The 54,358-nt window shown below is 74.0% G+C and carries 58 protein-coding genes and 1 pseudogene (1 of these 59 cut by a window edge); 27 read left to right on the forward strand and 32 right to left on the reverse strand.

Annotation, left to right across the window (positions count from 1 at the left end; translation table 11 throughout):
* Window positions 1-500 (reverse strand): HD domain-containing protein (locus BM093_RS24875; protein ID WP_093350633.1); only part of this gene is annotated, 500 nt, incomplete at its 3' end.
* Window positions 501-600: 100 nt separating this feature from the next.
* Between BM093_RS24875 and BM093_RS24880 the strand changes: the two genes are divergently transcribed.
* The 3 genes from BM093_RS24880 to BM093_RS24890 all read left to right on the forward strand — a co-directional run bounded on the left by BM093_RS24880 (window position 601) and on the right by BM093_RS24890 (window position 2,962).
* Complete coding sequence (locus BM093_RS24880) at window positions 601-1,548, forward strand: GlxA family transcriptional regulator (RefSeq protein WP_093350445.1); 948 nt, start codon at window positions 601-603, stop codon at window positions 1,546-1,548.
* 335 nt (window positions 1,549-1,883) lie between these two features.
* Complete coding sequence (locus BM093_RS24885; protein WP_093350448.1) at window positions 1,884-2,237, forward strand: hypothetical protein; 354 nt, start codon at window positions 1,884-1,886, stop codon at window positions 2,235-2,237.
* Window positions 2,238-2,557: 320 nt separating this feature from the next.
* Window positions 2,558-2,962, forward strand: coding sequence for a hypothetical protein (locus BM093_RS24890; protein WP_093350452.1), 405 nt, complete (start codon window positions 2,558-2,560; stop codon window positions 2,960-2,962).
* Between the two features lie 88 nt (window positions 2,963-3,050).
* On the opposite strand, the gene BM093_RS24895 is transcribed toward BM093_RS24890, so the two are convergent.
* On the reverse strand, window positions 3,051-5,546 hold the full coding sequence (locus BM093_RS24895) for a cation-translocating P-type ATPase (protein WP_177238693.1): 2,496 nt from the start codon (window positions 5,544-5,546) through the stop codon (window positions 3,051-3,053).
* On the reverse strand, window positions 5,543-6,106 hold the full coding sequence (locus BM093_RS36155; protein ID WP_177238694.1) for a Chromate resistance protein ChrB: 564 nt from the start codon (window positions 6,104-6,106) through the stop codon (window positions 5,543-5,545). The genes BM093_RS24895 and BM093_RS36155 overlap by 4 nt, the downstream gene beginning before the upstream one ends.
* A 95-nt stretch (window positions 6,107-6,201) precedes the next feature.
* On the opposite strand from BM093_RS36155, the gene BM093_RS24900 reads away from it, so the two are divergent.
* Window positions 6,202-7,164: an aldo/keto reductase gene (locus BM093_RS24900; protein WP_093350458.1), complete on the forward strand. Its 963-nt coding sequence runs from the start codon at window positions 6,202-6,204 to the stop codon at window positions 7,162-7,164.
* Window positions 7,165-7,366: 202 nt separating this feature from the next.
* Entirely contained in the window at window positions 7,367-8,212 is an 846-nt protein-coding gene (locus BM093_RS24905; RefSeq protein ID WP_093350462.1) for a hypothetical protein, read from the forward strand.
* Window positions 8,213-8,233: 21 nt separating this feature from the next.
* Here the strand turns inward: BM093_RS24905 and BM093_RS24910 are convergent, their stop codons facing one another.
* The 5 genes from BM093_RS24910 to BM093_RS24930 all read right to left on the reverse strand — a co-directional run bounded on the left by BM093_RS24910 (window position 8,234) and on the right by BM093_RS24930 (window position 11,139).
* On the reverse strand, window positions 8,234-8,461 hold the full coding sequence (locus BM093_RS24910) for a hypothetical protein (protein WP_093350637.1): 228 nt from the start codon (window positions 8,459-8,461) through the stop codon (window positions 8,234-8,236).
* A gap of 5 nt (window positions 8,462-8,466) precedes the next feature.
* Window positions 8,467-8,934 (reverse strand): Asp23/Gls24 family envelope stress response protein, encoded by a 468-nt coding sequence (locus BM093_RS24915; protein ID WP_093350466.1) that lies wholly within the window; start codon window positions 8,932-8,934, stop codon window positions 8,467-8,469.
* A 270-nt stretch (window positions 8,935-9,204) separates the two neighbouring features.
* A complete protein-coding gene (locus BM093_RS24920) occupies window positions 9,205-9,678 on the reverse strand; it encodes a hypothetical protein (RefSeq protein ID WP_093350469.1) in 474 nt (157 codons plus the stop codon).
* A 109-nt stretch (window positions 9,679-9,787) separates the two neighbouring features.
* Window positions 9,788-10,624 carry an SAM-dependent methyltransferase gene (locus BM093_RS24925; protein WP_177238695.1) on the reverse strand — a complete coding sequence of 279 codons (837 nt, stop codon included), beginning with the start codon at window positions 10,622-10,624 and terminating at the stop codon, window positions 9,788-9,790.
* A 191-nt stretch (window positions 10,625-10,815) separates the two neighbouring features.
* On the reverse strand, window positions 10,816-11,139 hold the full coding sequence (locus BM093_RS24930) for a putative quinol monooxygenase (protein WP_093350475.1): 324 nt from the start codon (window positions 11,137-11,139) through the stop codon (window positions 10,816-10,818).
* Between the two features lie 180 nt (window positions 11,140-11,319).
* On the opposite strand from BM093_RS24930, the gene BM093_RS24935 reads away from it, so the two are divergent.
* Window positions 11,320-12,315: a hypothetical protein gene (locus tag BM093_RS24935; protein ID WP_143105511.1), complete on the forward strand. Its 996-nt coding sequence runs from the start codon at window positions 11,320-11,322 to the stop codon at window positions 12,313-12,315.
* Here BM093_RS24935 and BM093_RS24940 read toward each other — a convergent pair.
* Entirely contained in the window at window positions 12,305-12,778 is a 474-nt protein-coding gene (locus tag BM093_RS24940; RefSeq protein WP_093350483.1) for a DoxX family protein, read from the reverse strand. The two genes, BM093_RS24935 and BM093_RS24940, sit on opposite strands and share 11 nt — an antisense overlap.
* Before the next feature lie 116 nt (window positions 12,779-12,894).
* Here BM093_RS24940 and BM093_RS24945 point away from each other — a divergent pair, with 116 nt between their 5' ends.
* From BM093_RS24945 to BM093_RS37995, 6 genes and pseudogenes are all read left to right on the forward strand, one after another.
* Entirely contained in the window at window positions 12,895-13,422 is a 528-nt protein-coding gene (locus tag BM093_RS24945) for a PadR family transcriptional regulator (protein ID WP_093350486.1), read from the forward strand.
* A gap of 61 nt (window positions 13,423-13,483) precedes the next feature.
* Window positions 13,484-13,900, forward strand: a complete 417-nt coding sequence (locus BM093_RS24950; RefSeq protein ID WP_093350489.1) for a DUF1707 SHOCT-like domain-containing protein — start codon at window positions 13,484-13,486, stop codon at window positions 13,898-13,900.
* A gap of 51 nt (window positions 13,901-13,951) precedes the next feature.
* Entirely contained in the window at window positions 13,952-14,356 is a 405-nt protein-coding gene (locus BM093_RS24955) for a hypothetical protein (protein WP_093350492.1), read from the forward strand.
* Between the two features lie 39 nt (window positions 14,357-14,395).
* Window positions 14,396-15,028, forward strand: a complete 633-nt coding sequence (locus BM093_RS24960) for a class I SAM-dependent DNA methyltransferase (protein WP_093350495.1) — start codon at window positions 14,396-14,398, stop codon at window positions 15,026-15,028.
* Window positions 15,029-15,068: 40 nt separating this feature from the next.
* Window positions 15,069-15,467 carry a hypothetical protein gene (locus tag BM093_RS24965; RefSeq protein ID WP_093350498.1) on the forward strand — a complete coding sequence of 133 codons (399 nt, stop codon included), beginning with the start codon at window positions 15,069-15,071 and terminating at the stop codon, window positions 15,465-15,467.
* A gap of 445 nt (window positions 15,468-15,912) precedes the next feature.
* Window positions 15,913-16,293, forward strand: a pseudogene (locus BM093_RS37995) (transglycosylase family protein); the annotation flags it as partial.
* A gap of 82 nt (window positions 16,294-16,375) precedes the next feature.
* Here the strand turns inward: BM093_RS37995 and BM093_RS24975 are convergent.
* The 3 genes from BM093_RS24975 to BM093_RS24985 form a co-directional block, all read right to left on the reverse strand.
* Window positions 16,376-17,383, reverse strand: a complete 1,008-nt coding sequence (locus tag BM093_RS24975) for a TIGR03617 family F420-dependent LLM class oxidoreductase (protein WP_093350501.1) — start codon at window positions 17,381-17,383, stop codon at window positions 16,376-16,378.
* Complete coding sequence (locus BM093_RS24980; RefSeq protein WP_093350504.1) at window positions 17,383-18,258, reverse strand: alpha/beta fold hydrolase; 876 nt, start codon at window positions 18,256-18,258, stop codon at window positions 17,383-17,385. Before BM093_RS24980 ends, BM093_RS24975 begins: the two co-directional genes overlap by 1 nt.
* Before the next feature lie 64 nt (window positions 18,259-18,322).
* A complete protein-coding gene (locus BM093_RS24985) occupies window positions 18,323-18,793 on the reverse strand; it encodes a MarR family winged helix-turn-helix transcriptional regulator (protein ID WP_093350507.1) in 471 nt (156 codons plus the stop codon).
* 58 nt (window positions 18,794-18,851) lie between these two features.
* On the opposite strand from BM093_RS24985, the gene BM093_RS24990 reads away from it, so the two are divergent.
* Complete coding sequence (locus tag BM093_RS24990; protein WP_218162920.1) at window positions 18,852-19,694, forward strand: alpha/beta fold hydrolase; 843 nt, start codon at window positions 18,852-18,854, stop codon at window positions 19,692-19,694.
* A gap of 115 nt (window positions 19,695-19,809) precedes the next feature.
* Here the strand turns inward: BM093_RS24990 and BM093_RS24995 are convergent, their stop codons facing one another.
* Together BM093_RS24995 and BM093_RS25000 are read right to left on the reverse strand one after the other, a co-directional pair.
* Window positions 19,810-21,954 carry a chorismate-binding protein gene (locus BM093_RS24995; protein ID WP_177238696.1) on the reverse strand — a complete coding sequence of 715 codons (2,145 nt, stop codon included), beginning with the start codon at window positions 21,952-21,954 and terminating at the stop codon, window positions 19,810-19,812.
* 198 nt (window positions 21,955-22,152) lie between these two features.
* Entirely contained in the window at window positions 22,153-22,851 is a 699-nt protein-coding gene (locus BM093_RS25000) for a nuclease-related domain-containing protein (RefSeq protein ID WP_093350516.1), read from the reverse strand.
* 83 nt (window positions 22,852-22,934) lie between these two features.
* Between BM093_RS25000 and BM093_RS25005 the strand changes: the two genes are divergently transcribed.
* Window positions 22,935-23,444, forward strand: a complete 510-nt coding sequence (locus BM093_RS25005; protein WP_093350519.1) for a DnaJ family domain-containing protein — start codon at window positions 22,935-22,937, stop codon at window positions 23,442-23,444.
* Window positions 23,445-23,963: 519 nt separating this feature from the next.
* Here the strand turns inward: BM093_RS25005 and BM093_RS38220 are convergent.
* From BM093_RS38220 to BM093_RS25025, 4 genes are read right to left on the reverse strand one after another with little or no spacing between them, the layout of a single operon-like run.
* Window positions 23,964-24,452, reverse strand: a complete 489-nt coding sequence (locus BM093_RS38220; RefSeq protein ID WP_093350522.1) for an SRPBCC family protein — start codon at window positions 24,450-24,452, stop codon at window positions 23,964-23,966.
* Window positions 24,436-24,768 (reverse strand): metalloregulator ArsR/SmtB family transcription factor, encoded by a 333-nt coding sequence (locus tag BM093_RS38225; protein WP_093350525.1) that lies wholly within the window; start codon window positions 24,766-24,768, stop codon window positions 24,436-24,438. The genes BM093_RS38220 and BM093_RS38225 overlap by 17 nt, the downstream gene beginning before the upstream one ends.
* Before the next feature lie 8 nt (window positions 24,769-24,776).
* The gene (locus tag BM093_RS25020; protein ID WP_093350528.1) at window positions 24,777-25,283 is read right to left on the reverse strand and encodes a hypothetical protein; all 507 of its coding nucleotides are present in this window, start codon (window positions 25,281-25,283) and stop codon (window positions 24,777-24,779) included.
* On the reverse strand, window positions 25,280-25,930 hold the full coding sequence (locus BM093_RS25025) for a DUF1707 SHOCT-like domain-containing protein (protein WP_245773778.1): 651 nt from the start codon (window positions 25,928-25,930) through the stop codon (window positions 25,280-25,282). The genes BM093_RS25020 and BM093_RS25025 overlap by 4 nt, the downstream gene beginning before the upstream one ends.
* Before the next feature lie 206 nt (window positions 25,931-26,136).
* On the opposite strand from BM093_RS25025, the gene BM093_RS25030 reads away from it, so the two are divergent.
* The 3 genes from BM093_RS25030 to aroQ are packed head-to-tail and all read left to right on the forward strand — an operon-like array spanning window position 26,137 to window position 28,495.
* Entirely contained in the window at window positions 26,137-27,348 is a 1,212-nt protein-coding gene (locus BM093_RS25030; RefSeq protein ID WP_143105512.1) for a sensor histidine kinase, read from the forward strand.
* Window positions 27,345-28,034: a response regulator transcription factor gene (locus BM093_RS25035; protein ID WP_093350535.1), complete on the forward strand. Its 690-nt coding sequence runs from the start codon at window positions 27,345-27,347 to the stop codon at window positions 28,032-28,034. Before BM093_RS25030 ends, BM093_RS25035 begins: the two co-directional genes overlap by 4 nt.
* Window positions 28,022-28,495 (forward strand): type II 3-dehydroquinate dehydratase, encoded by a 474-nt coding sequence (gene aroQ / locus BM093_RS25040; protein WP_218162921.1) that lies wholly within the window; start codon window positions 28,022-28,024, stop codon window positions 28,493-28,495. Before BM093_RS25035 ends, aroQ begins: the two co-directional genes overlap by 13 nt.
* Window positions 28,496-28,522: 27 nt before the next feature.
* On the opposite strand, the gene BM093_RS25045 is transcribed toward aroQ, so the two are convergent.
* Entirely contained in the window at window positions 28,523-28,831 is a 309-nt protein-coding gene (locus BM093_RS25045; protein ID WP_093350541.1) for a DUF6457 domain-containing protein, read from the reverse strand.
* 84 nt (window positions 28,832-28,915) lie between these two features.
* Complete coding sequence (locus tag BM093_RS25050; RefSeq protein WP_093350544.1) at window positions 28,916-29,323, reverse strand: VOC family protein; 408 nt, start codon at window positions 29,321-29,323, stop codon at window positions 28,916-28,918.
* Between the two features lie 127 nt (window positions 29,324-29,450).
* Between BM093_RS25050 and BM093_RS25055 the strand changes: the two genes are divergently transcribed.
* Together BM093_RS25055 and BM093_RS25060 are read left to right on the forward strand one after the other, a co-directional pair.
* Window positions 29,451-30,440 (forward strand): Gfo/Idh/MocA family protein, encoded by a 990-nt coding sequence (locus tag BM093_RS25055; protein ID WP_093350547.1) that lies wholly within the window; start codon window positions 29,451-29,453, stop codon window positions 30,438-30,440.
* An 83-nt stretch (window positions 30,441-30,523) separates the two neighbouring features.
* Window positions 30,524-31,990, forward strand: a complete 1,467-nt coding sequence (locus tag BM093_RS25060; protein WP_093350550.1) for a peptide MFS transporter — start codon at window positions 30,524-30,526, stop codon at window positions 31,988-31,990.
* A gap of 96 nt (window positions 31,991-32,086) precedes the next feature.
* Here BM093_RS25060 and BM093_RS25065 read toward each other — a convergent pair whose 3' ends face one another.
* From BM093_RS25065 to BM093_RS25075, 3 genes are all read right to left on the reverse strand, one after another.
* Complete coding sequence (locus BM093_RS25065; RefSeq protein ID WP_093350554.1) at window positions 32,087-32,368, reverse strand: hypothetical protein; 282 nt, start codon at window positions 32,366-32,368, stop codon at window positions 32,087-32,089.
* Window positions 32,369-32,499: 131 nt separating this feature from the next.
* The gene (locus BM093_RS25070; protein WP_245773779.1) at window positions 32,500-32,919 is read right to left on the reverse strand and encodes an anthrone oxygenase family protein; all 420 of its coding nucleotides are present in this window, start codon (window positions 32,917-32,919) and stop codon (window positions 32,500-32,502) included.
* On the reverse strand, window positions 32,916-33,776 hold the full coding sequence (locus BM093_RS25075) for an NmrA family NAD(P)-binding protein (RefSeq protein ID WP_177238697.1): 861 nt from the start codon (window positions 33,774-33,776) through the stop codon (window positions 32,916-32,918). Before BM093_RS25075 ends, BM093_RS25070 begins: the two co-directional genes overlap by 4 nt.
* Window positions 33,777-33,912: 136 nt before the next feature.
* Here BM093_RS25075 and BM093_RS25080 point away from each other — a divergent pair, with 136 nt between their 5' ends.
* Window positions 33,913-34,914, forward strand: a complete 1,002-nt coding sequence (locus tag BM093_RS25080) for an AraC family transcriptional regulator (protein WP_093350560.1) — start codon at window positions 33,913-33,915, stop codon at window positions 34,912-34,914.
* Window positions 34,915-35,344: 430 nt separating this feature from the next.
* Here BM093_RS25080 and sigJ read toward each other — a convergent pair whose 3' ends face one another.
* Together sigJ and BM093_RS25090 are read right to left on the reverse strand one after the other, a co-directional pair.
* A complete protein-coding gene (gene sigJ / locus BM093_RS25085; protein WP_093350564.1) occupies window positions 35,345-36,292 on the reverse strand; it encodes an RNA polymerase sigma factor SigJ in 948 nt (315 codons plus the stop codon).
* Window positions 36,289-37,338, reverse strand: coding sequence for an FAD-dependent oxidoreductase (locus tag BM093_RS25090; protein ID WP_093350567.1), 1,050 nt, complete (start codon window positions 37,336-37,338; stop codon window positions 36,289-36,291). The genes sigJ and BM093_RS25090 overlap by 4 nt, the downstream gene beginning before the upstream one ends.
* Before the next feature lie 110 nt (window positions 37,339-37,448).
* Between BM093_RS25090 and BM093_RS25095 the strand changes: the two genes are divergently transcribed.
* Window positions 37,449-38,186, forward strand: coding sequence for an SDR family oxidoreductase (locus BM093_RS25095; protein ID WP_093350570.1), 738 nt, complete (start codon window positions 37,449-37,451; stop codon window positions 38,184-38,186).
* A gap of 82 nt (window positions 38,187-38,268) precedes the next feature.
* Window positions 38,269-38,808: a bifunctional nuclease family protein gene (locus tag BM093_RS25100; RefSeq protein ID WP_093350573.1), complete on the forward strand. Its 540-nt coding sequence runs from the start codon at window positions 38,269-38,271 to the stop codon at window positions 38,806-38,808.
* Between the two features lie 39 nt (window positions 38,809-38,847).
* Here the strand turns inward: BM093_RS25100 and BM093_RS25105 are convergent, their stop codons facing one another.
* The 7 genes from BM093_RS25105 to BM093_RS25135 all read right to left on the reverse strand — a co-directional run bounded on the left by BM093_RS25105 (window position 38,848) and on the right by BM093_RS25135 (window position 48,231).
* Window positions 38,848-40,698: an ABC transporter ATP-binding protein gene (locus BM093_RS25105; protein ID WP_093350576.1), complete on the reverse strand. Its 1,851-nt coding sequence runs from the start codon at window positions 40,696-40,698 to the stop codon at window positions 38,848-38,850.
* Between the two features lie 34 nt (window positions 40,699-40,732).
* Window positions 40,733-41,995, reverse strand: a complete 1,263-nt coding sequence (locus BM093_RS25110) for a multidrug effflux MFS transporter (protein ID WP_245773780.1) — start codon at window positions 41,993-41,995, stop codon at window positions 40,733-40,735.
* Between the two features lie 118 nt (window positions 41,996-42,113).
* The gene (locus BM093_RS25115) at window positions 42,114-44,432 is read right to left on the reverse strand and encodes an FdhF/YdeP family oxidoreductase (protein WP_245773781.1); all 2,319 of its coding nucleotides are present in this window, start codon (window positions 44,430-44,432) and stop codon (window positions 42,114-42,116) included.
* A gap of 136 nt (window positions 44,433-44,568) precedes the next feature.
* Window positions 44,569-45,036, reverse strand: coding sequence for a carboxymuconolactone decarboxylase family protein (locus tag BM093_RS25120; RefSeq protein WP_093350582.1), 468 nt, complete (start codon window positions 45,034-45,036; stop codon window positions 44,569-44,571).
* Between the two features lie 43 nt (window positions 45,037-45,079).
* Window positions 45,080-45,550, reverse strand: a complete 471-nt coding sequence (locus BM093_RS25125) for an RrF2 family transcriptional regulator (RefSeq protein WP_093350585.1) — start codon at window positions 45,548-45,550, stop codon at window positions 45,080-45,082.
* A 39-nt stretch (window positions 45,551-45,589) separates the two neighbouring features.
* Complete coding sequence (locus tag BM093_RS25130) at window positions 45,590-47,536, reverse strand: acyl-CoA dehydrogenase family protein (protein ID WP_093350588.1); 1,947 nt, start codon at window positions 47,534-47,536, stop codon at window positions 45,590-45,592.
* On the reverse strand, window positions 47,533-48,231 hold the full coding sequence (locus tag BM093_RS25135) for a TetR family transcriptional regulator (RefSeq protein WP_093350591.1): 699 nt from the start codon (window positions 48,229-48,231) through the stop codon (window positions 47,533-47,535). Before BM093_RS25135 ends, BM093_RS25130 begins: the two co-directional genes overlap by 4 nt.
* 145 nt (window positions 48,232-48,376) lie before the next feature.
* Here BM093_RS25135 and BM093_RS25140 point away from each other — a divergent pair, with 145 nt between their 5' ends.
* The 5 genes from BM093_RS25140 to BM093_RS25160 all read left to right on the forward strand — a co-directional run.
* Window positions 48,377-49,711, forward strand: a complete 1,335-nt coding sequence (locus BM093_RS25140; RefSeq protein WP_093350594.1) for an acetyl-CoA C-acetyltransferase — start codon at window positions 48,377-48,379, stop codon at window positions 49,709-49,711.
* On the forward strand, window positions 49,708-51,075 hold the full coding sequence (locus BM093_RS25145) for a 3-oxoacyl-ACP reductase (protein ID WP_093350597.1): 1,368 nt from the start codon (window positions 49,708-49,710) through the stop codon (window positions 51,073-51,075). The genes BM093_RS25140 and BM093_RS25145 overlap by 4 nt, the downstream gene beginning before the upstream one ends.
* Window position 51,076: 1 nt before the next feature.
* Window positions 51,077-51,973 carry a MaoC family dehydratase gene (locus tag BM093_RS25150; protein WP_093350600.1) on the forward strand — a complete coding sequence of 299 codons (897 nt, stop codon included), beginning with the start codon at window positions 51,077-51,079 and terminating at the stop codon, window positions 51,971-51,973.
* Window positions 51,974-52,423: 450 nt separating this feature from the next.
* Window positions 52,424-53,590, forward strand: coding sequence for a pyridoxal phosphate-dependent aminotransferase (locus tag BM093_RS25155; protein WP_093350602.1), 1,167 nt, complete (start codon window positions 52,424-52,426; stop codon window positions 53,588-53,590).
* Between the two features lie 39 nt (window positions 53,591-53,629).
* On the forward strand, window positions 53,630-54,358 hold the start of the coding sequence (locus BM093_RS25160) for an adenylate/guanylate cyclase domain-containing protein (protein ID WP_093350605.1). 849 nt of this gene lie beyond the right edge of the window; the window shows 729 of its 1,578 coding nt (coding positions 1-729); the start codon lies at window positions 53,630-53,632; the stop codon falls past the right edge of the window.

The raw sequence follows: 54,358 nt of genomic DNA on the forward strand, positions 1-54,358 counted from the left end.
GCCAGGATGCGGTTCTTGAAGTCCGGGCGGGGATGGGCCTCGACCACCGCAGCGCGCTGCTGCTCGGAGAGCGCGTGGTAGCCGATGCCGAGCACGTCGAGCTCCACACCCCGGGTGAGCAGGGCGATCTCGGGTGCCATGTGCAGCGGGATCTCCGGGGTGGTGTGCAGCGCGATCGCGGTCCACACCCGGTCCGCGCTGTCGCCGGTGATGCCGTGGCCGTGCAGGAAGCGGCGGGCCTCGTCGGCGCCGTCGATCTCGAAGCGCTGGTCGGTGCGCCGGAACCGCTCGGTCAGCCCGAGGTCGTGGAACATCGCGCCGATGTAGAGCAGCTCGGGGTCGAACTCCAGGCCCTGCTCGCGTCCGCGCAGTGCCCCGAAGACGTAGACCCGCCGTGAGTGGTCGAACAGCAGCGGTGACGCCGTGTCGCGGACCAGTTCCGTCGCCTCCCGCGCCACCGTGCTGTCCGGAATGGTGATGCCTGCAATGGACCGGCTCATCCGATGTCCCTCCGACGTCTGATCGATGTGCCCTCGATCCTTCCTCCGTCGGCTACCGTGCAGCCATGTCCTTCCAGCCGTATACCACACAGTTCCGGACATGCACCGGATAGCGTTCGTCGTCTTCGACGGCGTGACGATGCTCGACGTGAGCGGCCCGGGCGAGGTGCTGCACCAGGCGTCCCGGGCCGGTCGTCCCTATGCCACGACGCTGGTCTCGCCGTGCGGCGGGACCGTGACGACGTCGTCGGGACTCGCGCTGGCGGGCACCGTCAGGGCAGCCGAGGCCGGTCCCGTGGACTCGCTGGTGGTCGCCGGCGGCGACCGGCTCGTCGACCTCCCCGTCGACACCGAACTGCTCGGCGTGGTGCGCGCCCTCGCCGAGCGGTCCGCACGGATCGCGTCGGTGTGCACCGGCGCCTTCCTGCTGGCCGAGGCCGGGTTCCTCGACGGCAGGCGGGCCACGACGCACTGGCGGCACGCCCGCACGCTGGCCCGCCGCTATCCGCGGGTCCGGGTGGAGCCCGACGTCATCCACGTGCGCGACGGGCGGTGCATCACCTCGGCGGGGGTCACCGCCGGCATCGACCTCGCCCTGTCCCTGGTGGAGGACGACCACGGCGCGGACGTGACCCGCGAGATCGCCCGCGAGCTGGTGGTGTTCCTGCAGCGTCCGGGCGGCCAGTCCCAGTACTCCACGACGACGGGGGTGCCGCCGGCCCGGAGCAGGCTGCTGCGTGCGGTGACCGACGCGGTCCTCGCCGACCCGGCAGGCGAGCACGACCTCCCCGCGATGGCGGCGACCGCGGCCGTCAGCCCGCGGCACCTGAGCCGCCTGTTCCAGGCCGAACTGGACACCACGCCGGCGCGGTGGGTCGAGGGCATCCGGCTCGACCGCGCCCAGCGGCTCCTGCTCGAGGGCCGGACGGTCTCGGCCGCGGCCCGGCACAGCGGCTTCGGCAACGACGAGACGCTGCGCCGGGTCTTCGCGCGGCACGTGGGCATCACGCCGACCGAGTACCGGAAGCGGTTCACCACGACCCGCTGACCGTCCGCACCCGCTGACCGTCCGCGTCGCGCTCGGCGCGGACGGCGACCGGCCGGCGCCCACCGGCGTGCCGCAGCGGCGCGGGAATCCGCCGGTTATGCCGCCATCGCCCGGTGACGCACCGTCGGGCGCAGCTCGTCCACGTATTCGGCGAATGAGTCCGAAATGATGAGTAACCACACGGAAAGTAATGTCGCCGCACGATGGTGTTCCCGGGTTTGAGCGGACCGATTCGGCTCGATACGTTTGGCGCAGCCGGCGCGGGCTCCCCCCTTTTGTCAACGTGCCGGCAGATGCCCGAGGCAACGGCCTCGTGACTCGTCAGGAGAAGAACTGTGCTGAAGAAGAAGGCTGGCATCCTCGCCGCGACGTCCGTCGCGGGCCTGCTCGCGCTGTCCCCGATCGCGTTCGCCGGCAACGACGGTGACGCCATCGACAAGAGCGCCGAGGGCGTCGTCGCGGGTGCCAACGGCAACAACGCCGAGGTCCCGGTCCAGGCGTGCAACAACAACGTCCCGGTCAACGTCCTGGGCGTCCAGGTCCCGGTCGAGGACGCGGCCGCGGGCAACGGCCTGACCGGCGGCGCCGGCATCGCGGGCGAGGGCAAGGCCAAGTCGGGCGACTCGGTCAGCGACCAGTCCGACAACTGCGGCCAGGAGGCCGGCACCGGCGACGCGGTCAGCGACTGATCCTCGTCGAAGCTCGGCGTGCCCCCGCCGACCGTGCGCGGTCGGTCGGGGGCACGTCCGTGTCCGGCCCACCCGGGTGATCACCCGGCGTCGACCACGGGGCCGGATGCACCCGGTTCGGGTCATCGGAAGAAGACCCGATCGGACGAATAACGAAACGGAAAGTAATTCTGCCACCCGATGGTGGTAGATAAATTGTTTCGCCCGGCCGTGGCAGCTAGATTGCCGGGCAGTCGGTGCGGGCTCCCCCTTTTGTCAGCGTGCCGGCAGGTACCCGGGACCGTCCCTGCGCGGGCTCGACACTCATCAGGAGAAGAACTGTGCTGAAGAAGGCCGGAATCATCGTCGCGGCGTCTGCCGCATCCCTGCTCGCCGCCTCCCCGCTCGCGTTCGCTGGCGACTACGCCGCGGAGAAGACCGACAAGTCCGACGGTGGCAAGCACCAGGGCGGCGACGACGGCGGCAAGATCGACAAGGGCGCCGAGGGCGGCCTCATCGGCGGCCTGAGCGGCAACAACGTCAACGTGCCGATCCAGGTCTGCAACAACAACATCCCGGTCAACGTCCTGGGCGCGCAGGCCCCGATCGAGGACCTGGGCCTGCTGAACGGCCTCACCGGCGCCCTGAACATCGGCGGCGAGTCCAAGGCCAAGTCGGGCGACTCGACGACCGACCAGTCCGACAGCTGCGGCCAGGCCTCCGGCTCGGGCGACTCGATCGGCTGATCACCGCCACTGCCGTCGTGCCCCCGTCGACCCCTCGGGTCGGCGGGGGCACACGCATGTGGAGGTCCGTGCGGTGACCCCTGCCCGGTCACCGGGCGCCGGCCGCCCGCGCGCGGGCGAGCTTGCGCACCTCGATCCACGACACCGCGACGACCGGGACCAGCACCGTCGCCGCCCACTGCGGCCCGGTGAGCGGCTCCAGCCGCAGCACCTCCCGCAGCACCGGCACGGTCATGATGGCCACGGCGGCCAGCGCGGTGACCACCGTCCACACCGGAAGGAACCGGTTGGACAGCAGCCCCGCCCGCAGCAGCGGCGTGCGCTCGGTCCGCATCACCCAGGCCAGGGCGAGGTAGCCGGAGAGCCAGCCGAGGAACGCGACCGTCTGCGAGCCGGTCACCAGGTACAACCCGCCGACGGCGACGAGCAGCGACGCCCCGCCCGCCACCAGGTCCGCCACCAGGGGGCGGTCCAGGAAGCGTGCCGCCGGGTCGCGGGGCCGGCGGTCCATCGCGTCGCGCTCGGCGGGTTCCGCGGCGAACGTCGCGCTGCCGGCGATGTCCATGAACATCTCCAGCACGACGATGTGGATCGGGGCGAACGGGATCGCGGGCCCGGCGACGACCCCGGTCACCGCGGTCGCCACCAGACCGACCTTGCAGGCCAGGTAGTACCGGACGCCCTTGCGCAGGTTGTCGTGCAGGGTGCGGCCCTCGCGCAGTGCGCGGGTGAGGGTGGAGACGTCGTCGTCGGCGAGGACGAGGTCGGCGGCCTCCCGCGCGACGTCGGTCCCGGACGCTCCCATCGCGACGCCGACGTCGGCGCGCGCCAGTGCCGGCGCGTCGTTGACGCCGTCCCCGGTCACCGCGACGACCTCCCCGCGGGCCTGCAGCGCCTCGACCAGGCGCAGCTTGTTCTCGGGGGTGACCCGGGCGAACAGCGACGTCCGGGCGACGGCAGTGGCCAGCGCGTCGTCGTCGAGCCGGTCCAGCTCCCGGCCGGTGAGCAGGTCCGCGCCGCCGATCCCGACCCGTGCGGCGAGCGCGCGGGCCGACGCCGGGTGGTCACCGGTCACCATCAGCACCCGGATCCCGGCCCGCTGTACGGCCGCCACCGCCTGCGCGGCACCGTCGCGGGGCGGGTCGGTCAGCCCGACGAGCCCGGCCGGGACGAGGTCGCGCTCGGCCTCGTCGGCGGTCTCCGGCACCCCGGACGCCCGCCGAGTCGCCACCGCGATCACCCGCAGTCCCTGGCCCGCCATCCGTTCCGCGCGGTCGAGCAGGGGCCGGTCCGCGTCCCGGCAGCGGCCGAGCACCGACTCCGGTGACCCCGTGGTGATCACCAGGCCGTCGGCGATCACCACCGTCATCGACTCGCGCACGGGGTCGAAGGCGAAGCGCTGCACCGGTTCCCCGGGCAGGACCAGCCCACGCTCGCGGGCAGCCACCAGGAACGCCACATCGGTCGGGTCGCCCGACCAGCCACCGCCCGGCTCGGCAACGGCCTCGGTGCAGGTCGCCCCGAGCGCGATCAGCTCGTCCGCGCCGACCCCGACCGGGACGGTCCGCGCGACCGCCATGCGGTTCTCGGTCAGCGTCCCGGTCTTGTCGGTCGCGAGCACCGTGACCGTGCCCAGCGTCTCCGCCGCCCGCAGCCGCCGGACCAGCCCGCGCCGCCGGGACAGCCGGTAGGCGCCCAGCCCGAGGACCAGGCTGATGATGATCGGGAGTTCCTCGGGGATCGTCGCGAACGCCAGGGTCAGCCCGGTCAGGACCATCTCGCGCCACGGCTGGCCGGTCAGCACGCCGATCAGCGGCACGAGCACGCTGAACCCGATCGCGAGCGTGGCCAGCGCCGCCGAGAGCTCGCGCATGGCCTGCTGCAGCGCGGTGCGCGGTGGCTTCGCGGCGAGGACGAGGCCGGTGATGCGGCCCAGCTCGGTGGCCGTCCCGGTGGCGACGACGACGCCGTGGCCGCGTCCGGCCATCACCGTCGTCCCGGCGAAGGCGAGGTTGTCCCGGTCGCCGAGGCCGGTGTCGGCGTCGAGGACCCGCCCGGCGTCCTTCGGGGCGGCGACGGGCTCGCCGGTGAGCGCGGCCTCGTCGACCCGCAGTCCCCAGGTCTCGGTGAGCCGGACGTCGGCGGGGACGCGTGCCCCGGCGGCCAGCGGGACGACGTCCCCCGGGACGATCTCCTCGACCGGGACCGACGTCACCCGCCCGTCGCGCAGCACCGGCGCCGTCGGCGCGGTCAGCCGGCCGAGCGCGGCGATCACCGACTTCGCCCGGAACTCGGCGAACACCTCGACCAGCACCACCGCGGCGATGATCACGACGATGGCGACGGTGTCACTCGGCCGGCCCCAGACGCCGTAGAGCACCGCGACCGCGACCAGCAGCAGCATCATCGGCTCGGTGATCTCGTCGGCGAGCACGTGGCCGAAGGTCACCCGGCGCGGCGCGACCCGGCGGTTCGGGCCGTGGCGGGCCAGCCGGTCCGCGGCCTCGGCAGCGCCGAGGCCGCGGGTGAGGTCGGTGCCGTGGTGCTCCGCGACCGCGTCGGCGGGCGCGGAGTGCGCCTTCATTCCGCCTGCGGGGGGACGTCGGGCGCGACGCCCTCGGCCCGGTAGACGCCCCCGGTGAACGCCTCGAGGGCGCGGACGCACCGGTCGAGCAGCTCCTCGGCGTCCTTGAGCCGCTCGTCCGGGAAGAAGTCGCGCGCGGTGATCTTGGCGAGCCAGCCGCGGAGCCGCTCGAGGTCCTGCTCGTTCTCCTCCAGCTCGGCGAAGGAGAAGTTGTCCCGTGCCGTCTCCTTCTCCAGCTCGGCGAGCAGCGCGTGGCCACGCTCGGCGAACTCGGCGAACTCCTTGCTCCGCTCGGCCCGGAAGCGGGCGACGATCTCGCCCTCGGTCTCCTCGTCCGCCCGGGTCACCTCGAGGGCGTACGCCGTCCCTCCGTGCCCGCGCACGTAGCCGACCAGCCCGTCGAAGAACTCCCGGTTCCCGGCGGTGCCGGGCAGCACCCAGGTGCCGTTCTGCAGGCCCACGGCGCCCGCCGCCTTGGCCCGCCGCCACAGCGTCACCCGCGGGCTCGACGGCGACGCCGGCAGCTGGGCGAGAAGCAGGACCCACCCCTCGGTTGGCATGCGGCGACGCTACACCGGATCGATCGGATGCAACATGTGTTGCGCAGGAACGGCCCTGGTGGCCGGGTGCGCGGCGGGCGCGGGAGGCTGTGCCCATGCCGCATCCCGTCTCCCGGCTCGGCCTCGGCCTGGCAGCGATCGCCCGCCCCGCCTACATCACCTCCGGGCGCGCGTCCGGGCTCGGTGCCGACCGCGACGTCGCCACGTTGCGCGCCCGCACCCGGGAGCTGCTCGACACCGGACACGCGGCGGGCATCCGCTACCTCGACGTCGCGCGCTCCTACGGGCGCGCCGAGGAGTTCCTGGCCGGCTGGCTGGCCGACCGCCCGGAGGTCGACGACGTCGAGATCGGCTCCAAGTGGGGCTACCGCTACGTGGGCGGCTGGCGGATGGACGTCGAGAAGCACGAGGTCAAGGACCACTCGCTGGACGCGTTCACCGAGCAGTACGCGCAGAGCCGCGAGCTGCTCGGCGACCGGCTCGGCATCTACCACGTGCACTCCGCGACGCTGGACACCGGCGTGCTCGACGACGTCCGCGTGCACCGCGCCCTGTCCCACCTGCGCGACGCCGGGGTCCGGGTCGGGGTCTCCACGTCCGGCCCGGCCCAGGCCGAGGCCGTCCGGCGGGCACTCGAGGTCCGGGTCGACGGGGAGCCGCTGTTCACCTCGTTCCAGTCCACCTGGAACCCGCTGGAGCCCTCGGCCGGCCCGGCGCTCGCCGAGGCCGCGGACTCCGGCGCCCGGGTGATCCTCAAGGAGGTCTTCGCGAACGGGCGTCTGGCCCCCGGCGGCGACGACGGCACCCCCGGTGCCCGGGCCGCCGCGGACCTGGCCGACCGGGTCGGGGCGCCGCTGGACCGGGTCGCCGTCGCCGCCGCGCTGGCCAACCCGTGGGCGTGGCGGGTCCTGCTCGGACCGGTCGGGAAGGGACAGCTGGAGTCCAACGCGGCCGCCGCCGGGTGGACGTTGCCGTCCGGTGTGGAGGGCGAGCTGGCCCGACTCGCCGAGGAGCCGGAGCAGTACTGGGCGACCCGCTCGGCACGCCCCTGGGCCTGATCGGACACCGGCGTTCGGGGGACCCTGGCGCGTTTCCCGGCGGAATACCGTTCCCCCGGACGCCCGCGCTCGTTTACCTTCCAGCCACCTGACGGTCGACGGCCCGACGCGCCCCCCTAGCCTTCCGTGGTGCCGAACACGCGGAAACGCGGGGGCGCGGCCGATCGGATCGTCCGGCCCGGCCGCGCATGAGGAGGGGGACATGACCGCCCAGCACCACCTGGACCGGCAGCAGTCACGCAGTGCCGACGACGACCCCGCGACCGAGGTGATCCCGCGCGTCGAGCAGCCCGAGCCGGCGTCGGCCGCCACCCCGGCCCCGGTGGAGCCGTCACCCGAGCCCGAGGCGCCGGTCGGCGCGCCGCACCTGGCGCTGCTGCGCCCGTCGAGCGTCGTGAAGGTCGCGGCCGGGGTCACCGCGGTACTCGCGATCCTGCACTTCGCCGCCGCCGTCTACGGCATCGGCCGCCCGGGCTTCGAGATCCCGGGTCCGATCCGGCTCGGCAACGAGCTCAACATCTCGACCTGGTTCAGCTCGGCGATGCACCTGGGCAACGCGGGGCTCCTCGCGCTGATCGCGGCGAACTCGGTCCGCCGCGAGCGCTGGAAGTGGATCCTGCTCAGCCTGGCCTGCGCGGTCGTGGCGATGGACGAGACCGCAGCCAACCACGAGCAGGTCGGCTGGATCATCCACACCACGTTCGGGACCAGCGGCTTCCTGACCTACGCCTGGATCATCCCGGCGGGGATCCTGGTGGCCGTGGTCGCGGCGCTGTGCCTCCCGATGATCCTGCGGCGCCCGGGCGCCTACATCGTCATCGCCGGTGCCGCGGTGTTCCTGTTCGGCGCGGTCGGGCTGGAGTCGGCAGGCGGCGCGGTCTTCGACCAGACCGGGGACGTCAACGCCTTCGGCTACAACGTGCTCGCCGGCTCCGAGGAGACCCTCGAGATGGCCGGTGTGGTGATCGCGATGGCCGGGCTGCTTCGGATGGCCGCCGGCAGCGGGCTGCGGATCGCCGGTACGAGGTTCGTCGACAGCTCGCGCTGACGGCGGCTCACCGGGACCGGCTCACCGGGACCGGCGGTCGCCGTCGCGGCCGCGACCGGTCAGGCCCGAGCGTTCGGCCAGCTCGGCGACGTCGAGATCGCCGTCGAGCCAGCGGCCGACCGCCAGGCCGAGCGCGCCGAGCACGAGCGCGACGGCGAAGCCGCCGAACCCGCCCACCGCGGCGGCGATCCCGAGGAGCAGGCCGGCGAACAGGCCGGTCCGTGCGTGGGACCGGGTGTCGGACGACATCGGGCTCACGCCACCCGGGACGGGTTCTCGAGCTTCTTCGGCTCCTCGTCCCTGCCGTCGTCGTCGCTGGGCAGGTGGACGTCGTCGACCGAGATGTTGACCTCGACGACCTCGAGCCCGGTCATCCGCTCCAGGGCGGAGATGACGTTGCGGCGCACCGCCTTCGCCAGGTCGGCGATGGAGACGCCGTACTCCACCACGACGTTGATGTCGACGGCGGCCTGCTTCTCGCCGACCTCGACCGCCACGCCCTGCGAGGCGTTGGTGGTGCCGCCGGGGATCCGCTCGCGCAGCGCGCCGAAGGCGCGGGCCGCGCCGCCGCCGAGGGCGTGGATGCCGTTGACCTCACGCGTGGCCAGGCCGGCGATCTTCGAGACGACGGTCTCGGCGATCCGGGTGCTGCCGTGCTCGGACTGCAGCGCGGAGGGGGTGCCGGTGGTGGCCGGGGTGGTCGCTTCGCTGCCGGTGCTCATGTGCTGCGCCTCCGAGATCGGGGCCCGGGCCTCCGGGCCGGTGTGCGGTTCCCGGATGCGGCGTGCCCCGCCGATCCGGTCGACACACGTGGGAGGCGCCGATCCGGCCGATCCTCACGCAGCGAGACGTGTGGCACTGGTCACAGCGCCTGGACGGGTGTTCGCTCCGCGGGCTCGCTCAGCGTCCATTGTTCGCTCCGCAGGCTCGCTCAGTGCCGATGTTCGCTCCGCAAGCTCCTCTCAGCGCCGATGTTCGCTCCGCAGGCTCGCTCAGCGCGGCGGGAGGCCGATCGTCCAGCCCGTCACGTCCCGCAGCGCCACCTGCCAGCACGCCGGCTCGACGTAGTTCGGACCGGCCGCCGCGGTCGGGACGATCAACGCGTCGGTGAAGTAGATCCAGTGGATGTCCTTGGCCGGGATGTCCCGGCCCGGCTGCTCGTCACCACGCCCCTCGGCCATGTCGAAGAACATCTGCGTCATCGCGTCGACGGACTCGTTCCGTTCGTGCGCCGCGGTCAGGTGGCGGAGCTGCTCCCCGAGCCCGCGCAGCCACGTCGCGGGGTGCACCGCGTTGCCGAAGACCAGCCCGGCCGGCGTGGCGACGGTCAACGGCACGCTGTTGCGCTCGTCGCGGTAGGCGACCGAGAGCACCGCCTGCAGGTAGCTGGGCGCGGCCAGCTCGGGGACCGTCACCACCCGCTGGGCGTTCGCCATCCCGGTGGGCCCGTCCGCGCTGACCGTCATGACCGGGGACGTTAGTCCGATCCCCCAGGTGCGGACAGGTCCACGTCGCCCTGACGAGGAGAGGCTGTACGGCCCAGTGCCGCGACCGCCGGCCGGTCGAGCGGAGTCCTCAGGTGCGCGGGACGGGTGCGGGGCCGGCGACCTCCGGGCGGCGCGGGGCGGGCACGCCGTGCACCGGCCGGACCGGCGCCGGCAGCGGCGCCGCGACCACGTCGAACCGCGCGCCGGCCGCACCCGGGCCGACGCCGTCGCGGTGCGTGTGGACCTCGACGTCGAGGCCGCGCGCGCGGGCCGCGGCCCGCAGCTCGTCGTGCACCCGGTCGGCCGTGCCGGCCTGCCCGAAGTCGCCGCGGTAGTGGTAGGCCAGCAGCATCCCACCGGGACGCAGGCGGTCCAGCAGTGCCGCCGTGCCGACCCGGAACGTGACCGGCTCCCAGTAGTAGAGGACGTCGGTGCAGACGATCAGGTCGAACGTGCCGTCCGGCATCTCGTGCGGCAGCGTCCGCCGGACGAACGTGCCGGCCGGCACCCGTGCCGCGGCCCGCTCGACGGCGGCCGCGCTGATGTCGACACCCAGCAGCACGTCGGTGTGTCCGGCCAGTCGCACGGAGAGGTCACCCTCCCCGCAGCCGACCTCCAGCGTGCGCGCGAACCGGCGCCCGGTCAGCGCGTCCATGACCGTGCCGTACTTCTGCTGCTCGTAGGTGCTCGCCCCGATCCGGTACGGGTCGGGCCTGCGGTAGAGCCGGTCGTGCGTACCGCGTCCCCAGCCCGGCTGCCACAGCCAGGTCGCCTCCGCCCAGCGCGGCTCGGTGTCGGCCCGGCCCGTCCGGGCGATCGCCCGCAGCGGGGCCGCGGTGGCGCGGACCGCCGCGCTGAGCGTCAGGCGCGCGGCCCGGCGGGCACGGTCGGCCACGGACGCACGGGGGGTGGGGAACTCGGCCATCGGGCTCTCCGGTCTGGGCGGAAGGGGCGCTGATGACCGCTTCATCGCCGCGGAGTGCCCAGTGCGTTACTCCACCCGACCGAGCAACCCCCGATGCGGTGAGGGTGGCGGGCGGTCGGGCACCGTCCGGACACACCGACGCCGGTGGCCCCGGATCGGAGCCACCGGCGTCGGCGCTGTGGGAGCGGGCGCTACTGCGGGGTCACCTCGGCCATCTCGTTCCAGGCATCGCCGTCGATGTCCTGGTAGTTGATCTTCGGCTTCTCCGACACCACCGTCGACATGAACGGGAAGAAGTTCTGCGCGTGGTCGGTCTTGACGTGCTCCTCGCCGGCCTTGCCGTCGCGGAACACCTCCACGATCACGAACTCGTTCTCCTTCTCGAAGTTCTCGTGGTAGTCGAAGGAGATGTTGCCCGGCTCCGAGTTGACGTTCTTCTTGTACTCGGAGATGCCGGACAGCCACTTGTCGCGCTTGTCCGGGCGGATCTGGGCCTTCAGGACGATGAGGATCACGTAGGCCTCCGGTTCACGGTCGTCACCGAATGTCGGCGCGGATCTTTCCACGGACCCTGTCGGTCCGCGTGTCTCAATCCTGGACGCTTCCGCCGCGGCCGGGGGATCGTGACCGTTCGTCGTCCGGAACGAGCCGGAAGTGGGAGTCGCCGCGGGCACTGGGCCCTCTACCGTCGGGGCGTGCGCCCCCGTCGTCCGGTGTGGACGAGCGTGGGGTGGGCCCTGCACGGCCTGCTCCGGTTCGTCCTGATCGTCGCCCTGCTGCCCTACGCCTGGTCGAAGGTCTTCCTCGTCCAGATGGGGCTCGTCGATTACTCCGACGCGCTCTACACGGTCGGCGAGAAGAGCCCGATGGGTCTGCTGTGGACCTTCATGGCCTACTCGCCCGCGGTCCAGGTGCTGTCCGGGCTGGCCGAGCTGGCGGTGGCACTGCTGCTGGTGTTCCGGCGGACGGCGTGGCTCGGCGGCCTGCTGGGCACCGTCGCCCTCGGTGTGGTGTTCCTGCTCAACCTGACCTACGACGTCCCGGTGCGGGGCCTGGCACTGGCGCTGACCGTCGGGCTGTTGCTGGTCGCGGTGCCGGAGCTGCCGCGGGTCGGGCGCTTCGTCGCGGGACGGGCGACGGGCGGGCACCGCGCGGCGCCGGCACTGCTGCCCTGGCCGCGGGTGCGTGCCGTCACGCGGTGGCTCGTCCCGGTGCTGGGGCTGCTGCTCGTCCTGGCGCCGGGCGCGGGGTTCCCGCTCGTCGCCGGGCTGCCCCAGCAGTCGTCCTCGGCGCTGCCCGGGGTCTACCGGGTGGTCGCCGATCCGTCGGCCCCGGCCCCGACCCTCGCCGCGGACCGGCGCTGGCAGGAGGTCGCGTTCGGGCAGTGGGTCGGCGCCGGCGGTCGCTCGGGCCTGACGATCCGGCTGGCGAACGGCGATCTGGTGGAGGGGCGCTACCGCCCGGTCCGCGACGGTGTCGTCGCGGTCGAGGTCTACCCGGTGCTGGCCGGGGACCGTTCCCTGATCCGGGAGGTGCAACGGGGCTTCGAGCTGACCTGGACCGCGCGCCCGGACGGCACGGTGGCCGTCCGGGGTGACGGGCAGGACCTGGTCCTGGAGCCCGACCCCGAGCTGCGCTATCTGCTCGACCGCGGGTTCTCCTGGTCGCCGGGGATCCCGATCAACCGCTGACGCCGACCTCGGTGCGGGCCCCGCGGCCCGCCAGGAGGCGGTCGACGGAGAACCGTCCCGGCCCGGCGGCGGCGAGGGCGAGCGCGCCGGCCGCGATCACCCCGACGAGCTCCCAGCCGCCGTCGTCGACGAACACGGTGGTGCCGAAGTGCGCGAACAGGAAGGCGCCTGCCATTGCGACGACGGTCGCCAGGCCGGCCACGGCGGTCGCGGCACCGGCGATCAGGAGCACCCCGCCCACGATCTCGACGCCGACGATGAACAGTGCCGAGACCAGTGGCAACGGGATGCCCATGCCGGCGAAGCCGTCGGCGACCCCGCCGACACCCTGGCCGAGCTTCTGCAGTCCGTGCGCGACGAGGACGGCGCCGATCAGCAGCCGGGTGGTCAGGAGGGCCACGTCGGACAGCGGGGCGGGGAGCCGGGAGGTGGTGGACCGAGTAATGGTTGAACGCTCATTCATCGTCCGCCGAAGCTACCGGCCGCCGCTCCCGCACGCACCCGGAAGGGAGATTGGTCATGGTCCGGCCGCATGATCCGTTGCACGGGACCGCCGTTCGTCGGCACTAGGGTGGCCGGATGCGAGACGCCGCGGATGGGGGCGGTCACCGGCTCGGGCTCGCCGAGTGGACGGTGCTGGCGGTGACGGGCGAGCGGCCGGTGCACGGGTTCGCGATCGCCGCGCTGACCGCCTCCGACGGCGAGCTGGGCCGGGTGTGGCAGATCCCGCGCCCGGTGGTCTACCGGGCGATCGGCCGGCTCGTCGACGTCGGCCTGATCACCGCCGAGGCCGTCGAGACCGGCGGCGGGCCACCGCGCACGCTGTACTCCTCGACCGCCACGGGTCGCGACCGGGTCGACGCCTGGCTGGTCACGCCGGTGCCGCACGTCCGGGATCTGCGGTCGGAGTTCCTGCTCAAGCTGGCGGTCCTGCACCGGCGCGGTGCCGACCCGGCGCCGCTGGTCACCGCGCAGCGCGGGGAGCTGGAGCCCATCGTGGCGGCGCTGCGGGCCGAGCAGGACGGCGCCGACGAGTTCGACCGGATGCTGGTCGCCTGGCGCCGGGTGTCCGCCGAGGCGGCCCTGGCCTTCCTCGACGAACTCTGACGGGCCTTGCGGCCACTCCTTGGATAGTGGATAGTTCTGGTATCCACACAAGGAGGCAGTCATGACGGACATGCGGGTCGGGGACACCGAACGGGAACGCGCCCTCGCCACGCTCGGCCGGCACGTCGGGGACGGCCGGCTGGACCTGGCCGAGTTCACCGGCCGCAGCGAGCGGGTGACCCTCGCGCGCACCCGGTCGGAGCTGGCCGCGGTGCTGGCCGACCTGCCCCGGCTGCCCGACCCGGAGCGCGAGCGGCGGGTCCGGCGGACCGTCACCGCCGCGACGTGGGGTCCGTGGGCGTTCACCGGGGTGCTCTGCTTGCTGATCTGGGCCGCGGTCGCCCTCGGCGGGGGCGGGGCCTACTTCTGGCCGATCTGGGTGATCGGCCCGTGGGGCGCGCTGCTGGTGCTCGGCACCCTCGTGGCCGGGGCGTGTCCGCGGTCGTCGCCGTTCGGCGGCGGGCGCAGGTCCGGATGACTCCGCAGGTCCGGATGGCTCGGGCCCGGCCCCAGCGGGTATGACGGCGGCATGGCCCGACGCGACACGACCTGGATCCCGCGCCTGCTCGGCGTGGCCACCGCCGCCTACGGCGCGGCGATCACCGTCAAGCCCGACCTGTTCCTGCGGCCGACGAAGCTGGTCGCCGACGGTGAGCAGCCGTCGTCCGGGCTGCGGGCGCTCACCGCTGCGATCGGCGGGCGCGACGTCGTCTCGGGCCTGGCGATGCTGGTGGCGCCGGCCGGAACCCCGCTGAAGTCGGCGATCGCGGTCCGCGTGGGTGCGGACGTGGCCGACGTGGCGGGTCTCGGGTCACGGCTGCCGGACCGCGACGCCCGCGATAAGGCGACCATGGTCGCGGCCGGCTGGGGCGCACTCTGCGCGCTATCGATCCTGGCCGCCGACCGGCCGCGGCGGCGCAGCTCGCACCGGTGAGCATGTGACAGCCGCCGGTCGCTCGACGATGATCGGCGGATGACCACGAGCACCGGGGGCGACCCCCATCTGGAACGTGCGTACACCCTGAGCGGCCCGGACGACGCCCGCGCCCTCTACGACGAGTGGGCGGACACCTACGACGCCGACCTCACCGGGGAGGCGCAGGGCTACGTCGCACCGTCGGCCACCGCGGACGCCGTCGTCGCGGCGGCCGGCACCGGCGGCGAGATCCTCGACGCCGGCTGCGGGACCGGACTGGTCGGCCTCGAGCTGCAGCGGCGCGGGGTCGGCACCATCGACGGCCTCGACCTGTCGCCGGGGATGCTTGAGCGGGCCCGGGCGACCGGTGCCTACCGGGACCTCCGCGAGGCGGACCTGACCGTGGCGCTGGACGTGGCCGACGACCGCTACGACGCCGTCGTCTGCGTCGGGACGCTCACCCACGGCCACGTCGGGCCGTCCGTGCTGTCGGAGTTCGTCCGGGTGGTCCGGCCGGGCGGGTTCCTCGTCGCGACCGTGCTGGACGACATCTGGGAGTCCGGCGGGTACCGCGCGGAGGTCGACCGGCTCTGTGCCGGAGACGTGCTGGAGGCGGTCTCGATCGAGATCGCGCCGTACCGCTCCGGGCAGCAGGTGGACTGCCGGCTGCTGGTGCTGCGGGTGCGGTAGCCCTCCCGGCGCCCGCCACCCGGCACGGCACACTCTGTCCATGAGCAACCAGCGCGGCCCGGTCCTCGGGCGCCGGATCCTGATCGTGCTGCTCGCGCTGGCCGCGGCGGTGCACGCGCGGCTGGTGGCGGGCACCGGCTCCGGGGCCCCGCTGCTCGCGGTGCTCGACGGGCTGGTGGCGATCGCCGCGATCGCCGCACTGGTGCTGGTGGTGCGCCGGGCGGACGGCCCGGCGCTGCTGACATCGGCGATCGCCGGCGGGGTGGGCGTCGCGCTGTTCCTCGTGCCCGGCCTCGTCGCGCTGACCCAGGGGCAGAGCTGGATGGCGTGGCTGGACCCGTGGTCGTTCGGCGCGCTGCTGCTGGACGCGATGGTCGTCCGGGTGGCGGTCTTCACCCTGCGCAAGACCGAGGAGGGGTCCTCCGGCGGGCGGCGCTGAGGCTCCTGCGGGCGGCGCCGGGGCCGTGCCGGGGTGCGTGGCGGGTTCCACGCCGGACGCCGAAACATCTCCGGATCGAAAACAACAAAGATCGACCTGGATTGATCGTAATCGGTTGAATCGCGCTTTGACCTGCGAATACATCTGTTACCGTTATCCTCGTGTGATAGGTCACCGACGCCTGGCTTGACCCGATCTCGCACTTTCGGCGACCTTCGATGGCGCTTCCGGCCGTCCATGGCCGGAGTGCGCACCGAAGCGCCGGAACCGCCACGCCAGGACGGCCCCGTCCCACGGTTTCCGGCCAGTCGACCTGCCTCGGGCGGGACGGGGCCGCGGGCCGCGAGCGATCTCGCGACAAACCGGACGGCGCTCCCCGCCGCAACCGGCCCGCCCGGAAAGCCGTGGGTCCGGAACCAGGTGAGAACAGATGAGCAGCACGCGCATGTCCATCCGTGGGCGTTTTGTCGGGACTCTGACCGCAGGCATCCTCGCGTTCGGGGCTCCGCTCGCCCTGGCCGGGACCGCGAACGCCGCCCCCGAGACCAACGCCGCCGTCGCCCCGACCGCGGCCGTCGCCCCGACCCAGTCGGTGTCCACCTCGACGTGGGACAAGCTCGCCGAGTGCGAGTCCGGTGGCGACTGGAGCACCAACACCGGCAACGGCTTCTCCGGCGGCCTGCAGTTCACGCCGTCGACGTGGAAGGCCTTCGGCGGCGAGGGCAAGGCCCACAACGCGAGCAAGTCCGAGCAGATCCAGGTCGCCGAGAAGGTGCTCGACGGCCAGGGCTGGGGCGCCTGGCCGGCCTGCGCCAGCAAGCTGGGCCTGCGGTAAGAACCCCCACGGGCTCGCGACGGCCGGTGACCGGAAGCGGTCACCGGCCGTCGTCGTGTGTGGACAGCCCGGGTCAGGCGGCCCGCAGCCGGGTGGCGACGTCGTGCACCAGGGCGGGGTCGGCCGCGTACGGCGTGTACAGCGAGACCCGGTCGACCAGGTCCCGGTAGCGCCCGGCGATCCCGGTCGCGACCTCCTCCGCCGAGCCCGCGACGGCGAAGACGTCCAGCACGTCGTCGTCGATCAGGCCGGCCATCTCGTCCCACGCCTGCTGCCGGGACAGCCGGTTGAGCCGGTCCGCCAGCTCCCCGCGGCCGTGGTGCTCGAGCACCGGCCGGTACGGCGGGGTCGAGGCGTAGAACGCGATCTGCCGGCGCACCCCCGCCTCGGCGGCGGCGCGGGCGTCGGTGTCGGCGCCGAGCACCGCGAACACCGGCAGGCAGACGTCGAAGCCGTCCAGGTCCCGCCCGCGCCCGCGGCGCAGGGCGGGCAGCGTCACCTCGGCCAGGTACGACGGCGAGGTCAGCGAGTGCGCCAGCAGCCCGTCGGAGACCCGGCCGGCCACCTCGGTCATCCGCTCGCCGACCGCCGCGAGCATCACCGGCGGCCTGCCGTGCGGGTTCGGCCCCGGCGAGAAGAACTCCGTCATCAGCGTGTGCGTGTAGAACTCGCCCTCGTAGCGCAGCCGTCCGCCGGTCTCCCAGGCGTCCCAGACGGCGTGCAGCGCCCGGACGAAGTCCTCCATCCGGGCCGCCGGACGGCTCCACGGCATCCCGAACCGGCGCTCGATGTGCGGCTTCACCTGGGACCCGAGGCCCAGGTCGAACCGGCCGCCGGAGATCAGGGAGATGTCGTTGGCCTGGTACGCCAGCGTCATCGGGTTGCGGGCGAACGCGACCGCGATCGCCGACTGCAGCCGGACCCGGGTCGTGGCCCGGGCGGCCAGGCCGAGCGCGACGAACGCGTCGTGCGAGGTCTCCGGGACCGAGAGGGTGTCGTAGCCGTCCCGCTCCGCCTCGACCGCGGCCGCCTCGGTCTGCAGCGGATCGGCGGAGAACCCGCCGGTGGTGTCGACGCGCATCAGGACCGCACCTCCGGTACGACCCGGTCCAGCCAGGTCAGCAGGTCCGCGACGATCTCGTCGCGGTTGGACTCGTTGAACACCTCGTGCCGCGCGCCCGGCCAGATCTTCAGCGTGACGTCGTGCAGCCCGGCCGCCGCGTACCGCTCGGTGAGCGGCCGCACGAGCTGCAGGCCGCCGTTGACCGGGTCCTGGTCGCCGACGACGACGTAGACCGGCAGGCCGCCGGGGATCCGCTTCAGCGTGCCGCCGTCGGCGAGCGGGCGGGCCGCGGCGAACATCGCCCGCGTCCCGGGCAGGTCGACGCCGAAGCCGCAGCGGGCGTCACCGACGTAGGCGTCGACCTGGGCGGGGTCGCGGGAGAGCCACTCGAAGCCGGTGCGCTGCTCGAACGGCTCGTTGAACGACGACAGGTCCATCGGGCCGGACAGGTCCAGCCCCTGCTCCATCAGATCGAGCACGGCCGTCCCCGACAGGACGACCGCGGCCGGCGGCTCCGCGTCCGCGACCAGGTGCTGCTGGACGGCGAACGAGCCCATGCTGTGCCCGAGCAGGACCAGCGGCACTCCGGGGTGCTCGGTGCGGGCCAGCCCGGAGAGCACGGCGATGTCCGAGACGAGCTGCTCCCAGCCGTCGTCGCCGAGGACGCCGTAGTTCTCGGGGCCGCCCGCGGTGGCACCGTGCCCCCGGTGGTCCTGGGCGTAGACGGCGAAGCCACGTGCGGTGAGCGCCCCGGCCAGTGCCACGTAGCGCAGGGCGTGCTCGCCCATGCCGTGGGTGAGCTGGACGATCCCGCGGACCGGGTGGTCGGGGAGCCATCGGTAGGCGGTGACGGCGGTGCCGTCGCGGCCCTCGAAGGTGAAGGTGTCGGTCATGCGTGTGCACCGCCGGTGATGTCGATCGATCTCGGTCGGATCGTGCGCCACCGGTGATCGGCGGTCAATGCCCGGTGTCCGTGTCCGGCTCGATCTCCCCGAGGTCGTCGACCATCGCGGTGAGCACGCGGAGGGTGGCCGCCACGTCGCCGTCGCCGACCCGCTCGGCGACGCCGCGCAGCCGTGCGTGCTCCCGGCCGACGACGGCGTCGATGAGCGCCTGGCCCTCCTCGGTCGGGACGATCAGCTTCGAGCGACGGTGTCGCGGGTTCTCCACACGCTCGACCAGGTTCGCGGCCAGCGCCTCGTCGACCATGCGCTGGACGAACTGCCGGCTCAGCGACTGCGACCGGCCGATCTCCGGCACCGTCATCGGGCCGTGCCGGCGCAGCTGGTCGAGCACTGCCCGGACGCCGGCGGACACCCGGTTCTCGCCCGCTGCCTCCTCCACCTCGCGCAGCACGCGCCGGTAGAGGGGGCCGACCAGCAGGTAGACCTCGGCCAGCTTCTCGGCGATCGCATCCCGGTCGGTCATGACCGCCAGTATGACACCCAGGTTGTCCAATCCTGCAGCCTATGACACCTTGGTTGTCATGTTTCTTCCACTCGCGCACATGGGTGCTCCCGCGTTCCTGCCGGTGCCCGGTGGACGTCTCGCCTACCGCGACACCGGTCCGCGCGCCGACGGCCCGCCCGTGGTGCTGCTCCACGGTGGCGGGCTGGACGGACGGATGTGGGCCCGGCAGGTGGCGGCGTTGTCCGAGCGGCGCGTGATCGTCCCGGACACCCGGGGGCACGGTGGATCGTCGACGCCGGACGGTCCGTTCCGGCCGTGCGAGGACCTGGTGGCGCTGCTGGAACACCTCGACACCGCTCCGGCCGTGCTCGTCGGGCTCTCGATGGGCGGACGGATCGCCGCCGACACGGCGCTGGTCCGGCCGGACCTGGTGGACCGGGTGGCGGTCAGCGGGGTCGGGGTCGGGGCGCCGGACTTCCGTGACCCGTGGACGCTCGGAGTGTTCGCCGAGTGGGCGCGTGCCCAGCAGGAGCTCGACGCGGACGCCTGGGTGGAGGCGTTCCTGCAGTTCGTCCGTGGGCCGTACCGTTCCGATGACGAGGTGGCCCCGCTGGTCCTGGACGAGGTGCGGTTGATGGTGGTCGACGTGCTGACCCACCACCTGCCCGACGATGTGACGGCGGCGGGCCCGCCGATGGAGTTCCTCGACGGAGCCGCCGACCGCGCCGCGGAGTTCCCGGTCCCGTTGCTCGGGATCGTCGGCGCGCTCGACGGCGACGACCACCGGCGCGAGGTCGCCGACGCCGTGGCCGCGGTACCGGACGGGCAGTTGGTCACGATCCCGGACACTGCCCACTACCCGAACATGGAGCGGCCGGTGGAGTTCACCGACGCCCTGCTGACGTTCCTCGCCCGGTAGCGGGTGGGGCCGTGGCGCTCCGGATCAGATCGCTCGCCGGGGTGGCTGCTGCGACGCGTCCGATCACCTCAGGGCCAGCCCGGTTCACCGGGCGATCGGACGGCGAGCCGGTGGGTCAGTGGGCGAGCCGGGTGGCGAGCCGGCGGGTCAGCGGGTCCGGGGTGTCCCAGCGGGCGACGAGAGCGCCGCCGTCGTGCACCTCGCGCACCCACTGGATCCCGCGCAGGGCGTTGACCAGGAAGAGCCCGTCGGTATCGGCCAGCTCACCGACCGGCAGCGGGGCGATGCGGACCGCGTCGGGCCCGAGCAGGTCCAGCACCGCGCGGCGACCGGTGCCGGGCAGGATGCGGCCGTCGAGCGGCGGTGTCCACAGCCGTCCACAGTGGACGGCCGCGAGGGAGGACCGGGTGCCCTCGAGCAGCGCGCCGGTGAGGTCGGCGAGCACCGGGGTCCGGTCCGGACCGGTCGCGGCCTCGTGGGCGTCCAGCCACCGCCGGTCGGCGAACTTGTGGCACTCGGCGTCGGTACCGCGCCGGACGTCGAGGACCAGGCCGGGCTGCTCGGCGAGCGGGACCGGTCCGGGCCAGGCGGCCACCCGCACGTCCACACGGGACGGGTCGTGCAGGTCCGCCTCGACCCGCATCCGGTGGTGCCCGGTCCGGCCGGCGGCGGCGTTCGCGACCACGGTCTCCACGGGTGCCGTGAGCACGGTGCCGGTCACCGCGAGGTACGAGCGCCGAAGCCGGGCCGCGTGCTCACCGACCCGAGCGGCGACCCCGTCGGTGCAGGCCACGGTCTCGAACAGGCCGGCGGCCCGGTCGGCGGGCCGGGTCCGGGCCGGCGCAGGCTGCGGGGTCGGCCCGTCCAGCGCGGCGAGTACCGGTGCGGCCTTGGTCAGGCACTCGGCGTACTCCTCGGCGGGGTCGGAGTCCACGGTGATCCCGCCGCCGACACCCAGCCGCCCGGCGCGGGATCCGTCCGGGTCTGCCGGGCCGAGGTCGAGGGTGCGGATGGCGACGTTGAGCTCCAGCCCGGCCAGCGGGCTCACCCCGCCGACGGCGCCGGTGAACAGGCCCCGGTCGCGGCCCTCGCACTCGGCGATCACCGCGCACGCCCGGACCTTCGGCGCGCCGGTGACCGACCCGGGCGGGTACGCGGCGGCGAGCAGATCGCCGTCGCCGACGTCGTCGCGCAGCGTGGCGTGCACCCGGGAGACGAGGTGCCAGACACCCGGGTGCGGTTCGACCGCGAGCAGCCGGCCGACCTGCACGCCGCCCGGTACCGCGACCCGGGCCAGGTCATTGCGCATCAGGTCGACGATCATGACGTTCTCCGCGGCGTCCTTCACCGAGACCGTCAGCCGCTGCCGTTCGTGCTCGTCGCGGTCCGGTACGCCGGTGCGAGGGCGGGTCCCCTTGATCGGTGCGGTGTCGACCCGGTCGCCGCTGCGGCGCAGGAACAGCTCCGGGCTGGCGCTGACCGCGACCCGGTCCGGGCCGGCGACGAGCGCGGCCCGCGCCGGCGGGGTGTCCCCGGTCAGCCGGGCCCACGCCTCGTGCACGTCGCCGTGCAACCGCACGTCGAGGCCGGTGGCGATGTTGGCCTGGAAGATCTCACCGCGCCGGATCTCGCCGATGCAGCGTTCCACCGCGGCGAGGTGGGCGTCCCGGTCCGGCCACCGCACCACCTCCAGCCGTGCGGTCCGCGCGGGTGCCGGGTGCTGCAGGTCCCGTTGCAGCTCGGCGAGCCGCTGCTCGGCCGAACCGACGTCGGGGTGCACCGGCAGGTCCCAGGGGCGGTCGGTCGACTCCTCGCCGGCGACCAGGGCCTCGAACCACCAGCGCTCCCCGTCGTGCCGCAGGACGTCGCGGTACCAGGCCAGCACCGCGTCCGGGCGTGCCTGCGGCGGCGCGTGGTCGAGGAACCCGAACCAGCCGCCGCCGACCGCGTCCGGGTGCGCGGGGTCGGCCGGTAGCCGCGGGACCGCCGCGAGCAGGGTGAACGGGTCGGTCCCGGGCGGCGCGACCAGCATCGGGTCGCAGGCCACCAGCGCTCCCCACGACCAGCCGCCGGCGAACGCGGCCACCCGGTCGCGGTCCGCGAGCCGGCGCACGATCTCCCCGGCCTCCCCGGGCGGTGCGTCCGTCTCCCCACCGGGCACGCCGGGAGCTGCAAGAGGCGCACCGCGCCGCCCGGTGGGCACGTCGAGGACGAGCGGGACCGAGACCAGCCGGGGCCGGACCGAGGCGAGCGACGTCACCGGCCGAGCATGCTGACCCGTTCCGCGGCCGGGAAGGTCCCGGTGGCGTAGTGCACGTCCAGCCATCGGTGGTGAGTTCGCTGCGCAGGACGAGGTCGTCGTCGTAGTCCGCCCGCCGACCGGCCACGCGGCCGTCGCCGTGGCGCCGGGTCCGGCGCGCCGAGCCCGGGAAGCCCGTAGCCACATCCTGCCCGGGTGTCACGCCCAGCTCGCCGGACGACGGGCGACCTCGTGGATCCGCCCGACCGCGGCCGGTCCCAGCACGGGGGCCATCCCGCGCAGCGCGGACACCAGCGCTCCTTCGGTGGCGACCACGACGTCGTCGGGCCAGCGCCGGACCCGCATCGGCGTGCCGACGACCGCGATCACCGGCCGGACCGGCACCGCGCTGTCGTCGCCGAGGTGGGGCAGGAGCAGTGAGCGCACCCGGCGTGCCTCGTCGCGGGCCCGCGGTACCGCGTCGGTGGCCACGCCGGACACGACCAGCCGGTCGTTGTCGAGCAGGACGGTGCGGTGCAGGTGGTGCCTCGAGTTGATCACGCAGATGCCCGGTGGCCCGATCAGGACGTGGTCGAGGTCGGCGGCGCCGCCGTCGAGCGGGACGGAGTGGAGCACCCGCCAGCGCGGTGGCCTGCCGAGCAGCCGGTCCCGGCGGGTGCGGCCGGTCAGCCGTTCCAGCAGCTCGGCGGTGCGTCGCTCGCCGTCGGCACCGAGGCGCCAGTTGCGGTCCGGGTGCCCGGCCTCCCGCACGTGGGCGGCCACGTGCCCGGCCCGCCGGCCCGGGTAGTGCCGGGCCAGGTCGATCGTGCGGGAGCGGTCGACGGTGCCGTGTGCCGGTGCCCCGGCCGGGCCCACCGGGACCGGGTTCGCGGACGCGTTCATGGGGGTCGGGTTCATGCGCGGAGTGTGGACCGGACCCCTGACAGAATCCGGTGCGCGCGTCGCCGTCGCCGGTATCGTCGGGAGCGGGGTGAGCGGTCATGAGCAGGGTGGACCCACGTTTCGAGTCCCCGGTCGACCGGGCGATCCGGGAGGCCGTCGAGCGCGGCGACTTCGACGACCTGCCGGGCAAGGGCAAGCCGCTGCCGGGCGCCGGGACCACCGGCCCGATCGACGAGAACTGGTGGATCCGCGGCTATCTCGAGCGCGAGGGGGTCTCCGGCGACGCGCTGCTGCCGCCGTCGATCCAGCTGCGCAAGGAGCTCGACGGGATCGACGTCGCCGTCGCCCGGTTCACCGACGAGCGCCGGGTCCGCGAGCACGTCGAGGAGGTGAACTCCCGGGTCGTGGACTACATGCGGCACCCGATGGGTCCGCGGGTGCCGGTCCGGAAGCTGGACGTCGACGAGGTCGTCGCACGCTGGCGGACGGTCCGGGAGAGTCGGCGGGCCCGGGCGTCGACCGGCCCGGTGTCCCCGGCCCCGGCGCCGCGGTCGTCCGGCGCGCACCCCCGCCGCAGCTGGTGGGCCCGCCTCCTGCGCCGATCCTGAGCCCGCGCCGCAGCAGGCCCGGTCGCGAGCCCGGGTCACCGATCGGCACGTTGCCGCCCGCAGCAGGGCGTTGCCGTGCATCTCGGCGACAGTGCAGTGTCGATCAGCACGGTGCAGCCCGTGCCGGGGCGTCAGCGTGCAGCTCGGCCGCCGTCGCCGGGTCGATCAGCACGCTGTGGTCCGTGACGGGGCATCGGCGTGCATCTCGAGTGTGACCGGACGTCGAGCAGCGCAGTGTCGCCCCGAGGTCGCGGTGCCGCTCGCGACAGGTCCCGCGAATGCACAGCCGCGTGCCCTGCGGCGGGCGCCCCGCCCACACTCCGGCGGGGCGCTACCGTGCTTCTCGGCGACCCCGCACTGTTGATCAGCACGTTGCCGCCCGGGGTAGGGCGCTGCCGTGCGTCTCGGCGGCCTTCGCAGTGCCGATCAGCACGGTGCAGCCCCTGTCGGGACCTCGGCGTGCATATCGGAGCTGCCGCGATGTCGATCAGCACGATCGCGCCCGGCGCCGGCGGCGGGTCAGGCGCGGGCCGGGGTGCGCGGCGCGTAGTGCCCCGGCCCGGCCAGCGGCCGATCGGTCTCCAGCAGCGTCTTCAGCGCCGCGAGGATCGCCGGCCAGCCCTCGCCGACGTCGCGGATGTCCTGCTCGCCCTGCTCGTCGGCGGTGAACCCGGTGTGCAGGACCTGCAGCTTCACGGCCTCGTCGCCGAACGGGGAGATCGTGAAATCGACGACCGTCGGCGGTCGCCCGGCGGCCTCCTCGGCCCGCCCGGTGAAGGTGTAGGACAACCGGTGCGGCGGCTCGACGGCGAGGATCTTCCCGATGAAGTCCTCGCGGTCCGGGTGGACGGCTTCGAGCGGGCTGCCGACCTGCCAGTCGGAGGTCAGCTCGGCACCGCCCCAGTACTGCATGGTGAACTCGGGCGTGGTGAGCGCGCGGAACACCTGCTCGGCAGTGCTGCGGATGTAGGTCGTGTAGACGTAGCTGCGGTCATTCGTCGAGGTCATCGCGGTCCTCCAGCGCGGCGCGCAGGGTGGTGATCGCCTGCACCCGGCTGCGCTCGAACTTCCCGATCCACCGGTCGTGGATCTCCTGGATGGGCACCGGGTCGAGATGGTGGAGCTTCTCCCGGCCGCGGCGGACGGCGGACACGAGCCCGGCCGACTCCAGCTGGGCCAGGTGCTTGGAGACGGCCTGCCGGCTCATCCCCATCCCCTCGCACAGCTCGCCGAGCGTCTGCCCGCCGCGTTCGTGCAACCGGTCGAGGACGCGCCGCCGGGTCGGGTCGGCGAGGGCCCGGAAGACGGCGTCGACGTCGGTCACGCCGGCAATTATGCAACCAATTGGTTGCTCGTCAAGCGCCGGATCCGTCCCCACGGCTTCTCGCTCGACAGCACCGAGGCGCTCAGCAGCATGACCTGGTGCAGGACCGAGCTGGTGACCAGCGGCCACAGCAGTGACGGGTCCTGCGCGGCGGCGTCGATCCAGCCCGTGTTCAGCACGACCGAACCGACGATCATGGCCAGCGCCAGCACCGTCTTCACGACCACCCAGTAGTGGCGGAACAGTCCCCACGCCGTCCCGAGCCCCAGCGCCGCCCCGGTCAGCACCGTGCCGACCGCGAAGATCGGGATGATCCCGCCGCCGACCACGGCCATGGCCGGCGCGACGAACGCCGCGCCGGCCCCCTGCACCAGCGCGGCAGCCGGGAGCACCAGCATCACCGCGGACAGCCCGGTCCAGCCGACCGCCAGCACGACGTGCGTGCTGCGTACCCAGGACCGGGCCGTCCGCCCGAGCCGGCGCACGGGTGCGGCCCGGCCGGCGACGGTGGTCATCGCAGCTCGTCCGGCACGGCGTCGTCCGGTGACGGCTCGCGCTCGGCCCGTCGCGAGTGGACGAACAGGATCAGTCCGAGCCAGAACGCCGGCCCGATCGGCATGAACAACGGCGCCGGCCCGAACACGGCCGCCGTCAGCAGGAACAGCAGGACGGCCGCGGTGACGCCGGCGTGCACGCCGAGGATCCGCCGGGCCCGTGGGGTGAGCGGCCCGCGCGGTGGACGGCGCGGCCGCGGCGGGGTGGGCAGGCCGGACAGTAGGGGGACGAGTTCGGCGCGGGTGCGTGCGGCGTACGCGGCGGCCTGGCGCTCGTCGGCCTCGTCGAGGGTCAGCCGGCCCTCGGCGGCCGCCTCGCGGATCCGGTTCGTGACGTGCTCGCGCTCGGAGTCCGACGCGAGCACCGCGTCGTCGCCGGGCGGGACCGTCCGCCGCTCCGGGACCGCGGTGGCGATCGGATCGGTCATGGCCGCCACGGTGGGCCGCGCGGACGCAGCAGGGTCGGTGTCGGCCCGGTCGGTGTCGGCCCGGCTGGTGTCGCCGCGGACAGTGTCGGTCTCGTCGGTACCGCGCCGAACGCCGTCGGCTCGTGCGGCGGTGGTCGGGTCGGTGTCGGTCCGGTGGGTGGTCTCGGGTGTCGTCGTCATGCCGTCGAGCGTGTCCGCCCGGACCTGCCCGGCGCGTCCGTCCGCGGTCGCCGATCCCGCTGCCGCCCGGATGGCAGCACGGCACCCCGGCGTACTCCCCGGGGCGTACGTGACCGGCCTCCCCGCGGAGGGCGCTCGGTGTCGGTGTCCCGGTCTACCGTGACGCCCGTGCTCACCGACCGGCGTCCGGGCTGGTGGGGCGGGTCGTGCGAACCCTCGTCCTGCCGGCGGTCGTCGCGCTGCTCACCGCGGGCGGCACCGCGTTCGCCCAGGGCCGCCGCTGGGGCCCGCCGGACGCGGTGCCACCGGCCGGGATCCCGCTCGACGGCGTGGCCGTCGCGCTGCTGGCGATCGGGCCGCTCGCGCTGGTGTTCCGCCGGGCGAACCGGGTTGCGGCTCTGGCGGTGACGGCCGGCGCCGCCGTCGTCTACCTGGGGCTCGGCTATCCGCCGACGGGCCCGGTCGGGCTCGCGGTCGCCGTCACGATCGTGTCCACCGTCGCCGCGGGGCGCCACCACCGGGCGCTCGTGGTGGTGGTCGCGGCGGCCGTCGTGCTGCTCGGCTGGATGCTGCTGTCCGGGCGGGAGGTGCCGTGGGCGGCGACCGGCCCGGTGCTGGCCTGGCTGGCCGCGCTGTTCGCCGTCGGTGCGCTGTGGCGGGTCCGCCGGGAGCGGATCGAGCAGGCCCGCCGTGCGGCCGAGGAGGAACGGCGTCGCCGTGCCGGGGAGGAGCGGCTGCGGATCGCCCAGGAACTGCACGACGTCCTCGGTCACCACGTCTCCCTGATCAACGTGCAGGCGGGGGTGGCGCTGTTCCTGATGGACGACGACCCGGAGCAGGCCCGCACCGCCCTCACCGAGATCAAGCGGGCCAGCCGTGACCTGCTCCGCGAGATGCGCTCCACCCTGGGCGTGCTGCGGGGGGTGGACGAGCAGGCGCCGCGGCTGCCCACACCGGGCCTGGACCGCCTCGACGCGTTGCTCGACGAGGTCCGGGCGGCCGGGCTGCCGGTGCGGCGCCGGACCGACGGTGCGCCGTGGCCGCTGCCGACGGGCGTGGACCTGGCGGCGTACCGGATCGTGCAGGAGTCGCTGACCAACACCCGCCGGCACGCGGGGGCGGCGGCCGCCGTCGTCACCCTGCGGTACACCCCGGACGGGCTGGAGCTGACCGTGGACGACGACGGGGCAGGCCCGGCCGGGGAGACCGTCGACGGCACCGGGCTGACCGGCATGCGGGAGCGCGCCCGCTCGGCGGGCGGCACCCTGGATGCGGGCCCCGGACCGGAGCAGGGGTTCCGGGTGCGCGCGTGGCTGCCGGTGTCCGGGCCTGTGTCCGGGCCCGGGAACGGACACGAGGAGACGGAACCGGCCCCGCCCCGCGCGACGGCCCCGGAGAACGGGAGGGTGGACCGGTGATCCGTGTGCTGCTCGCCGACGACCAGGCGCTGGTCCGGTCCGGGTTCCGGGCGCTGCTCGGCTCCCAGTCCGATCTCGAGGTCGTCGCCGAGGCCGCCGACGGCGCCGAGGCCGTCGCCGCGGCCCGCCGGCACGCGCCGGACGTGGTGCTCATGGACATCCGGATGCCGGGCACCGACGGGCTCACCGCCACCCGGGAGATCACCGACGATCCCGCCCTGAACGGCACGAAGGTCGTCGTGCTGACCACCTTCACCGACGACTCGTACGTGTTCGACGCGATCCGGGGCGGTGCGAGCGGGTTCCTGGTGAAGGATTCCGAACCGGCCGACCTGATCCACGCCATCCGGGTGGTGCACGGCGGTGAGGCGCTGCTCGCGCCGGGTGTCACCCGCACGCTGATCGCCGAGTTCGCGGCCCGCTCCCGGGGTGGCCCACCCGGCTCGACCCGGCTGGACGTGCTCACCGACCGGGAACGCGAGGTCCTCGCCGAGGTGGCCGCGGGCCTGTCCAACGACGAGATCGCCGCCCGCCTGCACATGAGCCCGACCACGGCGAAGACGCACGTCAGCCGCACGATGACCAAGCTGGACGCCCGGGACCGTGCCCAGCTGGTGGTGCTGGCCTACGAGTCCGGCCTGGTCCGGCCGGGCTGGACCGGACGGGTGGGAGGATCCGGCGGGTGACGACCGTCTTCGTGTTCAACGGCCCGAACCTCAACCTGCTCGGCACCCGCAAGCCCGAGGTGTACGGCACCACGGTGCTCGCCGACGTCGAGGCGATGTGCCGGGACTCCGCCGCGGCGCACGGCCTCGACCTGGACTTCCGGCAGACCAACCACGAGGGCGCGCTGGTCGACTGGATCCACGAGGCCGGGGCGGCGGTGAAGCGGGGCGACGCGCTCGGTCTCGTGCTGAACGCGGCCGCCTACACCCACACCTCGGTCGCACTGCACGACGCGATCGAGGGCGCGGAACTCCCCACCGTCGAGGTGCACATCTCCAACGTGCACGGCCGGGAGACGTTCCGGCACCACTCGTACGTCTCCCCGGTGGCAGCCGGGATCGTGGTCGGGTTCGGGGTCGACGGCTACGCCCTGGCGATCGACGGGCTCGTCCGGAGGTTCCGGCCGCTCCGCTCGGTCTGACGGCGGCCACGGCCGGAACACCCGGGCCTATCCCGCGCGGTTCGCGGGGTCGTTCGGCGGCTCGGCACGCTCAGTGTCGGCGTTCCAGCTCCGGGCGAGCGCGCCGATCTTCTCGGTGAAGTCCTGCGCGGCCACCGGCGGTTCCTCGGCCCGCCCGGCGGCGGCACCGATCAGGAACGCTGTGCGGCCGGCCGCCGCGGGACCGACCCGGTCGGCGACGAGCTCGGTGATCCGTGCGACGGCGTCGAGCCCTTGGCTGCTCTCGACCGTCCCGTGCAGGCCGAGCTCCCGCTCGACCGCGTCCAACCAGGTCTCGATCTGCTCGTGGGTTGCCATACGGACCGGGTTCCCACGATCCGCCGTCCCACTCGTCACCGGACCGCCGCGCACCCCTCGTGCACGGCGGTCCGGGAGGTCCGGTCAGCCCCCGATGGCCGACGGGTCCATCCAGACGAACTCCCAGCGGTGCCCGTCCGGGTCGTCGACGCTGCGGCCGTACATGAAGCCGTGGTCCTGGGTGTCGCCACCCTGGCTGCCGCCGGCGGCCAGACCGGCGTCGGCGAGCCGGTCGACCTCCTCGCGGCTGTCGGCGCTCAGCGCGTTGATCACCTCGCGTGCGGTGCCCGGCGCGGCGACCGAGCCCTGCGTGGTGAACTCGGTGAACCGCTTCTCCGTCATGACCATGGCCACGATCGCGTCGCTGACGACGAACGACGCCGTCTGCTCGTCGGAGAACTGCTCGTTGAGGGTGAAGCCGAGGCCCGAGTAGAACGCCTTGGCGACGTCGAGGTCGGCGACCGGCAGGTTCACGAAGATCATCTTCGGCATCGCGGGCTCCTGGTTCCGTCGGTGCACCGGGCTCTCCGGCGCCGTTCGAGAGGGGAGACCGCGGGCATCCGCGGAACTCATCGCCCACCCGGGAATCCAGCCCCGGCGTCGGGCAGGATCAGCCGCCATGACCGTGAAGTGGGGAGTCATCGGACCGGGCCGGATCGCCGACAGCGTCGTGCCGGACTTCGCGCACGTCCCGGACGCCGAGCTGGTCGCCGTCGCCTCCCGGTCCGCGGAGCGCGGCGCGGCCTTCGCGGCGAAGCACGGCATCGGGCGCGTGCACACCGGCTACCGGGCGATCCTCGAGGACCCGGAGGTCGACGTGCTCTACGTCGCGACCCCGCACCCGCAGCACCGCGGGATCGCCCTGGCCGCCCTGGCAGCCGGCAAGGCGATCATGGTGGAGAAGTCGTTCACGGTGAGCTCGGTGGCCACCCGGGAGGTCGCGACGGCCGCGCGCCGGCACGGGGTCTTCGCGATGGAGGCCATGTGGACGCGGTTCTTCCCGGCCGTCGTCCGCCTCCGCGAACTGGTGGCCGAGGGGGCGATCGGTGAGCTCCGCTCGGTGCAGGCCGACCTCGGCGTCCGCAACCGGACGGCGCCCGACGACCGCTTCTACTCCGCCGAGCTCGGCGGCGGCGCGCTGTTCGACCTCGGCGTCTACGTGATCTCGTTCGCCCAGATGCTGCTCGGCGCCCCGTCGACGGTCGCCGCGGCCGGTGCGCTCGCGCCGTCCGGGGTGGACCTGGAGGAGTCGATCGTGCTCGGCTGGCCCGACGGGCGCAGCGCCGCGCTGCAGGTCAGCCTGCAGTGCGCGATGCCCGGCTCGGCCCGGGTGATCGGCACCGAGGGCTGGATCGAGGTGCCGCCGCGCTTCCACCACCCGGACCGGATCGTGCTGCACCGGCACGGCGCCGACCCCGAGGAGATCGTGCTCCCGGCGACCGGGCGCGGCTACGCCCACGAGCTCGCCGAGGTCACGCACCGGGTCGCCGCCGGGGAGGTGGAGAGCCCGGTGATGCCGCTGGCCGACACGGTCGCCGTCCAGGACGTGATGGCCGCGGTCGCCGACCGGATCGGGATGATCCCGGAGGAGGGACCGGCCACCCTGTGAGGTGGTCGCAATCCGGTGAAGTGTGAGCTACTGATCGGTAGCTTGCTCTTTACCTGGCGCAACGTCAGGTGTAGACCGGGCCGGTGACCGATCTCACTGACTCATCCCCACGCCGGGAGAAGACCTTTCTCGGCCATCCCACCCAGCTCGGGACGCTGTTCGGCGTCGAGATGTGGGAACGCTTCTCGTTCTACGGCATGCAGGCGATCCTGCTGTACTACATGTACACGGTCGTCACCGAGGGTGGCCTCGGCTACGACCCGGGCGTCGCCGCCGGCGTCGTCGGTGCCTACGGCGGGACCGTCTACCTCTCCACGATCCTCGCCGCCTGGGCCGGGGACCGGCTGTTCGGCCCGGAACGGGTGCTGTTCGGCAGCGCGCTCTCCGTCATGGCCGGGCACATCTCGCTGGCCCTGCTCCCCGGGAGCACCGGGCTGGCCATCGGCCTGGTCCTGGTCGCGCTGGGCAGCGGCGGCATCAAGGCGAACGCCTCGACGATGATCGCGATGCTCTACGGCGAGGGCGACGACCGTCGCGACGCCGGGTTCTCCATCTTCTACCTGGGCGTGAACATCGGTGCCCTGGTCGGTCAGCTCCTCACCCCGGTCCTGCAGGAGAACGCCGGATTCCACTGGGGCTTCGGCCTCGCCGCCGTCGGCATGGCGCTCGGTCTGATCCAGTACACGTTCTTCCGGAAGAACCTGCCGCCCGAGGGCAGGATCGTTCCCAACCCGCTGCCGCAGCAGCAGAAGGCACGCTTCGGGGCGATCGGTGCCGTCGCACTCGTCGTGGTGCTGGTGCTGGTGTTCACCGATGTGATCACCGCCGGGCGGCTCGACCTGATCGTCACCGCGATCGTCGCCGTCGCCACCGTCGCGTACTTCTCCCTGATGCTCACCAGCCCGAAGGTGAGCCGGATCGAGCGCCGCCGGGTGCTCGCGTTCCTGCCGATGTGGGTCGCCAGCGCGATGTTCTGGGCGATCTTCCAGCAGATCTTCACGGTGCTGGCGATCTACGCCAAGGAACGGACGGACCGGTCCGTGTTCGGCCTGTTCGAGATCCCGGCCGGGTCGGTGCAGGCGATCGAGCCGTTCTTCGTGGTGCTGCTGGCGGGCGTCTTCGCCACGGTGTGGACGAAGCTGGGGCCGCGCCAGCCGTCGTCGCCGCTGAAGATGGCCATCGGCACGATCATCATCGGGCTCGGCTTCCTGCTGTTCGTCCCGCTGGCCGGTACCGGCGCCAACGGCACTCCGCTGCTCGCGCTGGCCGGCATCCTGCTGATCTTCTGCATCGGCGAGCTGTTCACCTCGCCGGTGGGGCAGTCGCTGTCCACGAAGCTGGCCCCGGAGGCGTTCCGCACCCAGATGGTGGCGCTGTTCTACCTGTCGGTGTCGATGGGCACGGTGCTCGCGGGCGTGCTCGCCGCCTTCTACAGCGCCGAGAACGAGGCGGCGTACTTCGGGATCACCGGCGCCGTGGCGATCGTCGTCGGTCTCGTCGTCGTTGCGATCGTGCCCAAGCTGAAGGTGCTCATGGAGGGCGTCCGCTAGTCCGCGCGACCTCCGTCCAGGGGAAACGCCTGTGGCGTCGAACACGGGTTCGAGGTGTCCCCAGGTGTGCACGCCCCTGTGGACAACTCGTGTGGATCACCGGCGACGGGTGCGCCGGACCGTGGGCCGGTCCATCCCGTCGCCGGTCATCTCCCGGGCGATCCGTACGACGTGCGCGCGGACGTCCGGGTCCAGGTCCGCCGTGCGCAGGGCCAGCAGCTCGAGGATCGATGCCATGCCGAACGCGTACTCGGGGCGGGGCAACACCCCGGCGTAGTGCGCCTGGACCGCGTCGTGCCGCAGTGCCGCCGCGGCGCCGAGCACCGTCTCGCGGTCGGTGCGCAGGGCGGAGAGCCGGCGGCGTTCGTGGGTGTTCATGCTCCCCCGGGGGTCGGGCGGTCGGTACGGGCTCGCCCGGGGGAGCGGGCGCGGGACCAGCGTGCACTCCCGCACCGTCCGGGGCCAGTGGTGTCCCCGAGATGTCGCACACACGTTCGACGTCGTGCGCCCTACAGGGACAGCAGCACCACGGTGAGTACCGACGTCATCGCCCGGCCGTGGTTCGCGACCGTCCACCGGGGTGCGAGCGGGCCCCAGTCCCCGCCGCGCTCGAGGGCCGTGTTGAGCGGGATGTTGACCACGAAGGTCACCACGAAGCCCGCCAGCCCGGCCAGCGCGCCGGCGAGCCGCAACGGGTCCCCGGCGAGCACGGCCGCGACCAGCAGCGCCAGGCACGCGAGGGCGGTCCCGCCGAACAGCAGCCCGAAGACGGGGTTCAGGATCGCCCGGTTCCCCTCCCGCATGGTCGCGGTGGCCTCGTCGGGCGGACGCCGGCGCAGCGCGGGCAGCACCGCGACGGAGAACGCCAGGTAGACCCCGCCGAGCAGGCCGGAGCCGAGGGCGGCGACGGGGGCGAGCACCCCGATCACGACGCGACCCCCGCGGCCCACTCCTCCACGGTCAGGGTGCCGGTGGCGTCCCCGCGCGGGTCGTGCGCGCGCACCCGGCCCGCGTTGAACGCCCGGTTCATCGCCACGTGCAGCCGCGCGGTGTCCGCCGGCATCCCGGCCTGCTGCAGCACCTGCTCCATCTCGGCGTCCGGGAGGCGGACGTAGGACAGGTCCGGGAGGCCCAGTGCCGGGCCGAGCGCGGCGACGACCTCGGGCACCGTCCGGTCGGCCGGCCCCGGGACCTCGACGATCCCCGGTGCGGACGGGGCGAGCAGCGCGGCCGCGGCGGCCCGGCCGACGTCGCGGGTGGCCACCATCGGCAGCGCGACGTGCGGGTCGATCGAGTCCGCATGCACCCCGTGCGCGCGCATGGCCTCGGCGGCCTGCAGGAAGGACTCGAGGAACATGCCCGGCCGCACGGCGGTGACCCGGGCGTCGAGCGTCGCGAGCCGGGCCTCCTGCTCGTGCAGGCTGCCCAGGTACCCGGTCACCGACAGGTCCGGTCCGCCGGGGACCTCGGCGCCGAGCGAGCTCAGCGCGACCACCCGCGGTACCCCCGCCTCGCGCAACGCCGTCACGACCGAGCTCCCCAGCCGGGCCTGGGACGCCGCGTAGCCGGGTGTCGTGGCGTCCAGCGGCAGCAGGACGAACGCGGCGTCCGCGCCGTCGAACGCGCGGCGCAGGAACGCCGTGTCGCCCATGTCGCCGGGCCACGGCTCGGCGCCGTCGATCCGGCCGATGGTGCGGGCGACCGCGCGGACCGGTGTCCCGGTGGCGCGCAGCTCCCGGACGACCTGGCTGCCCACGTTCCCGGTCGCACCCAGAACGGTGATCATGTCGAGCTCCCCTCGTCGGTGTGTGCGATCCATGCTCGACCGACTCCGCAGGACGCAGAAGCACCATCAGTCCACATCTGTTGCTCAATCGTCCACAGCTGGGGATGATCTGTGGACGGCCTGTCATGCTGTCCCCATGCCCGCCGCGCCGCCGTTCCCGGTCGCCGATCCGCTCGGCGAGGCGCTGCACGTGCTGCGGATGGACGGCGTCTTCTACTGCCGCTCCGAGCTCGGCGAGCCGTGGGGGATGACGCTGCCCGCGACACCCGGCTGTCTCTGGTTCCACGTCGTCACCTCGGGTGGCTGCCGGCTGACGGTGGAGAGCGGGGACGGCGGCCGGGGCACCGAGCACGTCCTGCGGCCGGGCGAGCTGGCGCTCGTCCCGCACGGGGCCGGGCACGTGCTGCGCCACGCGCCGGACGCGTTCGCCCCGGACATCCGGTCGATCCCGCACTCGATGCTCGACGGTCGCTACGCCCTGCTGCGGCACGGCGGCGACGGTCCGGTGACCCGGATGGTGTGCGGCGCCGTCCGCTTCGGGCACCCGGCGGCCCGTGAGCTCGTCGAGCGGTTGCCCGGCCTGATCCGGGTCGAGCCCTCACCACGGGGCGACCGCGTCCAGGACACGCTGCGGCTGATCGCGGCCGAGATCGAGGACGGACGGCCGGGCAGCGAGGCGGTGATCACCCGGCTGGCCGACGTGCTGGTCATCCAGGCCGTCCGCGACCGGCTGGAACAGGACGCGGACGCCCGCACCGGCTGGCTCGGCGCGCTGGCCGACGAGCGCATCGGCCACGCGCTCGCCGCGGTGCACCGTGCGCCGGAACGGGCGTGGACGGTCGCGACCCTCGCGGCGACGGCGGCGATGTCCCGTTCGGCGTTCGCGGCCCGGTTCACCGACCTCGTCGGCGAGCCCGCGATGACCTACGTGACGCGGTGGCGGATGCACGCGGCCGTCGACGTCCTGTCGGGGGGCGATGCGACAGTGGCCGAGGTCGCGTACCGGTTCGGCTACCGGTCCGAGGCGGCCTTCGCCCGGGCCTTCGTCCGCGTGGTCGGTGAGCCGGCGGGGCGGGTGCGCCGGCGGGCCGCCGGGCGTGGCCCGGCCGGGCTGGAGGCGTTCGCGACGCCCGGCTGACGACATGCCGGGGGGTCGTACGCATGTTCGACGCAGGGGTGCTACGCTGCATCGACACGTCAGGGGAAGGAGTCGATCCGCTCGTATCGAGCGGTATCGCATCGGAGCTAGACGGCGGTAGGCGACCTCATCGAGCGTGCTCGATGACGGGGTATCGCGCTGTCTCGGTGGAGGGTTAGAAAGTCGTATATACGGCGATCGGACGCCGTTGATGCGTGAGTATCGGTCTGTATCGGATCAGTCCGATACTCCGGTAGAGAGTCGCATCGACGAGTGCCGATCGCTGTATGCCGGTTTCTAGCGCGAACCCGAGACGGCCCGATGTACCGCGATCACCGGGTCCGCTCGGGTTCTCTGCTGCGCTCTACCCGTAGCCGTAGACGCCGGTATGGACCGGAAGCGACGCACCGGGGGTCCGCCGGGCGCGGCGTCACAGATGAGCGAGCTTGTCCGGGTTCCGCACGGCGTAGACGGCGGTGACCAGGTCGGCGTCGTCGACCTCGGCGATCTCCAGCAGGATCGCGGTGTGGACGGTGCCGTCCTCGCGCAGCAGCACGGCAGGCATCCCGTTGAGCACCCCGAACTCCGGCCCGGCGGCGGGCAGCGGCCACCGCGTGAGCCCCACGAGCAGCCGGGCGACCTTGTCCCGTCCGTGGATCGGCCGGAGTGCCGCCGAGGCCTTCCCGCCGCCGTCGGCCAGCTGGACCGCGTCCGGCGCGAGCAGGGCGGCCACGCCCTCGATGTCGCCGCCGAGTGTCGCCTCGACGAACGCCTCGGCGACCCGCCGGGCCCGGTCCGGCGGGACGGTGAACCGCGGCCGCCGCGCCCGCACGTGCTCCCGGGCCCGGTGGGCGATCTGGCGGACGGTGGCCACCGGCCGGCCGAGGGTCCGCCCGATCTCGTCGTAGTCGACGTCGAACGCCTCCCGCAGCACGAAGACCGCCCGCTCGTCCGGCGACAGCGTCTCCAGCACGAGCAGCATCGCCACCGTCATGTCGTCGGTGCGCAGCGCCCGGTCCGAGGCGTCCTCCCCGGTCGGCAGCGGCTCCGGCAGCCACGGGCCCGGGTAGGTCTCGCGGGTCCGGGCGGTGCTGCGCAGCCGGTTCAGCGCCTGCCGGGTGACGGTGCGGGCCAGGTAGGCCCGCGGGTTCGCCACGTCGTCGCGGTCCACGGCGGACCAGCGCAGCCAGCTGTCCTGCAGGACGTCCTCGACGTCGGCGACGCTGCCGAGGATCTCGTAGGCCAGCCGGAACAGCAGCCCGCGGTGCCGGTGGAACTCGGCGAGCGGGTCGGCCGGGGCGTCGGCCGCGGCAACGCCGTCGAGCCGGTCCGGCCCGGCAGCTCCCTCGTGCCGGTCGTGCCCACCCGTGCCGGTCATGCCGCGCGCCCCCGCACCGCTCGCAGCGTGTACCGGACGACCTGCTCCTTGACCAGCGCGCCGGCCCGGCCGCCGACCGTGAGCCGGCGCGGCGCGTCGTGGCTGTCGACGAACTGCACGAGCGCGGCGCCCGGCCCGAGGGCCAGGCACTGGGCCTGGTAGGCGATCGACGCGGCCGGTGCGGTCCGGCCGGCGAGCCCCGCGGTGACCGTCCGCGCCGCCGCCGTACCGAGCGGGACCGCGGCCTGGCAGCTCGCCCGGACGAAGCCGACCCCGGGCGGGGCGGTGATCGCATCCCCGGCACCGACGATCCGCGGATCCCCGACGCTGGTGAGCGTGTCGTCCACGCGCAGCCGGCCCGCGTCGTCGACCGGCAGGCCGCTGCGGCGGGCCAGGTCCGGGACCGCGGGCGGGGTCGCCCAGACCACCAGGTCCGCGCCCAGGTCGGCGGGGCCGGTGACGGTGGTGTGCTCGCGCAGCGAGATCCCCAGCTCGCGCAGGCGGGCCCGGACCCGCTCGCGTCCCCGATCGCCGATCCCGGCGGCGACGTCGGCGTCGGTCACCAGCCGCACCGCGAGCCGCGGCCGGGCGACGGCGATCTCGGTCGCCGTCTCCAGCCCGGTCAGCCCGCCCCCGACGACGGCGACGACCGCGCCGTCGGCCAGCCCGCCGACCGCCGCCCGCAACCGGGTGGCGTCCTCCAGCGTGTCCACCCGGTGACCGCCGTCCGGGGCCGGACCGCCACCGCTGCCCACCGCGTACACCAGGCGATCGAAACGCATCACGTCGCCGTCGTCGAGGGTCACCTCGCCGTCGCCGATCGCGGTGACCCGGGCGGCCCGGGTCCGCACCCGCCGGTCGAGCACGCGGTCCAGCGGGACCGTCGCCGGACCGCTGCCCGCGGCGAGGCGGTGCAACCGGATCCGCTCGACGAACTCCTCCCGCGGGTCGAGCACCGTCACCTCCGCCGCGCCCGTCGCCGCGATCCGGTTCGCCGCGGTCGCGCCCGCGTAGCCCGCGCCGATGACCAGCACCGTCGTTCCCATGATCGTGTCCTCTCCGTCGTCCGTGCGTGTGGGATGAGGACACCGGCCACCGCGGTGGGCGTGACCGCGTGTGCCGTGGCTCACAGCGCGGCGCGTGCCAGGGTGGGCGGATGAGCGGCGTGGCGGTGGTGACCGGGGCGGGATCGGGCATCGGCGAGGCGGTGACCCGGTCACTGCTCGACGCCGGCTGGCGGGTCGCGCTGGCCGGGCGGCGGGCGGACCGGCTCGACGCCGTCGCCGGCGGGCACCCCGGCACGCTGACCGTGGCCACCGACGTGGCCGAGCCGGCGTCGGTGGCGGCACTGTTCGCCGCCGTGCAGGCGCGCTGGGGGCGGCTGGACCTGCTGGTCAACAACGCCGGCACGTTCGGCCCGGGCGGCACCGTCGACGAGATCGCGGTCGAGGACTGGCAGGACACGGTCGCGGTCAACCTGACCGGCTCGTTCCTCTGCGCGCGGGAGGCCTTCGCCGCGATGCGCGCCCAGGAGCCGCAGGGCGGGCGGATCATCAACAACGGCTCGGTCTCCGCGCACGTGCCCCGCCCGGGCAGCGTCGCCTACACCGCGACCAAGCACGCGGTCACCGGGCTCACCCGGTCGCTGTCGCTGGACGGGCGGCCGTTCGGCATCGCCTGTGGACAGATCGACATCGGCAACGCGGCGACCGACATGACCGCCGGTGTCGCGGCCGGGGCCCGGCAGGCCGACGGGTCGGTGCGGCCGGAGGCGACGTTCGACGTGGCGCACGTGGGCGAGGCCGTCCGCTACATGGCGGCGCTGCCGCTGGAGGCGAACGTCCAGTTCCTCACGCTCACCGCGACGACGATGCCGTGGCTGGCCCGCGGCTGAGCGACGGCGTCTCGTTGTGAGACGCGATCACTGCCGCGGAGTGAGAGAATGCCGTGACCCACATCACCCGGGAGGGGCGCGGATGACCCGGACGATGCACGTCCTCCGACTGATCGTGCATGCCCGCTCGCGGCAGCCGGTGCTGCTGCTCGGCGAGGCGGGTGGCGAGCGGTGCGTTCCGGTGTTCCTGCGACCCCCGCAGGCCGAGGTGATCGCGGCGGGCCGCCGGGACGACTCCAGCACCGCCCTCACCCAGGACGTGCTGCTCCCCGTGGTGGAGGCGCTCGGCCGCACCCTGGACGCGGTGGAGATCAGCGATCTCACCGACGGCGTCTACACCGCGGAGCTGGTCTTCGACGACGACACCCGGCTCGCGGTGAAGCCGTCGGACGCGCTGTCCCTGGCCGTGCGGGAGGGCCTGTCGATCGGCATGGCCGAGCACGTGCTCGACGAGGTCGGCCAGCCCATCGAGGAGGTCCTGCCGCCGGACACGACCGACGAGCGCGGGATCGCCGCGCAGGCCCGCGCCGCGACCGGCGGCGTGCCGGCGGAACCACCGGAGGAGCAGCTCCAGCAGTTCCGCGACTTCATCGACGAGGTCTCCCCGGACGACTTCCGGTAGCGCGTGCGTGGTTGTCGCGGCCCGGACCGCGACAACCACTCACGAGCGCGTAGCGCCCTCCAGCTCCGCGTAGCGCCCGTCCCGGGCCAGCAGCGTGGCGTGGTCGCCGCGCTCGACGATCCGTCCGTGCTCCAGCACGAGAATCTCGTCGGCGTCGCGCACGGTCGAGAGCCGGTGCGCGATCACGATCGCCGTCCGCCCGTCGAGGGCCTCGGCCAGCGCGGCCTGCACCGCGGCCTCGGAGGTCGTGTCCAGGCTGGCGGTCGCCTCGTCGAGCACCACCACCCGTGGCCGGGCCAGCAGCACCCGGGCCACCGTCAGCCGCTGCCGCTCGCCACCGGAGAGCCGGTACCCGCGTTCCCCGACGACGGTGCCGAGCCCGTCCGGCAGCGAGGCGACCAGCCCGTCGAGCCGGGCCCGGCGCAGCGCGTCCCACAACTCGGTGTCCGGCGCCTGCGGGGCCCCGATCCGCAGGTTCGCCGCGACCGTGTCGTGCAGCAGGTGCCCGTCCTGGGTCACGAACCCGACCGTGCGGTGCACCGACTCGGCGCTCAGCTCCCGCACGTCCGCGCCGCCGATCCGGACGGCGCCGGTGCCGGTGTCGTAGAGCCGGGCGACCAGCTGCGCGACCGTGGACTTGCCGGCCCCCGAGGAGCCGACCAGTGCGACGGTCCGCCCGGCCGGGACGGTGAACGACACGTCGTGCAGCACCTGCTCGCCGCCGCGGGTGTCCAGCGTCGCGACCTCCTCGAGCGAGGCGAGCGAGACCTGGTCCGCGGTCGGGTAGGCGAACGAGACGCCGTCGAACTCGACGCCCACCGGCCCGTCCGGCACCGCCCGTGCCCCGGGTGCATCGGAGATCATCGGTTTCAGGTCCAGCACCTCGAAGACCCGCTCGAAGCTGACCAGCACGGTCATGATCTCCATCCGGGCCCCGGCGAGCGCGGTCAGTGGCTGGTAGAGCCGGGTCAGCAGCATCGCCAGCGACACGACGTCGCCCGCGGACAGCGCACCGGACAGGGCGAACCCGCCGCCGACGCCGTAGACCAGCGCCACCGCCAGCGAGGACGCCAGCGTCAGCGCCGTCACGAAGACCCACTGCAGCATCGCCGAGCGCACCCCGATCGCCCGCACCCGGCCGGCCCGCTCGGCGAACTCCGCGGACTCCTGGGCCGGACGCCCGAACAGCTTGATCAGCGTGGCGCCGGGGGCGGAGAACCGCTCGGTCATCCGGGTGCTCATGGCCGCGTTGTGGTCGGCGGCCTCGCGTTCCAGCGCGGCCAGCCGGCGTCCCATCAGCCGGGCCGGGACGAGGAACACCGGCAGCAGCAGCGCCGCCAGCACCGTGACCTGCCACGAGATCGCCAGCATCACGCCGAGCGTGAGCAGCAGGGTGACCAGGTTGGACACCACCCCGGCGAGGGTGTCGGAGAACGCCCGCTGGGCCCCGAGCACGTCGGAGTTGAGCCGGGAGACCAGCGCACCGGTGCGGGTGCGGGTGAAGAACGCGACCGGCATCCGCTGCACGTGGTCGAACACCGTCGTCCGGAGCTGGTGGATCAGGCCCTCGCCCAGGTTCGCCGACAGCCACCGGCTCACCAGGCCGAGCCCCGCCTCCAGGACGGCCGCGCCCGCGATCAGTCCGGCGACGGCCGCGAGCACCGGCAGCGGGGCCCCCGAGGTGATCGCGTCGGTGGCGCGCCCGGCCAGGACCGGGGTGACGACGGTGAGGACGGCCCCCGCGGTGCTCGCGACGAGGAACCAGCCCATCCGTCTGCGGTGCGGACGGGCGAGCCGGAGTATCCGGCGGGCCGTCTCGCCCGCGGGCCGGCGCTGCCGACCCGGTTCGTGGGTGGCGCTGTGCATGGCCCGGTAGATGCTCGCGTCCATGTGCCGGACCCTAAGAACTCACGTTCACTTCAGGTCAAGCAGAAGCGGGGGGCTCGTTGAGATCGGGCAGCGTCCACGGCCGGACGACCAGCACCAGCGACAGCCCGGAGAGCCCGATCGCGGCGAACATCGCGGTCCCCATGGCGGTCGCGTCGTTGCCGAGCAGCCCGACCAGCGGCGAGGTCACGGCGCCCAGGCCGAACTGCAGGCAGCCGAGCAGTGCGGCCGCCGTCCCGGCCGTCTCGCCGTGCCGGGCCAGCGCCAGGGCGGGCGCGTTCGGCATGACGAAGCCGGCCGAGAGCAGCAGCGTCCAGACGCCCGCGAGGACGGCCGGGAGCCCGCCGGTCCCGGTCGCCGTCAGCACCGCCAGCGCCAGCCCGGCCAGCACGCCCACGGCGACCGCGCCGCTCATCACCCGGCGCGGCTCCAGGTAGCGCAGCAGCACCGGGTTCAGCTGCGTGCCCACGACCAGCCAGATCGCCCCGGCGCCGAAGGCCACCCCGAACGTCTGCTGGTCCATCCCGAACTGGTCCTGGAAGACGTACGCGGCGCCCGAGACGTAGGAGAACAGCGCACCCATCGCGAGGCCCGCGACGAGGACCAGACCGACGAACGTCCGGTCCCGCAGCAGCATCCCGTAGGTCCGCACGGTGGCGCCGACGCGTGCGCTGCGCCGGCGGGCCGGGGGCAGCGTCTCCGGCAGCCCGGCCGTCACCACGGCCAGCATCACCAGGCCGTATCCGGCGAGGAACAGGAACACCCCGCGCCAGGACACCCAGGTCAGCAAGCCGGCACCGAGCGTCGGCGCCAGCACCGGGGCGGCGCCCATCACGAGCATCAGCCGGGACAGCATGGTCGCGGCCGCACGGCCGGTGAACAGGTCGCGCACGATCGCCAGCCCGACGACCGCACCGGCCGACGCGCCGATGCCCTGCAGCACCCGCAGCACCGTCAGCACCTCGATCGACGGCGCCACCGCCACCAGCGCCGAGGCCAGCACGTGCAGCCCGGTGCCGAGCAGCAGCGGCAGGCGGCGACCGTAGGCGTCGGACAGCGGGCCGATCAGCACCTGGCCCAGCGCGAGGCCGACCAGGGTCCCGGTCAGGGTCAGCTGCACCGTGGTCCCGGAGGCCCCCAGCTCGCTGCCCACCTCCGGCAGCGCGGGCAGGTAGGTGTCGATCGTCAGCGGACCGAGCGCGATCAGCGCACCCAGCACCAGCGCGAGCCGGACCCGGCTCGGCGCCCCGGCACCGGTGTTCGCGGTGTTCCCAGTGCCGACGGTGTTCGCAGTGCTCACCGGTTCCCCCCTCGTGTGGACACGCTCCCGTGCAACCTCACGAGGGGTGACCGGCATTCCGATCCGCACCCACCGATGCGGTGACCGGCCTCACGCGGCCGGTCTCCGGCGGGCGGCGTCAGGCTCCGGCACGGGCGGGCTCGAGCCGCACCTGCACCCACTTCGAGGTCGGGCAGCGGGAGCCCTCGGCGAACGAGTCCAGCGGGACCAGCGGGTTGGTCTCCGGGTAGTACGCCGCGACGCAGCCCTTCGGCGTCGCGTAGGAGACCAGCCGGAAGTCGTCGGCCCGGCGCTCCGAACCGTCGACCCACTCGCTGACCAGGTTCACCCGGTCGCCGTCGGCGAAGCCGAGCTCGCGCAGGTCGGCGGGGGAGATGAACACCACCCGGCGTCCGGAGTGGATACCGCGGTAGCGGTCGTCCAGGCCGTAGATCGTGGTGTTGAACTGGTCGTGGCTGCGCAGGCTCTGCAGCACCAGCCGCCCGGCGGGCAGGGTCGCGACCTGGATCGGGCTGACGGTGAACTCCGCCCGGCCGGACGCCGTCGGGAAGCTGCGGCTGTCCCGCGGGGGGTGCGGCAGCGTGAAGCCCCCGGAACGGGCGACCTTCTCGGCGTAGGCCTCGCAGCCCGGGACGACGCGGCCGATCGACTCCCGGATGCGGCCGTAGTCGCCGGCGAACTCCGCCCACGGCACGGCGTGGTCGTCGCCGAAGGTCGCCCGGGCGATGCCGCAGACGACGTCGACCTCGGAGCGCAACAGCTCGCCGGCCGGCTGCGAGCGGCCGTGCGAGGCGTGCACGGCCGACATCGAGTCCTCCACCGTGACCTGCTGGAGCCGGCCGCCGGTCAGGTCCTTCTCGGTGCGGCCCAGCGCGGGCAGGATCAGCGCGTCGGTGCCGGCGACCGCGTGCGAGCGGTTGAGCTTGGTCGAGACCTGGACGGTGAGCGCGCAGTTCTCCAGCGCCCGCTCGGTGACGCCGGTGTCCGACATGGCCTGCGCGAAGTTGCCACCGAGCCCGACGAAGACCTTCCCGGGGGCGGCGTCCATCGCCTTGACCGCGGCGATCGAGTCGTGGCCGTGCTCGCGGGGCGGCTCGAAGCCGAACTCGTCGCGCAGCGCGTCGAGGAAGCTGTCCGGCATCTGCTCCCAGATGCCCATCGTGCGGTCGCCCTGCACGTTGGAGTGGCCGCGGACCGGGCACAGCCCCGCGCCCGGCTTGCCGATCATCCCCTGCAGCAGCGCGACGTTCACCATCTCCTTGATGGTGTTCACCGCGTTGCGGTGCTGGGTGATGCCCATCGCCCAGCAGTTCACGACCCGCTTCGAGCCGGCGATCATGTCCGCGGCCCGCTCGATCTGCGCCCAGTCCAGACCGGTGGCGCGGACGACGGCGTCGCGGTCGAGGTCCGCGACGTGGGCCGCGTACTCGGCGAAGCCGTGGGTGTGCCGGTCGATGAACTCGCGGTCCAGCACGGTGCCGGGGTCGCGCTCCTCGGCGGCCAGCAGCAGGTGACCGAACGCCTGCCACAGCGCGAGGTCGCCGTCCGAGCGGATCTGGAGGAACTCGTCGGCGATCCGGGTGCCGATCCCGGCCATGCCGCGCGCCGTCTGCGGGTTGTCGAACCGGATCAGGCCGGCCTCGGGCAGCGGGTTGATCGCGATGATCCGGGCGCCGTTGCGCTTGGCGATCTCCAGCGCCGAGAGCATCCGCGGGTGGTTGGTGCCCGGGTTCTGCCCGGAGATCACGATCAGGTCGGCCTCGTGGATGTCGCGCAGCGACACCGTGCCCTTGCCGACGCCGATCGACTCCGCGAGCCCGACCCCGGTCGACTCGTGGCACATGTTCGAGCAGTCGGGGAGGTTGTTCGTGCCGAAGGCGCGGACCAGGAGCTGGTAGACGAACGCGGCCTCGTTGGACGCGCGCCCGGAGGTGTAGAAGATCGCGTCGTCCGGCGAGGCGAGCGCCGTGAGGTGCTCGGCGACCAGCTCGAACGCGCTCTCCCAGCTGATCGGCTCGTAGTGCGTGCCGCCGCCCCGGCGGACCATCGGGTGCAGCAGGCGGCCCTGGCTCTCCAGCCAGTGCCCGGTGCGGGTCTTCAGGTCCTCGATCGAGTGCTGGGCGAAGAACTCCGGGGTGACCTGCCTGCGGTCGCCCTCCCAGGCGACGGCCTTGGCGCCGTTCTCGCAGAACTCCGCGGTGTGCCGCTCGCCCGGCGCGGGGTCCGGCCAGGCGCAGCTCATGCAGTCGAAGCCGTCGACCTGGTTGAGCGAGAGCAGGTTGCGGGCGGTCTTGACCAGGCCCTGCTCGGCGAGCGAGCGGCGCATCGAGATCGCGACGGCCTTCGCTCCGGCCGCGGACGTCTTCCGGTCGGTGACGCGGAGCTCGGACTCCGCGTGATCGACGGAGTGGTCGACCGAGTGGGGGATCGGGGACACGGGCACCTCACCTGCGCTGGCATCGCCGTCGGGGAACGGCCTTCGACACGATCGAGCCTAGGCAGGTCGCGACGTGGACGTCCGCCCGACCGGCGGTGGATCGGCTCACACCGGGATGCCACCGCCGGTGCGGTGCTCAGGCCGCGCCGCGGTGGCTGCCCGCGATCTGGCGGGTGGCGACGCTGATCCGGTTCCAGGCGTTGATGGTGGCCACGGTGGTCACGAGCAGGGCCAGCGCGTGCTCGTCGAACACGGCGGCGGCCTCGTCCCACACCTCGTCGGGTACCGCGTCGGCGCGGTCGGCCAGCCGGGTCATCGACTCGGTCAGTGCGAGCGCGGCCCGTTCCTCGCGGGTGAACCACGGCGCCTCCCGCCAGGCAGCGACCGCCATCAGGCGCTCGGTGCGCTCCCCGTGCTCGAGCGCGTCGTGCGAGTGCATGTCCACGCAGAACCCGCACCCGTTGATCTGGCTGGCACGCAGCCGGACGATCTCCTGGATCGGGACCGGGAGGACGTCGGGGTCGCGGGTGGACCGCTCCAGTGCGGACAGTGCCCGGTAGCTCTCCGGCACGTGCGAGTACGGCTTCGGCATGCGCGGTTCCATGGGCGGTTCCTCTCGGTCGGGATGGGCGCTGGTCGCGCTCCGCTCAGGCGGTGAGTGCGTCCCGGACGCGGTCGGCCGCGCCGGGGGTGTGCCGGAGGACGTCGTCGGAGACGTCGGCGAGCGATCGTGCGGCGAGCTCGCGGCGCCAGGCCAGCTCGGCCCGGCGCATGCTCAGCGAGATCGCACAGGTGTCCGGATAGTCCGCCCCGGGGTCGCCGCCGGGGCCGGCGGCGAGGATCGAGGTGCAGCGGAACGCGTCCTCCGGGCCCTCCAGGGCGACGACGACGTCGAGCAGCGACACCTCACCCGGCGGGCGGGCCAGCCGGAAGCCGCCCCGCGGGCCCGGGACGGACTCGCAGAGCCCGGCCCGGACCAGGGCCTGCAGCTGCTTGTTCAGGTAGGCGGGCGGCAGGTCGTACAGTGCGGCGAGCCGGGACGCCGGGACCGGCGTGCCGGTCCAGGCGAGGTTGAGACAGCAGTGCAGCGCCCACTCGACGCCCTGGCCCATCCGCATGATCTGGACACTACATATCCAGGATGTCTGGTGTCCAGGTTATTTCCCGGGTGCGGGGGCCCACGCCTCGTCGTCGAGCATCGGGCAGGCCAGCCGGTTCTCCGGGATGCCGAACGCGTCGACCAGCGTCCGCGCATACGGCCGCAGCTCGCCGCACAGCTCGTTCACCAGCGGCCGGACCGACCGGGCCTCGGCCGCGGTGAGCCGGCCGGTCTGCAGGTACCAGGCACGCTCGCGGTCGATCACCGAGAGCACGTGCAGGTCGTACACGCGTTCCAGCAGCGCCCGCACCCCCGGCTCGCGCACCGCCTCGACCGCCTCCCGGAACGACGTCTCGACCAGCACGTCGACGTGCGCGCGGGCGGCGACCAGCAGCAGGTCCTGCGCGTCGTTGAACACCGCGAACTCGTCGTTGCCGGTGCGCAGGGCCGGGGCGAGGTGCCGGACCGCGGTGGCCAGGGTGTCGGCGCGCCGGGTCTCGAGCAGCGTGCGACGGCGCCCGCGGTCGGTCAGGTCGAGCCCGCGCCACGGCAGGCGCCGGGCCAGCGAGGCCGCGCCGGTGCGCTCGGCGAGCACCCCGGCCAGCTGGCGCCCCGCCAGCGGCGCGATCTGCAGCGGGTTCCCCTTCTTGATCGTCCGGCCGTAGTCGGCCAGCAGCTCCTTGGCCAGCAGCTGCAGCAGCACGGTGTTGTCGCCCTCGAAGGTGGTGAACACGTCGGTGTCCGCCTTCAGTGCGGGCAGCAGGTTCTCCTCCAGGTAGCCCGCGCCGCCGCAGGCCTCCCGGCAGGTCTGGATGGTGTGCGTGGCGTGCCAGGTGGCGACCGCCTTGATCCCGGCCGCCGACTGCTCCAGGGTCCGCTGCTCGCGGGCGCCCGCCGGGCCGGAGCCGGGGGCCTGGATCGCGTGCATCCGCGCCACCAGGTCGTCCTGGGTGAAGTGCAGCGCGAACGTCGTCGCCAGTGCGGGCAGCAGCTTGCGCTGGTGGGCGAGGTAGTCGAGGACGGCGATCTCCTCGCCGGTGGACGGGTCGGAGAACTGGCGGCGCCGCTCGCCGAACCGGACGGCGAGGGCCAGCGCCTTCTGCGCCGCCCCGCCCGCACCACCCGCGACGCTGATCCGGCCGCGGACCAGCGTGCCCAGCATGGTGAAGAACCGCGCGGTCCCGTTCTCGATCGGCGAGGAGTACGTGCCGTCCTCGGCGACGCCGGCGAACCGGTCGAGCAGGTTCTCGCGCGGGATCCGCACCTGCTCGAAGCTCAGTCGTCCGTTGTCGACGCCGTTGAGGCCGGCCTTGCGGCCGTCGTCGCCGATGATGACGCCGGGCGCCGGGCGGCCGTCGGCGTCGCGGATCGGGACGAGGAACGCGTGCACTCCGGGCCGGTGCTCGCCGGTGATCAGCTGGGCGAACACCACCGCCATCCGCCCGTCGCGGGCGGCGTTGCCGATGTAGGTCTTGCGGGCCTGCGGGTACGGCGTGTGTACGACGAACTCGCGGGTCGCGGGGTCGTAGGTCGCGGTGGTGTGCAGGTGCTGCACGTCCGACCCGTGCCCGGCCTCGGTCATCGCGAAGCAGCCGAGCAGGTCGCCGTCGATGATCGGGCGCAGGTACCGCTCGTGGTGCCGCTCGGTGCCCAGTACCTGCACCGCGCCACCGAACAGTCCCCACTGGACCCCGGCCTTGACCAGCAGCGACAGGTCGCCGTAGGCGAGCATGGCGAACGCGGTGACCACACCGCCGACGTCGCCGTCGCCGCCGACGGACGGGTCGAAGCCGCTCTGCGGGCGCCCGGACGCGGTGAGGACCTTGAGCGCGTCGGTGATGCGCGCGCGGTACTCGGCCGAGGACAGGTCCGGGTCCGGGTGCAGCTCGGCCGCGGCGAGCTGCTCGCGGGTCTCCTGGCGGACGTGGGCCCACCGGCCGTCGACGACGGTCCGCAGGGCGTCCGCGGGGATCGCGCCGGGAGCGGGCAGGGTGTGCCGGGTCATGATCGAACCTCCTGCGCGTGCGGGGCCAGTCCGGACAGCCCGGACCAGGCCAGATCGGTGAGGTGGGCGGTGAGCCGGTCGCGGGAGGTGCCGTCCGGGCGGGCCAGCCAGTCGTCGGCGGCACCCCGGACCAGGCCGACGATCGCGTGCCCCCAGATCCGGGCGACCGGTGTCCCGCCGGCGCCGGACGGCGCGGGCAGGTAGCCGGCGATCGCCCCGGCGACCTCGTCGCCGATCACCGTGACCAGGTCGTTGACCGGGTCGGTGCCGGAATCGGCGGCGTCACCGGTGCCCCGGCGCCCGCCGTGGCCCTGGGCGAGCAGCGGCCGGTGCACGACGAAGCGGTACAGCTCGGGATCGCTCTCGATCAGCTGCAGGTAGGCGTCGATGCCGGCGGCGACGGCGGCCCGCGGTCCGTGTGCGGGGTCGGCGAGCGCGTCCGCGGTGGCGCGGCGCACCTCGGCGAGCAGGACCCCGGCCACCGACTCGCAGATCGCGGTGTAGAGGCCGGTCCGGTCGCCGAAGTGCCGGTAGATCACGGTCTTGCTGGTGCCCGCCGCGGCGGCGATCTCGTCCATGCCGAGTCCGGCGCCCTGGCGGCGGATCGCCCCGATGGCGGAGCCGACGAGCTGGACCCGCCGCTGCTCACGGTGCGCGTCCCACCGGCTGTCGCGCCTGTCCCGTCCCACCTTCACGGCACCAACAGTACCGTGTACCTTGGGTATCGGCTACTCGGTGGTAGTGCCGGACCGCAGGAACCATGCTCCGCCCGCCGGCGACCGCGCGCAGCGTCGTCGTCGCCGGTGCTCCGGAGCGGGACCGACCCCAGGAGGACGACCCATGCCAGCCAGTCCCCGGCGCGCCGCCGTCATCGGCGGCAACCGGATCCCGTTCGCGCGGGCGAACCGGGCCTACGCGAACGCGACCGACCTCGACATGCTCACCACCACACTGGACGGTCTGGTCGCCCGCTTCGGCCTGGCCGGTGAGCGGCTCGGCGAGGTCGTGGCCGGAGCGGTCCTCAAGCACTCGCGCGACTTCAACCTCACCCGCGAGGCCGTCCTCGGCTCCCGGCTGGCCCCGGCGACCGCGGCCTACGACGTGCAGCAGGCCTGCGGCACCGGCCTGCAGGCCACGATCGCGGTGGCCAACAAGATCGCCCTCGGGCAGATCGAGTCCGGAGTGGCCGGTGGGGTGGACAGCGCGTCCGACGCCCCGATCGCGCTGAACGACGACCTGCGCCGGGTGCTGGTCAAGCTGAACGCGGCCCGGAGCACGACCGAGCGGCTCGCGCTCGTCGGGCAGCTGCGGCCGGGCCAGATCGTCCCGGAGATCCCGCGGAACGCGGAGCCGCGCACCGGGCTGTCGATGGGCGAGCACGCGGCGCGCACCGCGCTCGAGTGGGGCATCGGCCGCACCGAGCAGGACGAGCTCGCCGCGCGCAGCCACCGCAACCTGGCCGCCGCCTACGACCGCGGCTTCTTCGACGACCTGCTCACCCCGTACCTCGGGCTCACCCGCGACGACAACCTGCGTCCGGACTCGTCGGCGGACAAGCTCGCGACGCTGAAGCCGGTGTTCGGCAAGGGACCGGACGCGACGATGACGGCCGGCAACTCCACCCCGCTGACCGACGGTGCCGCGCTGGTGCTGCTCGGGTCCGACGAGTGGGCCGCCGAGCACCGGTTGCCGGTGCTGGCGCACGTGGTGGACGCGGAGACCGCGGCGGTCGACTACGTGCACGGAGGCGGAGCTCGCGGAGCCGACCATCGGCACAGCACTGACGGTCTTCTGACTGCCGGGGTGTTCGCGGTGCCGCGGCTGCTGGAGCGCCACGGCCTGTCGCTGCAGGACTTCGACCTCTACGAGATCCACGAGGCGTTCGCCTCGGTCGTGCAGGTGCAGCGCCGGGCCTGGGAGGACGCACGGTTCTGCCGGGAGCGGCTGGGCCGCGACGGCGCCCTCGGAGCGATCGACGACGGCCGGCTCAACGTCGCCGGTTCCTCGCTCGCCGCCGGGCACCCGTTCGCCGCGACCGGCGGGCGGATCGTCGCGACCCTGGCGACGCTGCTGCGCGAGAGGGCCGACTCCGAGAAGACCGACCAGCGCGGGCTCATCTCGATCTGTGCCGCCGGCGGCCAGGGCGTCGTCGCGATCCTGGAGACGAAGGCATGACCGGCAACGATCTTCTGGCGACCCTGTCCAACACCCCGATCGCCCGGCAGCTCGGCGTGCCGACGGTGCCGGCCCTGCGCCGGCACCGCCCCGGCGACCCGCTGCTGGCCGGCCCCGTCCTCGTCGCGTCCGCCGGGACGGGCCGGTTCGCGACGCCGGTCGCGGCGTTCGTCGAGGAGCACGGGCAACCGGCGGTGAGCGAGCCGGCGGAGGAGACGCTGCACGGCGTCGTCGTCGACCTGTCCGGCGCGACCACGCTGGCCGACCTCGCGGCGGCCCAGCAGATCCTCACCCCCGCCGTGCGCCGGCTCGGGCCGTCCGGCCGGCTGCTGCTCATCGGGGCCGAGCCGGCCGAGGCCGTGGCCTCGGCCGGTGCCGAGGCGGCGGCGGTAGCCCAGGGGCTCGACGGGCTGGTCCGTTCGATCGGCAAGGAGCTGCGGGCCGGGGCGACGGCGAACCTGCTCGTCGCGGCGGAGGCCACCCCGCCCGCCGCCCTCGACTCGTCGCTGCGGTTCTTCCTGTCCGCCCGCTCGGCCTACGTCGACGGCCAGGTCGTGCACGTCGGGACGCCGGTCGGCACCCCGCAGGAGCCGGCCGAGGTCGACGACCCCCGTGCCGAGGAGCGCCCGCTCGCGGGGCGGACCGCCGTGGTCACCGGCGCCGCCCGCGGGATCGGTGCCGCGGTCGCCGACACCCTCGCCCGGGACGGCGCGACGATCGTCGCCGTCGACGTCCCGGCGGCCGGGGAGGGCCTGGCGGCGACCGCCAACCGCACCGGCGGGACCGCGCTGCAGCTCGACATCACCGCCGACGACGCACCGGAGCGGCTGCTGAGGCACCTGGCCGAGCGGCACGGCGGCGTCGACCTCGTGGTGCACAACGCCGGCATCACGCGGGACAAGCTGCTCGCCAACATGACCGAGGACCGCTGGAACGCGGTGCTCGCGGTCAACCTGGGCGCCCAGCTGCGGATCAACGAGGCACTGCTCGCCGCGGGCTCCCCGCTGCACGACGCCGGCCGGATCGTCTGCGTCTCGTCGCAGTCCGGGATCGCGGGCAACCGCGGCCAGACCAACTACGCCGCCTCCAAGGCCGGGGTGATCGGGATGGTCCGGGCGCTCGCACCGCGGTTCGCCGGGCGCGGGGCCACGATCAACGCTGTCGCGCCCGGGTTCATCGAGACCGAGATGACGCAGACGATGCCGCTGGGCACCCGCGAGGCCGGGCGCCGGGTCAACTCGCTGCGCCAGGGCGGGCTCCCGGTCGACGTCGCCGAGACCATCGGCTGGCTCGGCCGGGCCGAGTCCGGCGGGCTGAACGGGCAGGTCGTGCGGGTGTGCGGCCAGTCGATGCTGGGGGCCTGAGATGGCGGTCACCGAACTGCACGGCGCCCCGTCGCTGGGCCCGCTCTACGCCTCGGCCGCCGTCGGGGCCGTGCTCCCGGGGCGGGCGACGACCCTGCCGGACACCGAGCTGGTCCGCCGCGGGGTCACCGTCGACCCGGGACACTTCGCCGACTACGCCCGCGTCTGCGGGTTCCGGGTCGGGGCCGCGCTGCCGGTGACCTACCCGCACCTGCTCACGTTCGGCCTCCAGGTCGTGCTCATGGCCGGCCGGTCGTTCCCGCTGCCGCTGCCCGGGCTCGTGCACCTGGCGAACCGGATCACCGTGCACCGGGCGATCGCGCCGTCGGAGAACCTCGACGTGCGGGTGTGGGCGGAGCGCTTCACCGCGCACCCGAAGGGTGCCCGGGTCGACCTGGTCGGCGAGGTGGCGGCGTCCGGCGAGCCGGTGTGGGAGGGGCGCAGCACCTACCTCGCCCGCGGGGCGTCCGCGCCCGGCGATCCCGGCGGCGGCAGTGGCGACGGTGACGGCGGTGACGAGGTTGCCGAGCCCTCCGAGCCCGCCGTGCCGACCGGACCGGCGAGCGCGCTGTGGCGGCTCCCGGGCGACCTCGGTCGCCGCTACGCCGCCGTCTCCGGGGACGTGAACCCGATCCACCTGTACCCGCTGACGGCGAAGGCGATGGGCTTCCCGCGGGCGATCGCGCACGGCATGTGGACCGCGGCCCGGGCCGTCGCGGCCCTCGAGGGGCGCCTCCCCGACGCGTTCACCTACGACGTCGTGTTCCGCAAGCCGCTGCTGCTGCCCTCGACCGCGGAGCTGGTCACCGCGCGCGACGACGACGGCGGGTGGCGGGTCGCCGTCCGCGGTGCCCGCGACGCGGAGCGGATCCATCTCGTCGGCCACGCCGGTCGATAGCAGTGCGCACGACCCGGCCGGGTGGACAGGGTCCGATCGCCCGGTCGGGTGGTTCTGAATCGGTTCGCGTGCCGGTACAGCAACGCCGGGGCGGTGACGGACGTCCACCCCTGTGTCCACCATTCGTCATCCGACAGTCGAGAGGGGGTCACGCATGAACGCCACGACCGACGACACCGCCGTCTCCGCCGAGGTGGAGGAGCACGAGGACGAGTCGCACATCGTCCGCGGGCTGGACTGACCGGCGGGCCGGGCCGACCGCGGACCGATCGCGGGCCGGACCGGAAGGCCGCACCACGCAGGCTCGCCCGGCGACGGTGGAACCCCACCGGGCCCGGGGCAGGCACGGGGTAGCGCAGAACCTCGATCAGGCGCTGCGCCGCCCGTCGTCGTGGGGTGCCGACCGGCTCACGGCCGCACGCACCGGCCGGACGCCTAGGGTGACCGACCATGCTGGTCGAACGCATGCGCCCGTTCACCTCCACGATCTTCACCGAGATCTCCCGGCTCGCCGCCGAGACCGGGGCGATCAATCTCGGTCAGGGGTTCCCGGACACCGACGGGCCCGCGTCCCTGCTCGCGGACGCCGCCGCGAACATCACCGAGCGCGGGGTGAACCAGTACCCGCCCGGCCCGGGCGCGCCGTCGCTGCGCCGGGCCGTCGCCGACCACCAGCGCCGCTTCTACGGGCTCGACGTCGACCCGGCCGACGTCGTCGTCACCACGGGCGCCACCGAGGCCATCGCGGCCACCCTGCTCGGGCTCTGCGAACCGGGCGACGAGGTCGTGGCCTTCGAACCGACCTACGACTCCTACGCCGCATCGGTCGCGCTGGCCGGCGCGACCCTGCGGCCGGTGACCCTGCACCCGCCGCACTTCGGGTTCGACGACGACGAGCTCGCCGCCGCCTTCTCCGACCGCACCCGGGTGGTGCTGGTCAACACCCCGCACAACCCGACCGGGGCCGTGTTCACCCGCGCGCAGCTGACCCGGATCGGGGAGCTCGCGGTCGCGCATGACGCCGTCGTCGTGACCGACGAGGTCTACGAGCACATGACGTTCGACGACGCCGAGCACATCCCCATGGCAACGCTGCCGGTGCCCGGGCTGGCCGAGCGCACGCTGACGATCTCCTCGGCCGGCAAGACGTTCTCGGTGACCGGCTGGAAGGTGGGGTGGGTGCACGGCCCGCCCGAGCTGGTCGCCGCCCCGCGGGCGGTGAAGCAGTTCCTCACCTTCCACGGCGGGGCCCCGCTGCAGCCGGCCGTGGCGAACGCGCTGGCCCTCGGCGACGACTTCTACGCCACGGCCGCCGCCGACCTGACCCGCAAGCGCGACCTGCTCTCGGCCGGCCTGCGCTCGGCCGGGTTCGACGTGCTCACCGCCCGCGGCACCTACTTCGTCGTGGCCGACCCGCGCCCGCTCGGCTTCGACGACGGGGTCGATCTCGCCTGGAAACTGCCCGAGCTGTGCGGGGTCGCGGCCGTGCCGGTGTCGGTGTTCTGCCAGTCCGCCGCGGCGGTGGCGGCGACCCGGCCGCTGGTGCGTTTCGCGTTCTGCAAGCGCGACGAGGTGCTCGCCGAGGCGGCCGACCGGCTGACCGGGCTGCGCGGCTGAGCGGCCTGCCCTCACCCGTCCGGCCTAGAATCCGCGATCATGACGGAGGAGCGGCAGGCCCGGCCGGGACGCCCGGTCGTCGGCCTGCCGGCGCGGGCCCTGATCGCGTCCGTGGTCGTCACCGCGAACGTGGGCGGGGCGTCGGTCGTGCTGGCGATCGCGGCGTTCGTGCTGCCCCGCGGGCAGCTGCTCGACGCCGCCGGGATCCGGCTGGTCAACCTGGCCGTGCTGGGGGGCTACCTGCTGGTGGCGATCCCGCTCGGCATCGGGCTCGGGCGGCGCACGCTCACCCTGCGCCGCTCGACGTCCGACGTGGACCAGGCGCAGCGACACCTGGTGCTCGCCGCGCCGGCGCGGATCAGCCGGATGATCGCCGTCCTGTGGCTGCTGGCCGCGGTGCTGTTCTGCCTGCTCAACCTGCGCTACTCCGGGCGGCTGGCGTTCTCGGTGACCGCGACGGTCGCGATCGGCGGCGTCACCACGTGCGCGCTGTCCTACCTGCTCGTCGAGCGGATGCTGCGCCGGGCCGCGGCCCGGGTGCTGTCCGGCCGCCCGCCCCGGCGGCGCCGGCTGGTCACCGGCGTGATGCTGCGCTCGGTCGGGTTCTGGGTGGTCGGGACCGCGGTCCCGCTGTCCGGGGTGATGCTGGCCGGGCTGGTCGCGCTGGTCTACGGCGACACCTCCCCGACCCAGCTCGCGGTGGCGATGCTGGTGCTGGGCGGTGCGGCGCTCGGCTCCGGGCTGCTCACCACGATCGGCGCCGCCCGG

This window comes from Pseudonocardia ammonioxydans, from assembly GCF_900115005.1.
GTDB classification, from domain to species: Bacteria; Actinomycetota; Actinomycetes; order Mycobacteriales; family Pseudonocardiaceae; genus Pseudonocardia; species Pseudonocardia ammonioxydans.

Excerpts from the sequence above, each read along its gene's own strand:
- BM093_RS24880 (WP_093350445.1), top strand. The coding sequence starts at position 601 with ATGCACCGGATAGCGTTCGTCGTCTTCGACGGCGTGACGATGCTCGAC.
- BM093_RS24895 (WP_177238693.1), bottom strand. The coding sequence starts at position 5,546 with ATGAAGGCGCACTCCGCGCCCGCCGACGCGGTCGCGGAGCACCACGGC.
- BM093_RS36155 (WP_177238694.1), bottom strand. The coding sequence starts at position 6,106 with ATGCCAACCGAGGGGTGGGTCCTGCTTCTCGCCCAGCTGCCGGCGTCG.
- BM093_RS24900 (WP_093350458.1), top strand. The coding sequence starts at position 6,202 with ATGCCGCATCCCGTCTCCCGGCTCGGCCTCGGCCTGGCAGCGATCGCC.
- BM093_RS24905 (WP_093350462.1), top strand. The coding sequence starts at position 7,367 with ATGACCGCCCAGCACCACCTGGACCGGCAGCAGTCACGCAGTGCCGAC.
- BM093_RS24910 (WP_093350637.1), bottom strand. The coding sequence starts at position 8,461 with ATGTCGTCCGACACCCGGTCCCACGCACGGACCGGCCTGTTCGCCGGC.
- BM093_RS24915 (WP_093350466.1), bottom strand. The coding sequence starts at position 8,934 with ATGAGCACCGGCAGCGAAGCGACCACCCCGGCCACCACCGGCACCCCC.
- BM093_RS24920 (WP_093350469.1), bottom strand. The coding sequence starts at position 9,678 with ATGACGGTCAGCGCGGACGGGCCCACCGGGATGGCGAACGCCCAGCGG.
- BM093_RS24925 (WP_177238695.1), bottom strand. The coding sequence starts at position 10,624 with ATGGCCGAGTTCCCCACCCCCCGTGCGTCCGTGGCCGACCGTGCCCGC.
- BM093_RS24940 (WP_093350483.1), bottom strand. The coding sequence starts at position 12,778 with ATGAATGAGCGTTCAACCATTACTCGGTCCACCACCTCCCGGCTCCCC.
- BM093_RS24945 (WP_093350486.1), top strand. The coding sequence starts at position 12,895 with ATGCGAGACGCCGCGGATGGGGGCGGTCACCGGCTCGGGCTCGCCGAG.
- BM093_RS24950 (WP_093350489.1), top strand. The coding sequence starts at position 13,484 with ATGACGGACATGCGGGTCGGGGACACCGAACGGGAACGCGCCCTCGCC.
- BM093_RS24955 (WP_093350492.1), top strand. The coding sequence starts at position 13,952 with ATGGCCCGACGCGACACGACCTGGATCCCGCGCCTGCTCGGCGTGGCC.
- BM093_RS24960 (WP_093350495.1), top strand. The coding sequence starts at position 14,396 with ATGACCACGAGCACCGGGGGCGACCCCCATCTGGAACGTGCGTACACC.
- BM093_RS24965 (WP_093350498.1), top strand. The coding sequence starts at position 15,069 with ATGAGCAACCAGCGCGGCCCGGTCCTCGGGCGCCGGATCCTGATCGTG.
- BM093_RS24975 (WP_093350501.1), bottom strand. The coding sequence starts at position 17,383 with ATGCGCGTCGACACCACCGGCGGGTTCTCCGCCGATCCGCTGCAGACC.
- BM093_RS24980 (WP_093350504.1), bottom strand. The coding sequence starts at position 18,258 with ATGACCGACACCTTCACCTTCGAGGGCCGCGACGGCACCGCCGTCACC.
- BM093_RS24985 (WP_093350507.1), bottom strand. The coding sequence starts at position 18,793 with ATGACCGACCGGGATGCGATCGCCGAGAAGCTGGCCGAGGTCTACCTG.
- BM093_RS24990 (WP_218162920.1), top strand. The coding sequence starts at position 18,852 with ATGTTTCTTCCACTCGCGCACATGGGTGCTCCCGCGTTCCTGCCGGTG.
- BM093_RS25000 (WP_093350516.1), bottom strand. The coding sequence starts at position 22,851 with ATGAACCCGACCCCCATGAACGCGTCCGCGAACCCGGTCCCGGTGGGC.
- BM093_RS25005 (WP_093350519.1), top strand. The coding sequence starts at position 22,935 with ATGAGCAGGGTGGACCCACGTTTCGAGTCCCCGGTCGACCGGGCGATC.
- BM093_RS38220 (WP_093350522.1), bottom strand. The coding sequence starts at position 24,452 with ATGACCTCGACGAATGACCGCAGCTACGTCTACACGACCTACATCCGC.
- BM093_RS25020 (WP_093350528.1), bottom strand. The coding sequence starts at position 25,283 with ATGACCACCGTCGCCGGCCGGGCCGCACCCGTGCGCCGGCTCGGGCGG.
- BM093_RS25025 (WP_245773778.1), bottom strand. The coding sequence starts at position 25,930 with ATGACGACGACACCCGAGACCACCCACCGGACCGACACCGACCCGACC.
- BM093_RS25045 (WP_093350541.1), bottom strand. The coding sequence starts at position 28,831 with ATGGCAACCCACGAGCAGATCGAGACCTGGTTGGACGCGGTCGAGCGG.
- BM093_RS25050 (WP_093350544.1), bottom strand. The coding sequence starts at position 29,323 with ATGCCGAAGATGATCTTCGTGAACCTGCCGGTCGCCGACCTCGACGTC.
- BM093_RS25055 (WP_093350547.1), top strand. The coding sequence starts at position 29,451 with ATGACCGTGAAGTGGGGAGTCATCGGACCGGGCCGGATCGCCGACAGC.
- BM093_RS25065 (WP_093350554.1), bottom strand. The coding sequence starts at position 32,368 with ATGAACACCCACGAACGCCGCCGGCTCTCCGCCCTGCGCACCGACCGC.
- BM093_RS25075 (WP_177238697.1), bottom strand. The coding sequence starts at position 33,776 with ATGATCACCGTTCTGGGTGCGACCGGGAACGTGGGCAGCCAGGTCGTC.
- BM093_RS25080 (WP_093350560.1), top strand. The coding sequence starts at position 33,913 with ATGCCCGCCGCGCCGCCGTTCCCGGTCGCCGATCCGCTCGGCGAGGCG.
- sigJ (WP_093350564.1), bottom strand. The coding sequence starts at position 36,292 with ATGACCGGCACGGGTGGGCACGACCGGCACGAGGGAGCTGCCGGGCCG.
- BM093_RS25090 (WP_093350567.1), bottom strand. The coding sequence starts at position 37,338 with ATGGGAACGACGGTGCTGGTCATCGGCGCGGGCTACGCGGGCGCGACC.
- BM093_RS25095 (WP_093350570.1), top strand. The coding sequence starts at position 37,449 with ATGAGCGGCGTGGCGGTGGTGACCGGGGCGGGATCGGGCATCGGCGAG.
- BM093_RS25100 (WP_093350573.1), top strand. The coding sequence starts at position 38,269 with ATGACCCGGACGATGCACGTCCTCCGACTGATCGTGCATGCCCGCTCG.
- BM093_RS25105 (WP_093350576.1), bottom strand. The coding sequence starts at position 40,698 with ATGGACGCGAGCATCTACCGGGCCATGCACAGCGCCACCCACGAACCG.
- BM093_RS25120 (WP_093350582.1), bottom strand. The coding sequence starts at position 45,036 with ATGGAACCGCGCATGCCGAAGCCGTACTCGCACGTGCCGGAGAGCTAC.
- BM093_RS25125 (WP_093350585.1), bottom strand. The coding sequence starts at position 45,550 with ATGCGGATGGGCCAGGGCGTCGAGTGGGCGCTGCACTGCTGTCTCAAC.
- BM093_RS25130 (WP_093350588.1), bottom strand. The coding sequence starts at position 47,536 with ATGACCCGGCACACCCTGCCCGCTCCCGGCGCGATCCCCGCGGACGCC.
- BM093_RS25140 (WP_093350594.1), top strand. The coding sequence starts at position 48,377 with ATGCCAGCCAGTCCCCGGCGCGCCGCCGTCATCGGCGGCAACCGGATC.
- BM093_RS25145 (WP_093350597.1), top strand. The coding sequence starts at position 49,708 with ATGACCGGCAACGATCTTCTGGCGACCCTGTCCAACACCCCGATCGCC.
- BM093_RS25150 (WP_093350600.1), top strand. The coding sequence starts at position 51,077 with ATGGCGGTCACCGAACTGCACGGCGCCCCGTCGCTGGGCCCGCTCTAC.
- BM093_RS25155 (WP_093350602.1), top strand. The coding sequence starts at position 52,424 with ATGCTGGTCGAACGCATGCGCCCGTTCACCTCCACGATCTTCACCGAG.